General features: G+C 61.7%; 52 protein-coding genes (1 of these 52 running past the window's edge). 29 read left to right on the forward strand and 23 right to left on the reverse strand.

Translation table 11 applies throughout. The features are described from left to right. The 5 genes from JF616_12265 to JF616_12285 form a co-directional block, all read right to left on the reverse strand. The coding region (locus JF616_12265) for a flagellin (GenBank protein MBW8888522.1) at nt 1-734 on the reverse strand (734 nt) is incomplete at its 3' end. A gap of 247 nt (nt 735-981) precedes the next feature. Continuing rightward, nucleotides 982-1,836 carry a flagellin gene (locus JF616_12270; GenBank protein MBW8888523.1) on the reverse strand — a complete coding sequence of 285 codons (855 nt, stop codon included), beginning with the start codon at nt 1,834-1,836 and terminating at the stop codon, nt 982-984. A gap of 381 nt (nt 1,837-2,217) precedes the next feature. Then, the gene (locus JF616_12275) at nt 2,218-3,909 is read right to left on the reverse strand and encodes a PQQ-dependent sugar dehydrogenase (protein ID MBW8888524.1); all 1,692 of its coding nucleotides are present in this window, start codon (nt 3,907-3,909) and stop codon (nt 2,218-2,220) included. A gap of 82 nt (nt 3,910-3,991) precedes the next feature. Then, nucleotides 3,992-5,659 (reverse strand): DUF2341 domain-containing protein, encoded by a 1,668-nt coding sequence (locus tag JF616_12280; protein MBW8888525.1) that lies wholly within the window; start codon nt 5,657-5,659, stop codon nt 3,992-3,994. Next, nucleotides 5,656-6,498, reverse strand: coding sequence for a TIGR02147 family protein (locus JF616_12285; GenBank protein ID MBW8888526.1), 843 nt, complete (start codon nt 6,496-6,498; stop codon nt 5,656-5,658). Before JF616_12285 ends, JF616_12280 begins: the two co-directional genes overlap by 4 nt. Before the next feature lie 234 nt (nt 6,499-6,732). Between JF616_12285 and nirK the strand changes: the two genes are divergently transcribed. Together nirK and JF616_12295 are read left to right on the forward strand one after the other, a co-directional pair. Continuing rightward, entirely contained in the window at nt 6,733-8,151 is a 1,419-nt protein-coding gene (gene nirK / locus JF616_12290) for a nitrite reductase, copper-containing (GenBank protein ID MBW8888527.1), read from the forward strand. 42 nt (nt 8,152-8,193) lie between these two features. Next, entirely contained in the window at nt 8,194-9,483 is a 1,290-nt protein-coding gene (locus tag JF616_12295; protein MBW8888528.1) for an SUMF1/EgtB/PvdO family nonheme iron enzyme, read from the forward strand. On the opposite strand, the gene JF616_12300 is transcribed toward JF616_12295, so the two are convergent. Both JF616_12300 and JF616_12305 read right to left on the reverse strand, forming a co-directional pair. Next, nucleotides 9,480-9,968, reverse strand: coding sequence for an Rrf2 family transcriptional regulator (locus tag JF616_12300; GenBank protein MBW8888529.1), 489 nt, complete (start codon nt 9,966-9,968; stop codon nt 9,480-9,482). The genes JF616_12295 and JF616_12300 overlap by 4 nt on opposite strands. 45 nt (nt 9,969-10,013) lie before the next feature. Next, entirely contained in the window at nt 10,014-10,157 is a 144-nt protein-coding gene (locus JF616_12305) for a hypothetical protein (GenBank protein ID MBW8888530.1), read from the reverse strand. A gap of 124 nt (nt 10,158-10,281) precedes the next feature. Here JF616_12305 and JF616_12310 point away from each other — a divergent pair, with 124 nt between their 5' ends. Further along, entirely contained in the window at nt 10,282-10,752 is a 471-nt protein-coding gene (locus JF616_12310; GenBank protein MBW8888531.1) for a CopD family protein, read from the forward strand. A gap of 43 nt (nt 10,753-10,795) precedes the next feature. Here JF616_12310 and JF616_12315 read toward each other — a convergent pair whose 3' ends face one another. After that, nucleotides 10,796-11,332: a hypothetical protein gene (locus JF616_12315; protein ID MBW8888532.1), complete on the reverse strand. Its 537-nt coding sequence runs from the start codon at nt 11,330-11,332 to the stop codon at nt 10,796-10,798. Between the two features lie 309 nt (nt 11,333-11,641). Between JF616_12315 and JF616_12320 the strand changes: the two genes are divergently transcribed. The 10 genes from JF616_12320 to JF616_12365 are packed head-to-tail and all read left to right on the forward strand — an operon-like array spanning nt 11,642 to nt 20,520. Further along, nucleotides 11,642-12,103 carry a cytochrome c gene (locus JF616_12320; protein ID MBW8888533.1) on the forward strand — a complete coding sequence of 154 codons (462 nt, stop codon included), beginning with the start codon at nt 11,642-11,644 and terminating at the stop codon, nt 12,101-12,103. 25 nt (nt 12,104-12,128) lie between these two features. After that, nucleotides 12,129-14,117, forward strand: coding sequence for a Sec-dependent nitrous-oxide reductase (gene nosZ, locus JF616_12325; protein ID MBW8888534.1), 1,989 nt, complete (start codon nt 12,129-12,131; stop codon nt 14,115-14,117). A 60-nt stretch (nt 14,118-14,177) separates the two neighbouring features. After that, on the forward strand, nt 14,178-15,260 hold the full coding sequence (locus JF616_12330) for a nitrous oxide reductase accessory protein NosL (GenBank protein ID MBW8888535.1): 1,083 nt from the start codon (nt 14,178-14,180) through the stop codon (nt 15,258-15,260). Beyond that, a complete protein-coding gene (gene nosD, locus JF616_12335) occupies nt 15,236-16,558 on the forward strand; it encodes a nitrous oxide reductase family maturation protein NosD (GenBank protein MBW8888536.1) in 1,323 nt (440 codons plus the stop codon). The genes JF616_12330 and nosD overlap by 25 nt, the downstream gene beginning before the upstream one ends. Beyond that, complete coding sequence (locus JF616_12340; protein ID MBW8888537.1) at nt 16,555-17,289, forward strand: ABC transporter ATP-binding protein; 735 nt, start codon at nt 16,555-16,557, stop codon at nt 17,287-17,289. Before nosD ends, JF616_12340 begins: the two co-directional genes overlap by 4 nt. Further along, nucleotides 17,286-18,068 (forward strand): ABC transporter permease subunit, encoded by a 783-nt coding sequence (locus JF616_12345; protein MBW8888538.1) that lies wholly within the window; start codon nt 17,286-17,288, stop codon nt 18,066-18,068. Before JF616_12340 ends, JF616_12345 begins: the two co-directional genes overlap by 4 nt. 49 nt (nt 18,069-18,117) lie before the next feature. Next, nucleotides 18,118-19,161 (forward strand): hypothetical protein, encoded by a 1,044-nt coding sequence (locus JF616_12350; protein MBW8888539.1) that lies wholly within the window; start codon nt 18,118-18,120, stop codon nt 19,159-19,161. A 57-nt stretch (nt 19,162-19,218) separates the two neighbouring features. Further along, nucleotides 19,219-19,551, forward strand: coding sequence for a helix-turn-helix transcriptional regulator (locus JF616_12355; GenBank protein ID MBW8888540.1), 333 nt, complete (start codon nt 19,219-19,221; stop codon nt 19,549-19,551). Next, nucleotides 19,548-20,114 (forward strand): SRPBCC domain-containing protein, encoded by a 567-nt coding sequence (locus JF616_12360; GenBank protein MBW8888541.1) that lies wholly within the window; start codon nt 19,548-19,550, stop codon nt 20,112-20,114. The genes JF616_12355 and JF616_12360 overlap by 4 nt, the downstream gene beginning before the upstream one ends. Nucleotides 20,115-20,154: 40 nt before the next feature. Next, entirely contained in the window at nt 20,155-20,520 is a 366-nt protein-coding gene (locus JF616_12365) for a DoxX family protein (GenBank protein MBW8888542.1), read from the forward strand. Between the two features lie 96 nt (nt 20,521-20,616). Here JF616_12365 and JF616_12370 read toward each other — a convergent pair whose 3' ends face one another. The 5 genes from JF616_12370 to JF616_12390 form a co-directional block, all read right to left on the reverse strand. Next, on the reverse strand, nt 20,617-21,063 hold the full coding sequence (locus tag JF616_12370) for an SRPBCC domain-containing protein (protein ID MBW8888543.1): 447 nt from the start codon (nt 21,061-21,063) through the stop codon (nt 20,617-20,619). After that, nucleotides 21,060-21,395, reverse strand: a complete 336-nt coding sequence (locus JF616_12375; protein MBW8888544.1) for a winged helix-turn-helix transcriptional regulator — start codon at nt 21,393-21,395, stop codon at nt 21,060-21,062. Before JF616_12375 ends, JF616_12370 begins: the two co-directional genes overlap by 4 nt. Before the next feature lie 59 nt (nt 21,396-21,454). Further along, a complete protein-coding gene (locus tag JF616_12380; GenBank protein ID MBW8888545.1) occupies nt 21,455-21,937 on the reverse strand; it encodes an Rrf2 family transcriptional regulator in 483 nt (160 codons plus the stop codon). Continuing rightward, a complete protein-coding gene (locus tag JF616_12385; GenBank protein ID MBW8888546.1) occupies nt 21,937-22,416 on the reverse strand; it encodes a carboxymuconolactone decarboxylase family protein in 480 nt (159 codons plus the stop codon). Before JF616_12385 ends, JF616_12380 begins: the two co-directional genes overlap by 1 nt. Before the next feature lie 64 nt (nt 22,417-22,480). Then, nucleotides 22,481-23,002: a MerR family DNA-binding protein gene (locus JF616_12390; GenBank protein MBW8888547.1), complete on the reverse strand. Its 522-nt coding sequence runs from the start codon at nt 23,000-23,002 to the stop codon at nt 22,481-22,483. Between the two features lie 77 nt (nt 23,003-23,079). Between JF616_12390 and JF616_12395 the strand changes: the two genes are divergently transcribed. Beyond that, on the forward strand, nt 23,080-23,760 hold the full coding sequence (locus JF616_12395) for a hypothetical protein (protein ID MBW8888548.1): 681 nt from the start codon (nt 23,080-23,082) through the stop codon (nt 23,758-23,760). Nucleotides 23,761-23,796: 36 nt separating this feature from the next. Here JF616_12395 and JF616_12400 read toward each other — a convergent pair whose 3' ends face one another. Both JF616_12400 and JF616_12405 read right to left on the reverse strand, forming a co-directional pair. Then, nucleotides 23,797-24,339 (reverse strand): hypothetical protein, encoded by a 543-nt coding sequence (locus JF616_12400; GenBank protein ID MBW8888549.1) that lies wholly within the window; start codon nt 24,337-24,339, stop codon nt 23,797-23,799. 318 nt (nt 24,340-24,657) lie between these two features. Next, a complete protein-coding gene (locus JF616_12405; protein ID MBW8888550.1) occupies nt 24,658-27,087 on the reverse strand; it encodes a hypothetical protein in 2,430 nt (809 codons plus the stop codon). Here JF616_12405 and JF616_12410 point away from each other — a divergent pair. From JF616_12410 to JF616_12430, 5 genes are all read left to right on the forward strand, one after another. Then, entirely contained in the window at nt 27,086-27,709 is a 624-nt protein-coding gene (locus tag JF616_12410; protein MBW8888551.1) for a hypothetical protein, read from the forward strand. The genes JF616_12405 and JF616_12410 overlap by 2 nt on opposite strands. Before the next feature lie 230 nt (nt 27,710-27,939). After that, nucleotides 27,940-28,392 (forward strand): cytochrome c, encoded by a 453-nt coding sequence (locus tag JF616_12415; protein ID MBW8888552.1) that lies wholly within the window; start codon nt 27,940-27,942, stop codon nt 28,390-28,392. 6 nt (nt 28,393-28,398) lie between these two features. Beyond that, nucleotides 28,399-29,403, forward strand: a complete 1,005-nt coding sequence (locus JF616_12420; GenBank protein MBW8888553.1) for a HAMP domain-containing histidine kinase — start codon at nt 28,399-28,401, stop codon at nt 29,401-29,403. Further along, nucleotides 29,378-30,754, forward strand: coding sequence for a sigma-54-dependent Fis family transcriptional regulator (locus tag JF616_12425; protein ID MBW8888554.1), 1,377 nt, complete (start codon nt 29,378-29,380; stop codon nt 30,752-30,754). Before JF616_12420 ends, JF616_12425 begins: the two co-directional genes overlap by 26 nt. 55 nt (nt 30,755-30,809) lie before the next feature. Next, nucleotides 30,810-32,171 (forward strand): hypothetical protein, encoded by a 1,362-nt coding sequence (locus JF616_12430; protein ID MBW8888555.1) that lies wholly within the window; start codon nt 30,810-30,812, stop codon nt 32,169-32,171. 8 nt (nt 32,172-32,179) lie between these two features. Here JF616_12430 and nrfD read toward each other — a convergent pair whose 3' ends face one another. The 5 genes from nrfD to JF616_12455 form a co-directional block, all read right to left on the reverse strand. After that, on the reverse strand, nt 32,180-33,757 hold the full coding sequence (nrfD, locus tag JF616_12435) for a polysulfide reductase NrfD (GenBank protein ID MBW8888556.1): 1,578 nt from the start codon (nt 33,755-33,757) through the stop codon (nt 32,180-32,182). 5 nt (nt 33,758-33,762) lie between these two features. Continuing rightward, nucleotides 33,763-34,554, reverse strand: coding sequence for a 4Fe-4S dicluster domain-containing protein (locus JF616_12440; protein MBW8888557.1), 792 nt, complete (start codon nt 34,552-34,554; stop codon nt 33,763-33,765). Between the two features lie 101 nt (nt 34,555-34,655). Further along, nucleotides 34,656-37,055 carry a molybdopterin-dependent oxidoreductase gene (locus JF616_12445; GenBank protein MBW8888558.1) on the reverse strand — a complete coding sequence of 800 codons (2,400 nt, stop codon included), beginning with the start codon at nt 37,053-37,055 and terminating at the stop codon, nt 34,656-34,658. 16 nt (nt 37,056-37,071) lie between these two features. Beyond that, nucleotides 37,072-37,647 (reverse strand): cytochrome c3 family protein, encoded by a 576-nt coding sequence (locus JF616_12450; protein ID MBW8888559.1) that lies wholly within the window; start codon nt 37,645-37,647, stop codon nt 37,072-37,074. A gap of 31 nt (nt 37,648-37,678) precedes the next feature. Beyond that, nucleotides 37,679-38,080: a c-type cytochrome gene (locus JF616_12455; GenBank protein MBW8888560.1), complete on the reverse strand. Its 402-nt coding sequence runs from the start codon at nt 38,078-38,080 to the stop codon at nt 37,679-37,681. Nucleotides 38,081-38,707: 627 nt separating this feature from the next. Here JF616_12455 and JF616_12460 point away from each other — a divergent pair. Genes JF616_12460 through JF616_12475 form a run of 4 tightly spaced genes read left to right on the forward strand, consistent with a single transcriptional unit; the run spans nt 38,708 to nt 42,849 of the window. Then, a complete protein-coding gene (locus JF616_12460) occupies nt 38,708-39,916 on the forward strand; it encodes a hypothetical protein (GenBank protein ID MBW8888561.1) in 1,209 nt (402 codons plus the stop codon). Next, nucleotides 39,913-40,677: a hypothetical protein gene (locus tag JF616_12465; protein ID MBW8888562.1), complete on the forward strand. Its 765-nt coding sequence runs from the start codon at nt 39,913-39,915 to the stop codon at nt 40,675-40,677. Before JF616_12460 ends, JF616_12465 begins: the two co-directional genes overlap by 4 nt. Next, on the forward strand, nt 40,674-41,438 hold the full coding sequence (locus tag JF616_12470; GenBank protein ID MBW8888563.1) for a CxxxxCH/CxxCH domain-containing protein: 765 nt from the start codon (nt 40,674-40,676) through the stop codon (nt 41,436-41,438). The genes JF616_12465 and JF616_12470 overlap by 4 nt, the downstream gene beginning before the upstream one ends. A gap of 37 nt (nt 41,439-41,475) precedes the next feature. Next, nucleotides 41,476-42,849: a hypothetical protein gene (locus tag JF616_12475; GenBank protein ID MBW8888564.1), complete on the forward strand. Its 1,374-nt coding sequence runs from the start codon at nt 41,476-41,478 to the stop codon at nt 42,847-42,849. A 99-nt stretch (nt 42,850-42,948) separates the two neighbouring features. On the opposite strand, the gene JF616_12480 is transcribed toward JF616_12475, so the two are convergent. Further along, on the reverse strand, nt 42,949-43,473 hold the full coding sequence (locus JF616_12480) for a DUF2892 domain-containing protein (protein MBW8888565.1): 525 nt from the start codon (nt 43,471-43,473) through the stop codon (nt 42,949-42,951). A 317-nt stretch (nt 43,474-43,790) separates the two neighbouring features. Here JF616_12480 and JF616_12485 point away from each other — a divergent pair, with 317 nt between their 5' ends. From JF616_12485 to JF616_12505, 5 genes are all read left to right on the forward strand, one after another. After that, a complete protein-coding gene (locus tag JF616_12485) occupies nt 43,791-44,585 on the forward strand; it encodes a hypothetical protein (GenBank protein MBW8888566.1) in 795 nt (264 codons plus the stop codon). After that, the gene (locus tag JF616_12490; GenBank protein MBW8888567.1) at nt 44,582-45,775 is read left to right on the forward strand and encodes a cytochrome c biogenesis protein ResB; all 1,194 of its coding nucleotides are present in this window, start codon (nt 44,582-44,584) and stop codon (nt 45,773-45,775) included. Before JF616_12485 ends, JF616_12490 begins: the two co-directional genes overlap by 4 nt. Then, a complete protein-coding gene (ccsA, locus tag JF616_12495) occupies nt 45,772-47,715 on the forward strand; it encodes a cytochrome c biogenesis protein CcsA (GenBank protein ID MBW8888568.1) in 1,944 nt (647 codons plus the stop codon). The genes JF616_12490 and ccsA overlap by 4 nt, the downstream gene beginning before the upstream one ends. A gap of 337 nt (nt 47,716-48,052) precedes the next feature. Beyond that, complete coding sequence (locus JF616_12500; GenBank protein ID MBW8888569.1) at nt 48,053-52,336, forward strand: cadherin-like beta sandwich domain-containing protein; 4,284 nt, start codon at nt 48,053-48,055, stop codon at nt 52,334-52,336. Nucleotides 52,337-52,504: 168 nt separating this feature from the next. Next, the gene (locus JF616_12505) at nt 52,505-53,929 is read left to right on the forward strand and encodes an NAD-dependent malic enzyme (protein ID MBW8888570.1); all 1,425 of its coding nucleotides are present in this window, start codon (nt 52,505-52,507) and stop codon (nt 53,927-53,929) included. A 79-nt stretch (nt 53,930-54,008) separates the two neighbouring features. On the opposite strand, the gene JF616_12510 is transcribed toward JF616_12505, so the two are convergent. Further along, nucleotides 54,009-55,328, reverse strand: a complete 1,320-nt coding sequence (locus JF616_12510) for a xylan 1,4-beta-xylosidase (GenBank protein MBW8888571.1) — start codon at nt 55,326-55,328, stop codon at nt 54,009-54,011. A gap of 9 nt (nt 55,329-55,337) precedes the next feature. Continuing rightward, a complete protein-coding gene (locus JF616_12515) occupies nt 55,338-56,654 on the reverse strand; it encodes a hypothetical protein (protein MBW8888572.1) in 1,317 nt (438 codons plus the stop codon). Nucleotides 56,655-57,097: 443 nt separating this feature from the next. Between JF616_12515 and JF616_12520 the strand changes: the two genes are divergently transcribed. Continuing rightward, a protein-coding gene (locus JF616_12520) for a hypothetical protein (protein ID MBW8888573.1) crosses the window boundary here: on the forward strand, nt 57,098-57,671 show its 5' portion. Its footprint extends 8 nt past the window's final position; 574 of the gene's 582 nt are visible here — the first part of the coding sequence; its start codon is at nt 57,098-57,100; its stop codon lies off the right edge, out of view.

Genomic DNA, 57,671 nt, shown 5'->3' on the forward strand with positions numbered 1-57,671 from the left:
ACGTCCCGGATACGGCTTTCCGCATCCTGCGTGTTGTAAATCTGGTTGCCCAGATTGCTGATGGCGAACTCCAGGCGGTTCACGTAGGCGCCCATGTCCGAACGCATGGTATTCACCGACTTGATGGCCGTGTCGATGAGCGACAAAGTGGCCAACGCCCCCGAAGCCGTCGATACCGACGTGGTGGTGGCGTTCATGCCCAAGGCGCCCAAGGTCATGGCGCTCACCGTGATCGACATGCGGTCGGTGGTCGCGCTCGAGCCCGCGCCGATATGCAATACCGAAGCCTGCCCGCCGGTGGCGCCGAAGGAGCCCGCGGCCCCGTCCAGCAAGGTCATGCCGTTATAAGCCGCCGAATTCGAGATTCGGCTGATTTCGCTCATCAGCTGTCCGAATTCCTTATCGGTATAAGAACGTTCGGTGGTGGTCATGGTGTCGGTGGAGCTCTGGATGGAGAGCTCGCGCATGCGCTGGAGGATATTGTTGATTTCCCCCGCCGAACCTTCGGCGATTTGCACCAGGGCGATACCGTCTTCGGCATTACTCTTGGCGCGGCCCATGCCGCGGATCTTGCTGCGCATCGACTCGGAAACCGAGAGGCCGGCGGCATCGTCCGAGGCGCGGTTGATCCGCATACCGGTCGAAAGTTTCTCAAGGGACTTGGCGAGGGAGTTCTGCTGGGTTTCCAGCGCCCCCTGGCCGATCATCGACGAAATATTATGATTAATACGCAAGAGGAAACCTCCGTGTTGAACCCTACCCGCTCAGGCATCCCTGCCCGGTATTTCTATGTGGCTTCGCCCACTAGGTTTATCGGCAAGGATCGGCAGGGACTTTAATTTTTCCCCGATTTTTTTTCGCGGCCCGTTTTAGCCCGTTGATACCGGCCTAAAGGACAGCGACATGGAAGATTAGGGGGAAACGGAAAAGGCCGCGTCCTGGGACGCGGCCTTCTCACCCGACGGGAGGTGCGGGATTTGGTTACCCTTTGAGCAGGCTGAGCACGCCTTGCGGGACCTGATTGGCCTGCGCCAACATCGAAGTCGCGCTCTGGCTGAGGATTTGCGCGCGGGTGAACTCCGTGGTCTCCTGCGCGAAGTCCACGTCGCGTATGCGGCTCTCGGCGTCCTGCGTGTTATAGACCTGGTTGGACAAGTTGCTGATGGCGAACTCCAGGCGGTTCACGTACGCGCCCATATCGGAACGCATGGTATTCACCGACCGGATGGCGACATCGATAAGCGACAGCGAGGATAAGGCGCCCGCCGAGGTGGAAACCGAGGTCGTCGTGGGGCTCATGCCCAGGGCTCCCAGGGTCATGGCACTGATGGTGATGCTGATGCGGTCGATGGCATTGCTGGATCCCGCGCCGATATGCAGCACCGAAGCCTGGCCTCCCGAGACGCCGAAGGATCCCGCGTCACCGTCAAGCAGGGTCATTCCATTATAGGAAGCCGAGCTCGAAATACGGGTGATTTCGTTCATCAACTGGCCGAACTCCTTATCCGTATAAGAACGTTCGGTGGTGGTCATGGTGTCGGTGGAGCTCTGGATGGAGAGCTCGCGCATGCGCTGGAGGATGTTGTTGATTTCCCCCGTGGCGCCTTCCGCGATTTGCAAGAGCGCGATGCCGTCTTCGGCGTTGCTCTTGGCGCGGCCCATGCCGCGGATCTTGCTACGGAGCGACTCGGAGACCGAGAGGCCGGCGGCGTCGTCCGAAGCGCGGTTGATCCGCATGCCGGTCGACAGTTTTTCCAGGGACTTGCTCAAGGAGTTCTGCTGGGTTTCCAGAGCACCCTGGCCGATCATCGAAGAGATATTATGATTAATGCGCATGAGACGAACCTCCGTGTTTTCATTTCGCTCAGCTGCTTCCTTGCAGCTTCGCGGCTCCGCGTTTTTGCGGCCCCGCTTTTCGCGGGCCCCGGGACTCCCTCCCGGCTTGCATCTCTTTCTTCGGATAATTTTTCCCCGGAGTTGAGGACTTTTTTCCGCATAAGTCCAACCCCCGCGGCAACTTAACGCAAGACCTAAAGCGGATTGAAAGCCTTTTCGCGAAATAATTTCCCGGAAACCGCGAAATCGCCTCCGTAACGCTCGGGTTACGTGGCGGGAATTGGAGCGGAAGTTGAAGGGGTTTGTCGGAAAGAAAATCGGTAGTCCCCTTAGCGCGCTGCCTGACAGCTCGCTAAGGGCCGCGGGAATTCCCGCGGACGGTTAGTAAAACCGGACGCGCAACAGTCCCGCGCCCAATTGACGGGGGAATTCCAGCTTCAAATCGCCGGAAACGCCCTGGCGGGCGTAACTCCAGACCTTGCGTCCCGACAGATCGTAGGCGTCCAGGCCTGCGGCGTCGGCGGGCAAATCGATGGGCTGTAAGCCGGAAACCAGGGTGCTGGCCACGGTCCCTTGCGGGCGCGCGGATCTGGCTAAGGACGTCACCGGCGCGCAGGCGTCGTTGATGGTGCCGGTATAATCGATGCGGGCGAGAGCGGCGTTGTTATCCCCGTAACCGCTCTGGCTGTACTGCAGCACGTACAAGGAACCGTCCTTGGGTCCGTACAGCGCGGCGATATCGCTGTTCTTGCCCACGACGGCGAGGTCGTAAAACTTGTTCAGTTTCCCGTCCGCGGTGAAGTCGATGAACTTATGCACGCCGCGGGACCAATCCCAGATGAACATGCGGCCGTCGTATTGGGGCGGGAACTTGGTGGTAGAGACCAAGGTCTTGTCGTACCGGTACATGGGGCCGCCCATGGCGGTCTCGGCGCCCTGTCCCATCTGCGGCCAGTCGGTGGAATTACTGATCGAATACCAGATGAACGGGGCCCGTGACGGCGGCAGCTTATTGACGCCGGTATTGTTGGGTGAATTGTTCACCGGCTTGGAGCAGTCGTATTTGTCCCCGATCGTGCCCGGATCCGAGGTACTCGTGTAGGTCACGGCATTGTACGCGAATTGGTTGCCGTTGCAATAGGGCCAACCGTAATAGCCGGGATCCATGGCGATATTGAATTCGTCATGCCCGGAGCGGCCGCGATTGGCCACGCTCTGATCGGCATCCGGGCCGACCTCGCCCCAGATCAGCCAACCGGTCTGATCATCCACCGTGAAGCGGTAGGGATTGCGCATGCCCATGGCGTAGATTTCGGGCTTTACCTTGGTCAATTCATCCGCGGTCCAGAACGTGGACATCGCGTCCTTGAAGTTGCCTTTCGGGATGGTATACCACGAGCCGTTGGTAAGGGTCGCTTCCGGATGGATGCGGCTGATCTTTCCGCGCAGATCGTTGGTGTTGGCCGCCGACTTCTGGGCGTCGGAACCGGGATCGGGCGTATAGACGGGAGCGAAGCCGGCGTTGTGGGTATCATGCGGATTGGAGTCGTCGCCGGAACTGAGCCACAGATTCCCTTTCTTATCGAACCACATGCCGCCGCCGTCATGGTAAATCCCGTTCTTCCAACGCGGAATGCGCAAGATCTCGGTCTTGGTGGAGGCGTCCATCAAGTCCCCGTTCACCTTATAGCGCCAAAGCACCTGGGCGCGATTGGTAGTCGAGGGATCGTTGGCCAGCACGTAGAGGAAGCCGCTGGTAGCGAAATCGGGCGGGATCGCCACGCCCAAAAGACCGTTCTCATTATCGAAGTTGACGGGAACGTTTCCAGCCTTTACGGGCGTGGCCTGCCCGGGCTTGTAAACCTGGATATTGCCGCTGACCATTTCACCGATGAAGATACGGCCGTCGGGTGCGGCTGCCATGTGGACGGGATGGTCCAAGGTGGACGAAGCGAGCACGACCGTCCGCTTGAAATCGGAGGCCGCGGGCTCCGGGCACGACTGGGCCCCGCCACGGTTCGGCCAAACCAGGCATGCCAATGCCGCCAACGCCAGTACCCGTGTTGCCTGCAAGCTATTCCTTCCCGTGGCCTCGGGGCGAACGCCCTTTTTCCGAATCGTCTGCATAACTTCTCTTCCCTTCACTCCACCGTTGTCACAATCCAAAGGCCGGAAAAACCGATGCGGGCATCTGATTTTCGAAGCTGAGTTTGGCCCATTCCGCATCCCGCGCTACGGAATGGATCTCGGCCTCGTCCAACACCCCCGAAAACTCGAAACCAGGCCGGCCACTGCCGTGCCTGCCCATGGTCACGTTGAGCGGGAACTGAGGGCCGACGGCGCCCGTTACCGGGATTTGCCCCACCTCATGCCCATCCAAGTACACCCGCAAAAAGGAACCATCGAAGGTTCCCATGATCGAATGCCAACGACCGTCCAGAACGGTGGGCGTTTTCGCAATAAGATAGTTCCAGGTCGACGGGATTGTCGGCTGTGGTTTAACGGTCCAATACCAAAACTGCAACCCGGAATCCCGCAGGACCCTGATTCCATAATTGTCGCCCGCGCTTAGGATTTCCCCGCCTTGGAGCCCCAACTTCTTGCCGCTCGCTTTGATCCAGGCCGATAGAGTGAAAGTATTGGAAACCCTTAAACCGCTCCATGGCCGCGGGGAGAGGATATAATCCCCGGAATCGAGACCATGACCAGCGCCGATGTTCCCTTCGCGCGAGGTGTTGGCGATGTGGTCATCGCCATCGCTCCCTGCGCCGGTGACATCTTTATATAGCGCATTAGCAACCGTGTCGGGGGCTTCCTCGCCCAGATGCCAAACCCCCGCGAAACCGGCCAGGGTATCGAAGACGGTGCGGATGCGCATGGCTCCGGCCGCCGGGGTGGGGCCCCAATGCATGGAGATGTACTGATCGGCCTGGCCCGCGTGCAAGGTATCGAGGCGGACCCAGACCGCGGCCTTTCCCGCCACCGGATCCCAGCTCTCGATCTCGCGCGCCAAAGGCGTCCCGTCGGCGGCGGAGAAGCGAAGATCGGATCCGCCGGAGCCCGCTTGCGAAAAGTCGAAAGCCGGGGCCGCGAGACGGACCAGCAAGGGGAAGTCGCGCAAGTCGTGGGATAAGGCGGTCGCGCCCGTGGCGGTATTGAGCAGGACCTTGCGGGAGTACGGCCAAAGCGCGTAGGCGTCTACGGGCGAGACTTCCGCCTTGCGCACCAGCACGTTCTTCGCGAGCAAAAGGGCCGGGCCTCCGAGCCCCCTGGCGCAAGCGACGGTGGGAACCGTTCCGGCTGGCACGGAATCGATCCTCACCATTCCGGCGAGGCGCAATTCCGAATCGATGCGCGCGCGAAGCAAGGTGCCGGGCAAGTAAATCCAACCCGAGTCCGAATCCAATGTCTCCGGCATGGGGACGGATAAGCTTCCTGTCGCATGCAAGGTATCCGCGGGGACCTTTACCGAATCGGATCCCAGGCGCACGCCCCAGACGGCAAGGCGCCCACGGCCCGCTCCGTCGTGCGCCAGGACGTTGTATTCGCCTGGGGCCAAGCTGAGGAAGCGGTATCGGCCTTGGGAATCCGTCGTGACCTTAAGGGAGTCCGGTACGGGTCCGGCCGTCAGGGGATTATAGTCCGAAGGCAAGATGATCACCTCGGCCCCGGCTACCGGTACGCTGTCTTCCCCCAGCACCACGCCCGATACCCGGGCATTGCCGGCTTCGGTCGCATCGCCTCCCGAGGCCAAGCGGTCTATGCAGGCCGCCAATCCCAGGGCGGCCGCGAGGGCTCCCGCGATGAATGCCCAGCGCTTCACGGCTTGGCCCCCATCCCGACCGGGAAGAATTGGAAGCTCATCTGATACACGCGATCGGCGCCTTCGGCGGAAAGGGCGATATCCATCATCTCCTTGCGGAAGGCCTGAATGCGCGCCTTGATCTTGTGGAACTCGGGCTCACCGAGCCCTAAGGTAAGGGCGGAGATGTCGCGCCCCTCCCTGGGTCCCGTATCCAGGGCGTTCTCGGCCACGCGCAAAACCTGCTTATGGTAATTGAGCACGTTCAAGGCGGCCACTTCGTCGCCGGTGGAGATGATCGCGCTGGACTGCGTCCATTTGCCTTCGGCGTCGCGGGAGATGAGTCCCAGCTTCTCCAACAACTTGACCGAGCTCTTGGCCTCGCGGGCGGGGATGGGAGGCACCAGGCACCGCGCCAGGCGGGCGTAATCGGGCTCCCCGTCGGGCCCCAGGCCTAAATCGACTTTCGCGATCAAAGAGCGGATCACGGGATGATACCACTTGGTGAAATACTCGTATTGCTCTTCGCCGATGCGGGCGATCTTGAGCTTGCGTTTCAGGCCCAGCATGCGCGCGTAGTAATGATCCTTGGTCCCGGCGGTGCGCGCCTGGGTGAAGGGAACCAGCAATTCGAAATATTCCGTCTCGGCCTGGTTCAGCCTGATGGCCTTCGCCACGCGCGCCGTCGTCCCCGCGGAAAGATTCTTGGTGCCCTTGATGAGATGCAGCAGCCATGAGGTCGAATTCATCTCCGCCAACCGGGAAAAGTCGCGATAGGTAAACCCTTCCTGCGACTTGCGTTCCTCGTAGTAGTCTTTCAGAAAGACCCTGTAATTAGTGTATTCGAAGATGCTTTTCACGTTTTGGATGCGATTCGGTAAACAGATCCCAGGCCCCAAAGGTAACGGAAAAGCGGGAAAAGTCAAGCTGAACCTTGGCCAGGAATTGCAACGACCTGGATCCCCCCGGCCCAGTCGCCGCCTATTTTGGATTCTTTCGGTAAACAAGAATGTTACCGGCCGCATAACATAACTTTGCAGCGAGGAGGCACCATAATGCTCAAAATCCCGATTCCGCGAAGGCGGGCCAGGGCTATGGAGTGGGCGGGAGCCGCCGCCCTCGCCACGGCGTTGGCGCTCGTCGCATGCGATACGGAGAAGGACCGCGCCCAGCCCGCATCCGAGGAAGCCATTACCGGTTCCGAGGAGGCCGTTTTGACTTCCGCGCCTTCCGTGCCTCCCCCCGTCGCCCGCAATCATCCCGCCAAAATCGTCGTCCATCTCGAGGTCAAGGAAACGGTCAAGACCCTTTCGCCGGGGGTCCAGTACACCTTCTGGACCTTCGGCGGCGACGTGCCGGGCAAGTTCATCCGCATCCGCCAAGGCGATGAGGTCGAATTCCATCTAAGCAACCATCCCGACAACAAGATGCCCCACAACATCGATCTGCACGCGGTGTCGGGCCAGGGCGGCGGCGCGGCGGCGTCGGTCACCGCGCCCGGGCACTCGTCGCAATTCTCCTTCAAGGCCATGAACCCCGGGCTCTTCGTATACCATTGCGCCACGGCGCCGGTGGGAATGCATATCGCCAACGGAATGTACGGCATGATCCTGGTGGAACCGAAAGGGGGGTTCCCCAAGGTTGATCATGAGTATTACGTGATGCAAAGCGAGTTCTATACGGCCGGGAAGTACGGCGAAGAAGGCTTGCAGCCATTCTCCATGGAAAAGGCCATCAAGGAAGAACCCGATTACGTGGTCTTCAACGGCTCCGTCGGCGCGCTCCTCGACGACAAGGCCCTCACCGCCAAGGCCGGCGAGACGGTGCGTTTGTTCGTCGGCAATATCGGGCCGAATCTGATCTCTTCCTTCCACGTCATCGGGGAGATCTTCGATAACGTGTACGGCGAAGCCGGAACGATCGTCAACCACAACGTGCAGACCACCTTGATACCGGCGGGAGGCGCCGCCATCGTCGAGTTCAAGGTGGATGTGCCCGGCACCTATATCATGGTGGATCATTCCATCTTCCGGGCGTTCAACCAAGGGGCATTGGGAATGCTCAAGGCCAGCGGCGACGGTAACAATGAGATCTACTCGGGCAAGCAATTCGACGAGGTGTATCGGCCCGAAGGCAGCGCGATCCAATCCCTCGGCGGGACCCCGGCGATGCCGCCTGCCAAGCTGGACCATGCGCAACTGATGGAGCGGGGCGGCCGCATCTTCATCCAAATCTGCGCCGCCTGCCACCAACCCCAGGGGCAGGGCCTGCCGGGGGCCTTCCCTCCCCTGGCCCTTTCCGATTTCCTGATGGCCGACAAGCAACGCGCCATCGGCATCGTCAAGAACGGGTTGCAAGGGGAGGTCGTCGTAAAGGGGGTCAAGTACAATGGCGTGATGCCCAAACTCAATCTGGACGCGGCGGACATCGCCTCCGCGCTAACCTTCGTCCGTAACAGCTTCGGCAACGCGGGCGGGGACGTGACCATCGCGGAAGTCAACGCGGCCAAGTAAAGGGCTGATGCGCGCGGCGTGGATGGGAGTATGCGGATGGGAATGCGGGTAACCTTCCTGTTACTGGCGGCAGGCGTCGCCTGGACGGCTCCGCGGCGGGAAATACCGGCGGGATGGTACCGGAATCCCTTCCGCCCCCCGCCCTCGGATAGCGCCATTAAAAGATCCGGGGACGGCCTCGAGGATGGCATGAAGGTCGCGCCCTTCCGGTTGGACGAGCGGGCGGTGACTACGGCCGGATTCCTCGCCTTCGTCAAGACCCATCCCGAATGGGCGAAATCGCGGGCGCAAGCGCCCTTCGTCGATTCCATGTACCTGGCCTCCTGGCTCGGCGATCGGGAGCCTCCCCCGGGGCGCTTCGCGGAACCGGTCACCGAGGTTTCCTGGTTCGCGGCCAAGGCCTATTGCGAGGCCGCCGGCGGACGGTTGCCAGCCACGGATGAATGGGAACGCGTCGCCGCCGCGCTTCCCGCCGGCCAGGATTCCATCGCTCGGAACCGCCGCATTCTCGCTTGGTACGGTCGACCGGCTTCCGCGGACGCCGGGGCCTCCCGAGGTTCGCGGGATGCCTTCGGCATCCGGGATCTCTACGGACGCGTCTGGGAATGGACCGCGGATTTCAACGCCATTCGGCCCGGCGCGGAAGCGGATAAAGCCTTCTGCGGCGCGGCGGGGCAGGCGACCGCGCGCGGCGCCGATTACGCCGCCTATATGCGCTACTCCTTCCGCTCCAGTTTGCGGCCCGACTACGCCGTAAGCTCGCTGGGCTTCCGATGCGCCGACGGCGCGGCCCGGCGTATCGCTCCGCTGCCGCCCGCGGACTTGCCCGCCGGTTCCTTGTACTTGCTGCGCTCGGAATGGGAAGACGACATCGGGAGGCGGCAGGCGTTGGCGGCCTTTCGCGGCAAGGCCCGCATCCTCACCTTGTTCTTCTCCCATTGCCAATCCACCTGCCCCATGGTCCTGGGCACATTGAAAGGCCTGGCCGAAGCATTGCCGAAGGGTTGGGAGGCCCGCGCCGGCATCGTCATGGCCACCTTGGATCCGGGCCGCGACGGGGCCGCCGCTTTGGCGGAATTCCGCCGCCGCATGTCCTTATCGCCCGAAGGTTACGTACTGCTGCATGGCCAGGAAGAGGATACGCGCGAATTGGCCATGGCCTTGGGCGCCGCCTACCGGAAGTCGGAAGCCAACGGGGGCATCGAACATGAGGCCGTGATCGCCGTTCTGGATCCCGAAGGCCGGGTGGCCCACCGCCACGATGGCACGGTGGACGCGGCGACATTGTCCCGGGAACTTATGGCGGCGGCGGGCGAATCTTTAAGTCCCTAACGGGATGGCTTCTCGGCTGCGGGCGGCCGAAGGCTTTGGGACTTGCGGCTGCGGCCCGCTGGCGCCGCGCCGGAAGCGGCCGGGCCGAAGCTGGCCAAGGTGGTCGTACGCGCCCAGTCGACGAAAGACTCGTTGAGCTTGTTCCAGGTGGGGTGCATCGGGCAGGGCTTTTCGCTACGGCATTGCCCCCAGCCGAATACGCAGCTGCCCGCTTTGGCATCGTAACCGACGACTCCCAGGATATCCATATAGCTGATGGCCTCCGCCGGCCGCGCGAGCCGGAACCCGCCGCCATGGCCTTTGGCGGAAACGACCAAGCCGGCGTCTACCATGCGCCGCATGATTTTCCATAGGTAAGCGAGCGGTACCGCCGTGCTCTCCGCGAGTTCGTTGGCCCGCATAGGCCCTTGGTCCGAACGCAGGGCGAGGCTGGACATCGCCCGCAAGGCGTATTCGGCGGTCTGGGTGAGGTTGATTGAAATCATGCTGCGGCCCAGGCTGCGCGATGACGAGCGCTGGAGCGGTCGCGATCAGATGCGCTTCGCGCCGGCTTTACGCCCGCCCGCCAGGGCCAGTCCCAGGAGGAGCGATTCGATCAGGAACAATCCCGCCGCGCCCATGGCGGCCCAGTGGTGCATCGAGGTGAGAATTCGGGGTGCGGTCGAAAGATCCATATTGCCTCCGGCAGACTGCCATGTCCATAGATTACATCCGTCGCCCGCGGGGACTTAAGTTTTCCTTGGGACAAAATGTCGCAAGGGGGGAAGTTTGCGATTGGTTTATCTTGCGAATGTTTACGTGCACATCCTGTCAGCCATGGTCTGGATCGGCGGATCGGCCTTCATCGCTTTGGTCATCGCCCCGCTCATGCGCCGGAGCGGCGGAAAGGACGACAGCGCCTTGCGCGCCGCCGCCGTGCGCTTCCGGACCGTGGGCTGGATCAGTTTGGGGATACTGGTCGCGACCGGGGCCGGCAACCTGGCCTTGCGCGGCATCGGCCTTTCCGATCTGCTGACCGGCGCCGCCTTCCGCGGCTCCGCGGGCCATGCGCTGGCGTGCAAATTGATCCTGGTGGCCATCATGCTCGCCATCAGCGGATTCCACGACTTCCGTTGGGGACCCGCCGCGGTGCGGGCCATCCAGTCCGATCCCGGATCCGCCGCGGCCGTGCGCGGGCGCCGGCTGGCCGGTCGCATCGGCCGTTTCGTTTTCCTGCTCGGGCTTCTCATCGTGGCGGCCGCCGTCATTTTTACGCGCGGGGGCCTCTGATTCCAAGTACCCGGGACCGGCTCTGGCGCCGGGCCGTGGCTGCTTACTTGTAGTCGTTCAAGAACTTGACGATCATGTCCGCTTCGGCGTCGTAGGCCGAGGCGGCCTTCATAACCTCGTACTGCGCGACCAATGCGCCGTTACTGGACAAGCTGACCCGGTAGCGGATATGCCCAGCGCCATAGTTCTTCGGGGTCCCGGGATCGGAAACGTGGGCGTTCCACTTGCTCATGAAAGACGCGCTTCTCGCGAATCGGACCAGATCGGCCGTCATCACCAGCGGCGGCCCGTTCGGCGTGGTGAAGACGCCAGGCAAGCGCAGGCCAAGCGCCTTGGTCATTTCCGCGTTGGCTTCCGCCGCGCCCGCCAAATAGCTGTCCTCCGTGGTGGTTCCATCGCCGGCCCCCGATACGGTCCCCAAGGTAATGCTACCGAATGTTCCCAGATGCGGGGTCGGGGCCTGGAGGACCGTATAGGTGGTCTTGCCCCCATTCGGAGCGCTGGCGCAAGCGAAGAACATCCCCGTGAGCGCCAGCAAGCCTAGGCGCCGAACCGATACAAGTCCTCTATCAGATGCCATCGATTTTCTCCAATGTTTAAGCGGGAGGTAAAGGTTAGTTAATGCGGACGCCGAAAGATCCCGATGTCCTATCCCCTCGCGGGAGCCCTCTGATCGGTTGTCACCCGGACCCGGCTGCTCTGCCAGAATGGCAGGGCCGCAAGCCCTCCGTCCCCCGATTTACCGGGCCCCTATCCGAATTCTCAATGGATACGCAGGTCCGCTAAGAGCCATCGCATGGCATCGCGGTTGCTTATGTCCTTTCAATGGATATGCGGGTACGGAATGGCCCGCGCGGCAGAGGCCGCGGAAACGGAAGGATAGATGGTTATGCGTAAGGCTGGATGGATCGGTTTGGGCGCGCTGGTTTTGACGGGTGGATTGGCCCTTTCGGGCTGCAATAAGAAGGAGGCCTCCGCCGGAGGCCAAGGCAACGGAGCGGCGGCGGCGCCGAGCACGGCCCTATCCAAAGGCGTCGGTCCGATCCAAGCGATCGAGGTGGGTGCGCTGGACGAGGCCCTGGTGGCCAAGGGGCAGAAAATCTTTTCCGGCACGTGTTCGGCTTGCCACAAGCTCGATCAACGCTATGTCGGCCCGGCATTAGGCGGCGTCACCAAACGACGCGCGCCGGAATGGATCATGAACATGGTCCTCAACCCCACGGGCATGACCCAACAGGACCCCACCGCCAAGGCGTTGCTCGGCGAATACATGACCCAGATGTCGGTCAACGCCACGCAAGAGGATGCCCGCGCGGTCCTCGAATTCTTCCGCAAGAACGATGGCATTTAAACAGAAGTAAGGGAAAGGAACATAGATGCGTAAACAACCGTCCATCCGCCCTCTCCTCCCGGGACTTGCCGCAATCGCGGCTTTAGCCCTCCTGGGATGCGAGAAGCAAGTCGCCCGCAAGGCCGCTCCCGGCATCGCCGGCGACGCCGCCGAGAGGGTCTACGTGGCTCCCGGCACCCATGATGAATTGTATGGCTTCTTCTCGGGGGGCTTTAGCGGGCAATTGTCCGTGGTGGGCCTGCCCTCGGGCCGCACCTTGCGGGTCATCCCCGTCTTTTCGCAGAACCCGGAGAACGGTTACGGTTTTTCCGAGGAGACCAAGGCCCTCCTCAATACCAGTTTCGGCTTCGTGCCCTGGGACGATGCGCATCATCCCGAGCTTTCGCAAACCAACGGCGAGGCCGACGGCCGCTTCATCTTCATCAACGGCAACAATACGCCGCGCATCGCGCGCATCGATCTGCGCACCTTCGAGACGGTGGAAACCATCGAGATCCCCAACAGCGCGGGCAACCATAGTTCGCCTTTCACCACCGAGAACTCCGAATACCTGGTGGCGGGCACGCGCTTCTCCGTTCCCATCCCCCAGGCCAGCATGACCATCAAGGATTTCAAGAAGGAATTCAAGGGCGCCATCTCCTTCATTTCGGTGGACAAGGTAAGCGGGCGCATGGCGGTGGCCTTCCAGGTACTGATGCCCGGATACGATTACGACAAAGCGCATTGCGGCAAAGGCCCGTCCAAGGATTGGGCCTTCTTCACCACCTACGATACCGAGCAGGCCCACACCCTCTTGGAAGTCAACGCCTCCCAACGCGACAAGGACTACATCGCCGCCATCAACTGGAAGAAGGCGGAGGCCTGCGTGGCGGCGGGCAAAGGCCATGAGGTGGCCGGCTTGCATTACGACAATTACCTGGACGAAAAGACCCAGACCGCGGTGAGCGAGGTGCGCAAGACGACCAAGATGATCACCCCCGCCGAATGCCCGGACATGGTCTATTACCTCCCGACCCCGAAGTCCCCGCATGGCGTGGACGTGGATCCCACGGGCGAATACATCGTGGGCGCGGGAAAGCTCGCCAGCCTCATCCCCGTGCATTCCTTCAGCAAGATGATCAAGGCCATCGCGGCCAAGGCCTACGACGGCGAAGCCGGAGGCATCCCGGTGCTGAAATACGATCAGGTGATCGCCGGCGAGGTGGACAAGCCGGGCCTGGGCCCGCTCCACACCGAATTCGACGGCAAGGGCTTCGCCTACACCTCCATGTTCCTGTCCTCGGAAATCGTGAAGTGGAAGCTGGGCACTTGGGAAATCGTGGATCGCATCCCCTGCTACTACGCCATCGGCCATCTGATGATCCCGCTCGGGGATACCAAGAAGCCCTACGGCAAGTACGTCATCGCCCTGAACAAGATCACCAAGGATCGTTACCTGCCCACCGGCCCCGAGCTGACGCAATCGTCCCAGATCATCGACATCTCGGGCGAGAAGATGCGTCTCTTGGCCGAGTTCCCCACCAACGGGGAGCCGCATTACGCCCAGGCCATCCCGGCCAACATGGTGGAGCCCAATAGCGTCAAGATCTACAAGCTGGAGGATAACCATCATCCCGACGCCATCCATTCCGAGAAGGAGGCGCGAGTGGTACGGCAAGGCAAGGCGCTGCACATCTACGCCTCGGTCATCCGCAGCCATTTCGTGCCCGACAACATCGAAGGCGCGCAATTGGGCGATACCCTCTACTTCCACGTCACCAATCTGGAACAGGATTGGGACGTGCCCCATGGCTTCGCGATGATGGGCGCCCAGACCGCCGAGCTGCTGGTCATGCCCGGCCAAACCCGCACCCTGAAGATCGTGGCCAACCGGGCGGGCGTGATTCCATTCTACTGCACCGATTTCTGCTCGGCCCTGCACCAGGAAATGCAAGGCTACATCCGCGTCTCGCCTCCCGGGGAAAAGGTCGACTTGACCTGGTCCACCGGCAAAGAGGACGCGCCCGGGACCTGAAGCGGTCGGGGGCGTTCTGCGAACGCCCTCTGACGCCCGCCAATGAAAGTCAGGCGACTTATGATCATCCTAGCGAACCACAGGAACGAAAGCGGCGCCCAGACCGGGCGGTCCTGGGGCGCGACACTCCTCCTCGTTGCGGCGGGGCTTTGCCTCGCCCTTTCCATCCTCTTCCCGATCTGGCGCATCACCTTGGAGGCCCCGCAGTATCCGGAAGGCCTGGGGATGTATATCCATGCGCGCACCATCGACGGCTTGAATCCCCACGACCTGGAAACCATCAATGAACTGAACCATTACATCGGCATGAAGAAGATCGTGCCCTCGGCCATCCCCGAGCTGCGTTTCATCTCCCCGCTCATCCTCGCCTTCGCGGCCCTCTCCCTGCTGGCCGCGTTCCGGCCCCGGGCTTGGTCGACCGGGCTCTTGTTGGCCGCGCTGTCGGGCGCCGGCGCGGTAGGCATGTACGATTTCTGGCGCTGGGAATACGATTACGGGCACAACCTGAACCCAATGGCGGCCATCAAGGTGCCGGGCATGAGTTACCAGCCGCCTCTGCTCGGCGAAGCCCATCTGCTCAACTTCGTTTCGCAATCCTGGCCGGCTATAGGGGGCTGCCTGCTTTTCGAAGCGGGAATCCTCATCGCCCTTTCGCTGGCGCTGTCTCTCGCGCGCGATCGCGGTTGGCGCTTGTTACCCCGCTTCGGCCGCGCGGCGCGCGGCGTTTCCATCGCCGCCCTTGGCCTCCTGTTCGCCACGGGTTGCGGATCGCGAGGACCCGTCCCCTTCCAATGGGGCGAGGATGCCTGCCGCTTCTGCAAGATGATCCTGGCGGAAAAGGGCTTCGCCGCCCAGCGCATCAATTCCAAAGGCAAGGTCTACAAGTACGACTCCATCGAATGCCTGTTGGCGGATCTCAAAGCGAATCCTCCCCAGGCGGGCGAGCGCCTATACGTGAGCGATCGCAGCCGGCCCGAAGCGCCTTTGGCCGAAGCAGGGACCGTACATTACTTGCGGGGCGGATCCCTGGCGAGCCCGATGGGGCAGTCGCTGGCCGCCTTCGCATCCGAGGATTCCGTCCGGGCCTGGCAAGCCCGCTTGGGCGGGGACAGGTTGGAATGGGATCGGCTGCGCATTCGGTGATCGCCGTCGCGATTATTTCCGTTATTACGTCAGCCGCCGCCGCCGATACCCTCTCGGTCGGGGCCGGGCACCCTTTCTCGCGCATCGCCGATGCCCTGGCGCGGGCCCATGACGGCGACGTCATCTCGGTTGGGGCGGGAAGTTATCCGGATACGGGACTGGTGATAAGCAAACGGGTTTCCCTCGAAGGCCATGGCTGGCCGGTGCTGGACGCCCGCGGGGGCGGAACCTTGATCGACATCCGCGCGGACGGGGCGAAGGTTTCGGGAATGGTTTTGCGCGGCGTGGGCACCAGCTATATGAAGGAAGTGGGCGGCGTGTGGATCACGGGCGCGGCCGACGTCACCGTGGCTGGCAACCGCTTCGAGAAGGACTTCTTCGGCGTCTATGGGGCGCAGGCGCGGCGGGCCCGCATCGAAGGGAACTCCTTCACGGGATTGGGCGGTAAGGAATCGTCCAACGGCAACGGAGTGCATTTCTGGAAAAGCGATAGCGTACGGGTGATCGGGAATTCCATCCGCGGGCACCGCGACGGCATCTACCTGGAATTCACCGGCAACAGCGAAGTGACGGGGGATACTTGCGAAGGCAACGTCCGCTACGGATTGCATTTCATGTATTCCCATGGCAACCGTTACCTGGGCAATCTTTTCCGCCGCAACGGATCCGGTGTAGCCGTGATGTATTCTCGCGACGTGGACATGCGCGGGAACCGCTTCGAAGAGAATTGGGGCGCAGCCAGCTACGGGCTTCTGCTCAAGTCCATTTCGGGAAGCCGCATCGAGGATAACCGCTTCGTTCGCAATACCGTGGCGGTTTTCCAGGAGGGCAGCAGCCGCATCGAAATGCGCGGCAACCTGTTCCGGGCCAATGGTTGGGCCCTGCGCATCGTGGCCGACTGCGATTCCAGCCGTTTCGAGGGCAATCGCTTCGAGGGGAACACCTTCGACGTGGCTTACAACGCGAGCCCGGACAATACCAACGTCTTTTCCGGCAACGTTTGGGACAAATACCAAGGCTGGGACCTGGACAAGGATGGCATCGGGGACGTTCCCCACCGGCCCGTCGAGCTTTTCCCCACCCTCATGCAAGAGCATCCCCAGGCCATGGTGCTGCTCCGCAGCCACTTCGTGACCTTGCTGAACGTGCTGGAACGCATGTTCCCCACCTTGTCGCCCGCCTCCCTGCAGGACGAACGGCCGATCATGCCTTCGGCCCGGCCTCGGCCCGTCGTCCCCGGGTCGGCCGCACCGTCGGCTTCTGGTCGGGGCGGATCCTCCGCCATGGAGGCATCATGAAAGGAGCCCTATCCATCGGCAAAGGCCCGGTCCTGGAAGCGCGCGGCTTGTCCAAGGCTTACGGCAAAAAACGGGTGCTGCGCGGCTTCGACCTGGAAGCCGCGGCGGGATCGGTCACCGCCATCCTGGGCCCGAACGGCAGCGGCAAGACCACCTTCATGCGTTGCCTGCTGGGCCTGCACGTATTCCAGGAAGGATCCATCTCGGTCCTGGGCGAAGATGTCCGGCGCGGCTCCGCCTACCGGCGCCACATCGGATACATGCCGCAGGTCCCCAGCTTCCCCGAGAACCTGAGCGTACGCGAAATCGCCGAGCTGGTCTCCCGCGTGCGCGGCGTGAAGCCCGATTTCGCCCGCGGCGGCGGCTTGGGCGTGGAAGAGTTCCTCGATCAAAAGTGGAAGACCCTGTCGGGCGGCATGAAGCAGAAGGTGAACGCGTCCTTGGCGGTGGCCTTCGACGCGCCTTTGCTGGTCCTCGACGAACCGACGGCCAGCCTCGATCCGGCTTCGCGCCTCAAGCTCGTGGATCTGTTGCGCGCTGAAAAGGCACGCGGGAAATGCATCCTCCTCTCCACCCACGTTCTGGGCGACCTATGGGAACTGGCCGATCGCCTGGCCTTCCTGCGCGAGGGGCAAGTACGCGTCCTGAAGGCGGATTCCATCCCCGGTATGGCTACCGATATCGGGCTATTCGAACGCAGCGTCGCCGCTGAATTGGAGTCGGCATCGTGATCGCCGTCCTGCGCTTCTGCCTCAAGGACCTGCTCCGCAGCCGCTTCATCGCGGCCTATTTCCTGTTCCATTTGGCCGCCGGCTTCGCCCTCATGCGCTACGCGCCCACCGCCTCGGCCGGGTTCGGCGCCCTGCTCAGCCTCATCCTGTTCCTGGGCCCCTTGTGCTCCATCGTATTCGGCACCCTCTACTTCTACCAGGCCCGCGGCTTCCAGGAATTGATGTTGGCCCAGCCCGTGGGACGCGGAGCCCTGCTAGCGGGCCAAGGCCTGGCCCTCGCCATCGCCTTCTGCTCCGCTTTCGGCCTAGGTCTGGGGATCTCCACCTTAGCCGCGGGATTCCATGGCAGCGGCGATGTCATGCTCTTGGTCCTGTTCCTCGTCGGCGGGACGTTGCTGCACCTCTGCTTTCTCGCCCTCGCCTTCCTCATCGCCCTATCGGTGGACGATCGCCTCAAAGGCTTTTCCACCAGCCTGGTGGTCTGGCTGGTCCTGGTCTTCCTGTACGATGGGGCTTTGCTGGCGATCATCACCGCCCTGTCGGATTATCCACTGGACCGCTTTACCATCGGGGCCATCCTCTTGAACCCGGTCGATCTGGAACGCATCCTGGTCTTGATGCAATTGGATGCTTCCGCCTTGCTGGGATATACGGGAGCGGTTTTCCGCCGATTCTTCGGGACCTCGCTGGGAATCGGGGCCGCCCTGCTGGCGATGACGGCATGGGTGGCCGCGCCCACGGGCCTCTTTTTCCTTCGGTTGCGCAAAAAGGATTTCTGATTACATTGGCGTTCGGTACCGCGGTACAATCCATCGAATGGGTGAACGCATGCGTATGAACCTTCTCGGCCATGTTCTCTCCGCGATGGCAGCGTCGTTTTCTTTAGGGCGAGGCCAATGGCAAAACACGCATCTTCCCTTCAACGGCGACGTTCCCGCCTTGCTCAGCGTTGGAACCGAATTGTACGCGGCGACCGGCGGAGGAGGCGTTTACCGCTCATCGGATAACGGCGATACTTGGGTCCGTTCGGATTCCGGCTTGACGAGCGAACATGTACTGTGCTTGGCCGCCAGCGGACCGGATTTATTCGCGGGAACCCTGGATGGAGGGGTCTTCTTTTCCTCCAACCAGGGGGCCAGTTGGAATCAAAGGGATTCCGGAATGCCGGGGCATACGGAGATCAACGCCTTAGCGGTCAGCGGCGACTATATATTCGCAGGCGCGTATGGTTCGGGGATTTTCCGATCCTCCGATAAAGGTCGTAACTGGACCCTCGTGGATACGCGGATTTCTTCGCAGCGCGCCTTTTTGGTTACGGGGACCGGTTTATTCGTGGCCTCCCCCAGCGGGATATACCGCTCCGCCGATGAAGGATTGCATTGGACCGTAATCGACAGCGGTTTGGGCGAACGCTACGCGGAATCCTTGGCGGCGGTCGGCTCACGCCTGTTCGCCGGCACTACCGACGCAGCCTATATCTCCCTGGACAATGGGGACGATTGGACAAACAAGAGCGAAGGGCTCTCGCTAACGTACACCGCGGTTCCCAGCCTCCTGGCGGTGGGAGAAAACCTCATCGCCGGTACGCCCATCGGCGTTTATCGTTCCGGCGACTATGGAAATAGTTGGGAGGGTATCAACTCAGGTTTCACAACCATCAATTATATCGAGTCCTTGGCCGCGATTGGCGGCTTCCTGTTCGCTTCCGTCTCTAACAGCACCCTCGATAACGGCGTTTGGAGAATGACGGTCCCGACCACGGCGATTTCCGCCCGGTCCCGTTCCCATGCTGGCAAGGGATCGCGAGCCGTTTTGCGTACAAGGGAAGGCGCCTATTCGGTCCTCGGAAGAAGGGCGGATCCCCACCCCTGAAATGAGAAACCATTATATGCCTTGACAAGCATATGAACCATCTAGTATATTCCTAGTATGGTATCTTCATTCGCCATTCTCGCGGAACCGAACCGCCGGACCATCCTTAGCTTATTGGCTTCCTCGGAGCGTTCGGTCGGCGAGATCGAACACCACCTACGCATGCCCCAGACCTCCGTATCCAAGCACCTGCGCGTACTGCGGGACGCAGGGTTCGTGGAGGCCCGCATCGAAGCCCAACGCCGCGTCTACCGTATCCGGCCCGAACCGCTCAAAGAGGTCGACGCCTGGCTGGCGCCGTTCCGGGCCTTATGGTCGGCCCACGTGGATGCGCTCGAACGCCACCTCGACAACATGGATAAGCCATCCAGGAAAGGAAAGAAAAGATGAGCAACCGAGAAGCGTACGCCCCCGGACCCGCGGCCGGCGCCGAGATCCGGAAGGAGGCTGAGGTTTGGACCCTCGTCCTCACCCGTGATCTACGCCACCCTCCGGCTAAGGTGTGGACGGCCCTGACGGAACCCGGACATCTCCGCGAATGGGCGCCTTTCGATTCCGACCGCAGCCTCGCCGCCATCGGTCCCGCGAAACTTACGACGGTGGGAGCCCCCACCCCTATGATCTCGGAGAGCCAGGTGACGCGGGCGGACGCGCCCAAGCTCCTCGAATTCACCTGGGGCGGGGCCAATGTCCGGTGGGAGCTGGAAGCGCATGGAAACGGCGGGACCCGGCTCAAGCTCTGGCATAACATCAATCGCGGCTTCATTTCGATGGGCGCGGCGGGCTGGCACATCTGCTTGGAGGTACTGGACCGGATGCTCGCGGGCGATCCGGTCGGCCGCACCGTCGGCCCCAAAGCCATGCAGGTCGACGGCTGGCAACGCCTGCTCGGCGATTACTCGAAGCTCCTGGGCGTGGAAGCGCCCAGTTGGCCGCCCCAAAGCAAACCCTGAATCCTCGATTCGCTTATAACCATTACCGACTAGGAGCATCATGAACGTTCTATTGTGGATCCTGCAAATCATTCTCGCGCTGCACACCATCATGGGGGCGGTATGGAAGTTCTCCCATTCCGAACAAAGCGTACCTTCATTGAAAGCGATTCCGCATGGGCTCTGGATGGGCTTGATTGCCGTCGAGCTGGCCTGCGCGGCGGCCCTGGTGCTGCCGTTGCTCCTGAAATCCATGGGAAATTTGGCGCCTACGGCGGCGCTGGTCATCGCCGCGGAGATGGCGCTCTTCTCGGTGGTGCACCTGATGTCCGGGGATACCAACCACGGACAGCTCATCTATTGGGTCGTGGTGGCGGCCTTCTGCGCGTTCATCGCCTACGGCAGGCTGGCTCTGAAGCCGATATAGATCGGAGGGCCCCCGCGGCGGAATCCGTTCGCGGGGCCTGGGCCCGGTAGCGTGGCCCGGGACCGACGCCCGATGTCGGCTCCCCGGCCCTCCCGGCTACTTCTTCCTCTTCGTCGCTTTCTTCCCGGAAGCCTTCCCGAAGCTCTTGGGGAACTTATCCAGGAAATAGTTCCATCCCCCCTCGTGCCCACGGCCGCCTTCATCGTCCGGAAGGCCGGAATGCAGCAAGGTCATCAGGGTTTCCGCTCCCTTTTTCTTGAAGGTCACGATCACGTTCGATTCTTCCCCGTTCGTGTACCGCGACATCCACGTATTCTCGATGCGGACACCGCGCACCATCTTCGTGAAGCGCCCATAGTGGGCCGTTCCGGTGATGAGCCAGTAAAATAATCCATCCACTTGCGGATCCAGAAGCAGCTTATCGCCCTCGTACCAGGGGGTGCCGGGGACTTTCGGATTCAACCAGGCATCGAATACTTCGCCAGGGGGCGCAGGGATGGTCCGCTCTACCTTGACTTCGATGGTCTTCTTCGGCTTCGTCATGGCTTCTTCTCCTTCTTGGTTTTCTTTTCCTGGAAATGTTGTTCGAAACGGTCGAGGCGCGCGTTCCAGAAACGCTCATACCTATGCATCCATACCGCGACTTCCCGGAGGGGATCGCCTTGGAACGAAATGAAGACTTCCCGCCCCTCTTTCCTGCGTTCGATAAGGCCGGCCCTTTCGAGCAGCTTCAAATGCTTGGTGACGGCGTTCAGGGCCGTGTCGAACGATTTGGCGACGTCGGTGAACCGGGCCGGCCCATTGGCCAGTTGCCCGATAATGGCGCGTCGCGTCGGGTGCGAGAGGGCGGTCAGAACATCGGTAAGTCGATCCACATCCGTTATTATACCTAAAGGTGTAATATTTGGCAAGGGAATTCGCAGGGCCTTGATGCCTACTTAAGCCTTTGCTCCACCCACCGCTTGGTCGCGTCGACCTGTTCCTTGGGCAGCTGCGCCCCCGCCAGCATCGATTCCACGGTCAGGCTACGCAGATGCGATCGCCAGGCTTCATCGGCATCGTACATGGCCTGCGCGATGGAGCAGGGTTTTCCCGTCCCGCGCTTGCCCACGCGGCATGGGCTGTTCATACGGATCTCCGTACAGGCGAAGGTGACCCTACGGCCTTCGACCGCCTCGACGATGTCGAGAAAGGTGATGGCCGCGACGGGCTTGGCCAAACGATAGCCGCCCGCGGGACCCAGGGTGGATTCGACCAAACCGGCCGCGGAAAGGCGTTGCAAGGCCTTGCCCAGGTATTCCTTGGGCACGCCGTGGAACTCGGCAAGATCCTTCGCGGCCAGGTATTTCCCCTGGGGCAGGCCCGCCAGCATGCTGCAGCAATGGAGGGCCCATTCCACCTGGTTCTTGAGGACCATCAGGCGAGGCCGGCTTTGCCCAACCCGTAGGCGGCGGCGTCGGAACCCGGCGTCTTCCGGAAGCTAACCGCGAGCCGGTTCCAGCTATTGATGACCGCGAGGGCGAAGGTGAGATCGGAAATCTCCTGTTCGGAAAGCTGGGCGCGCACGCTTTCGTAAACCGCATCGGGGACGCCTTCCGCGCCCAGGAGGGTCACGGCTTCGGTCCACTCGAATACGGCACGCTCCTTGGGGCTGAAGAGCGGGGATTCCCGCCAGACCGCCACGTGGTACAGACGCAATTCCCGCTCGCCGCGGATCTTGGCTTCCTTCACGTGCATATCCACGCAGAAGGCGCAGCCGTTGATCTGCGAGGCGCGGAGGTCGGCGAGATGGATGAGGTTTAGCGGGATCGAGGCCTGTTTCACGGCCTGGCTCAATTCCGAGAGCATCTTGCCGAGACGAGGCGAGGTGGCGAAATAGTCGAGTCTGGGTTGCATGGGGCCTCCGGGGTGATATTACGGATAAATTATATCCGTAATAGGCCGACTGTCAACCGCTATTCTATTCGCAGCCGCGGCAGGGGCTGGCGTTGGCGTTACCATTTGCGGGTCGTGGACCGACCGACGCGCCGATGCCTGCGACGGCTTCGGTTTTCTTTCGCGCGACCGCCTCATCCAAGATACCGCATCCCTCGTCAAAGCATCTGTCGATGCAGCGCGCGAGGACATCCGCCAGAAGCGTTTTCAATTCCTGGAGCTCCTCGATCTTACGGTCGATGACCACGAGCTTGGCTTTGGCCTCCGCGACCCATTTCCCCTGGCTGAGCTTTCCATCGACCTGCAATGCCAGCATGTCCCGGATTTCCGAGAGGGTGAATCCCAATGCTTTCGCCCTTTGGATGACAAGCAGGGTCGAAACCACGCTCTCGGGGTAATTCTTGTAGTTGTTGGAAAAGAATCCCTGGCGGACGGATTTTTCCGGACGGATCAGGTCTTCCTTCTCGTAAAAGCGGATGGTGTCCCTGGATAGGCCGGTTCTTTTGGAAAGCTCGCCGATCAGCATGATAAAAGCCCCCTTGACCATGGAGTATACTCCACGCCTTATCTTGTTCCTTAGGATACAAATCGGAAAAGTTTTCCGATATAGCGAAGGAGCGAATCATGAAAACCATGGGAATGAAAGCCGGCGTAGGCGGCGCGACGGTGGGGATCTTGGGGCTGGCGATTTGCTGCTTGGCTCCGGGACTTGGCATCGCGGCAGCGGCCGGAGTAGGCGCGGGATTGGGTTTCTGGACCGAGTCCGCCTTTGTAGGCATAGCCGTCGCGTCCCTGGGCCTTTTGGCGTTCATGGGCTATAGCAAGATGCAATCGAAATTCAAAATGCGGCGCCAGCCGGCGTCCGCCGCGAAGACGGAAGCGTTCCCCATCGCTTGCGATCCCTCGGTCTTCCCGATGGAGAAACGGCTGGAACACGTGGAGCTTGCCAAGGACATATTGCTTCGGTGGCCCAAGAGGAAGGAAGAACTGGAGGACGGATACTTGTTCCATTACGAAGGCGACGAGGAGATGTTCCTCGCCTTGGCGCGATGGGCCGCCGACGAGCATCGCTGTTGCCCCTGGGGCGCCTATGCGATTGAGGCAGGCCCATCCGCGGCGGGGAAACCGGGCGCCATCAAACTACGCTGGGGAGGAAGCCAAGACGGCAAAGCCTTCCTTACGGACGCGCTCAAATTCATGGAGGATCTCGGAGGGGACGCGCCGCCCGAATCCATCCTCAATCCGGATCGCAAACTGACCCGCGCTTCCTTCCAAGGGAAACCCAAAGCCCGCTGCGGCTGTTGAAAGGAAGGAATGCGCGAAGGCCGCCGGCCCCGAACCTTAGGGCGAAGGGCGAATCCGGCCGATTGGCAGGGGCCGCGATTTGCGGCCCGACAAGGAATAACCCTCGCGTCGCCACGGGAAGATTCCGCGTGCGCTAGCGTTCCGCCTTGCGGACTGAGCCTGGAGGTTTCCGCGCAGTCCGGTAGGATGCCTGGCTTTATCCTGCTCCCCGCATTCCCCCCAGTAGGCGGTCGAATCGAAGACCTCGAACCGATCATAATAGGCCACGCCCTTTTCGCTCCCGGTGATGACGATGGCTCCGGAATTGGGCATGTATTGGATGGCATTCATGCCGTTCATGGGCGTGGTGATGGAGTCTTTCACGATCGCGAAGGCGAAGCCGCTTTTACCGTCGAGGGAGCAGTAATACCCGCTGTCGCCGGTGATGCGGAGATAGCGGGCGTAGTCGGCATCGGGATTTTGCGTCCAGGCCCAATAGCCTCGGGGGATATAGCCGGACGACGCGGCGCGGGAGGAATGGGCGAGGGCCAGGATGCAGAGCGAGGCGATCAGGCGGCCGAGTGAGATTTGGTTTCGCATACTGTTCCTTCCAGAGCTCCGACGCGGCTTCATGGTTCGACGCAAGGACATCCCATAAGGTAATCGAACCTGATTCCCCAGGGGCGTTGCCGGCGCAGGCCACGCCCGGCGGGGCCGAAGCGAGTTGGACGCCATTGCCAAGGAAAACCTGGTCGAGATCCGGAAATTGGATTGTTATAAATGCCTGCTGAATTACGTGGAGACGGAAAATGGGCTTAGCGTCCTGGAGGCTTATGAAAGGCCGGAGGAAATCAAGGGCCTGGGCATAACGGCCCGATACCGGATCGCCATCCTCATCCCTCCGGAAAGGCTCGACGCTTACAAATTCTTAGAGAACGTATACCGGAACAACACCGCCGCCGCGCTCTTCCCGCCCTCCGCTTCCGCCAGCACGATGCCTCTGTAGGCCGCCGGCGCCGTCCACGCCGCGATGCCGTACGCATCCGCGCGGGAACGGCCAAGCACCTTTCCATCCAAGCCCAGCCAGCGCACCTGCATGGAAGGGGTGGTCCGAAACTCCAGCCGGCTCCCGTGGCGAATCAACCGCGGGCCCTGGAACCGGGCGGGCCGGGGCTGAACGCTGATGGGCGGATCGCCCGTGCGGGGAACGGCCGGGGCCGGCGCGGCGTACATGCTGGCCATGTCTCCGCCGACCAGGAATTCGTCCAGGGTGACGGAACCGGTGAGTGCCTTGGGGTTCTTGTCATATTGGATGTGCCAGCGGAAGGCCTCGCCCTTGGACGGGTCGGCGGCGCCGGAGCGGGTTCCCAACCGGCCGTGGAAATCCTTCAGGTTGTGTTCGTAAACCTTCCACGTGGTCCCTAAGGTGTCGAGGACCCCGAAGTAGTTGTCATCGCCGATATCCGATTGCACCAGATGGAAATCGATCACCGTGGGCTGGGCGGCCTTGGCCCGGTAACGCACCTTGTCCACGAATGCGAGGCCCGGCCATCCGCCCTTGCTCCATTCCAATCCGCAATACTGGTAGCCGCCCGTGCCGAGATCGAAACTCCAGGTCAGCACGCGCTCGTTGGCCGGACCCGAAGGCGCCAGCGGCCCCAACTTGGCGGTCCCGCCCGCATGGGCGTTGTCGAAGGGACCCCAAGCGCCGAGATTGGGCGACAGGGTGGGCGCGGAAAAATCATCGATCATGAGCCAGGCGTTATCCACGCGCAGATCCCGTTGATGCGAGAGCCAGACCCAGTGGACATCGTCCGGTTTCCCGGGGAGGCTCGCGATCACCTCGCACCAGCCCTGCGGGAAGGGCTTGCCGGCCGCGTCCATGCCGTTCCAATCCAGGGAAATGCTATCGCTGCGATCCGAGTAGGACCATTCCGTGTTGCTGGGGTAATGTCGGATGGCCACTTTCCAGCTGGCGCGCTTGTTCAGGCCGGCCGCGATATGCAGGGGGCCGATTTGGAAATCGAGGACTTCGGGAGAAACCGTGGGCGCGGTTTTCCAGGCCAGGGGAAGATTGGGAAGCGGGTCGTCCAGATCGTCCCATATGTTGGAGAAGCGCCCGGCCATTACGGCCCCGCCGAACCAGGCCAGGAATTGTTCGAAGTAGCCTTCGTTGGGCGTGGAGCCGGTACGATCGGGAATAGCCAGGTCGGCCGGAAGCCCCCAGGTATCGGCGCCATCCGGGAGGAAGGCGAGCAGCGCCTCGGACCAGGGTTTCGCGGCGTCCGGGCCCAGGGAGGAGAAGGCCGCGCAGCTCCACATGCCGACGGTCAACTCGCTGTATTCACGGCGAGAACGCTTTTGCCCATCCCCCAGGCTGAAGGTATCGGTAACCGGCAGTATCAGACCGTCCATGGTATAGAAGTTCGCGCGCTCGGGTGATTGGATGAATGCGGCCGCCGCATCCAGCCAGCGCTTGGCGCGCGGCTCGCCGAACCACAACCAGTCCAGGGCCAACCGCCATTGCACGCGGATGCCGTCCTTATAGCAAGCCTGCCCTTTGCGGAAGGCGTTGTAGCCGAGCGAACCGTCGAAGAAGGCGCCGGTGGGCACCATCCAGTCCGGGAGGAGGCCCTTGTCGGCGCCGGGGCTGGCGAAGAGGGTGAGGTAGCATTGATCGATCAGGCCCTTCCAGTTATGGGCCGGATCGACCTTGGCGAAAATGCGGTAGCTGGCGGGCGAGAAATAACCCGGATTGACGAAGTCCTTCCCGCCCCAGCCGCCGCCGGGAGCCAGGTAGCGGCCGTCCGCCACGGCGGAACCCCAGATGGAATTGATGATCTCCAAGGCCCGGGTCCGGTAAGCCGCGCCCTTGGGGCCGGTATGCGGTTGCCATACGCCTTTGCGCGAGAGCGAATCGGCGAAGAGGAGCATGAGGGCGATGTCCTCGTCGGCGTCGGTGGCCATTCCCGAACCGATGACGCCGCCCTTGGCGCCGACGCGCCAGTCGTAGCATTTGGATCCCGTGTTCCACATGGCGGTTTCGGCCGCGTCCCAGATCCGGTTGAAGGTCGCTTGGTCGTTGGAGTAGAGAGACGTGATCATCCCGTAGGATTCAGCCTCGGAGACGGCATCGCCCGGCTCCTCGGAATTGGGGCGATGGACCAGGCCGTCCGTATAGGGATCGATATTGCGCTTGATCATGCCGCGATGGGTGCGGGTCAGGGCGGAATCCAGGCGGGCGTCGGCGATGCGGGGCAATTGGCTGACGGTGGGGCCGAAAGCGGATGCGGCCTGGGCAAAAGCAATCAAGGCCAGGGATAGCCCGGGCGCCAGGGATAGTCTCATGGGTGGATTAGTGGGCATCTGGGCGGCCCGGTTTCGGGATTTCCAAGGAAATGCCTACTTTTGCACCATGAAAATCCTCTTGATGCTCATTCCGGCGACCTTCCTCCTGGCTTGCGCCTCCGCCGTCATTAAAGAACCCGTACAGGTTTCCCAAGGGATCACCCTTATGGAAGGCTATCCCGGCGGAAGGCTTACCTTCGCGCAGGACGAAATGAAAGAGGCCAAGGAAAAGGAAGGGAAAAAGCTCCTGGATTACGTGAATCCGAATTACCGGGATACGAGCCTCAATATCTACGCGGGTACGAAGGTCCGGCGGCTCTATTTCGATAATGGCCGCGGCAGCCAGGTTTACCTCATGAAAATCCTGCGCAATGGCTCGGTGGTCCAGGAATGCGACGAGCCGGAATTCGCCGAATCCAAATCCGGAGGCGGAGGCACCTTCATTCCAGGCAAACCCGGGACGGCGGCGACGTTCATACCGGGAAGTTCGGAGGAGGTGATCAAACCCGTCCATGATATCCGCTGCATCCTGAAAGGCAGGCAGGATACCCTCGATCTGGAATTGTTCGATGGGAACGGATTGTACGCCAAATATCGGGTCGTTGAGATGGCGGTAAAATAGCCGTACCCGGAGACTGCCAGGGCGACCGTGCTCCTCTGCCAGAGTGACAATACCGACCTCCCTTCCGTCGGGAAACCCTCCTCGAATCCGTACTTACGGGCCTTTCCGCCCCCTCCCTGATCTTCCCAGCGTGTGGCACCGGTGTTGCTTTCCAATCCTGGAGGGGCTTGCGGAGTTCCGCGGCCCGCATGGGGAAAATCAGGAACCGCTAGGAAAGGGTGGATACGCGTATGCTAAAGAGGGGGAAGCGTTGGTTTATCCTGGCGGCGGCGGCGAGCTTGATTCCGTTGGCCTGCAACAAAAAAGAGGCCCCCGCCGGCGGAGGCTCCCAAGACGCGCCCGCGGCCCTCTCCAAAGGGGTCGGGCCCATCCAGTCGGTTTCCGTAGGCGCGGTGGACGAAGCCCTGGTCGCAAAGGGCCAGCAGATCTTCACGACTACTTGCGCGGCCTGCCATAAGCTCGATCAACGTTTGGTGGGGCCGGCCCTGGGGGGCGTGACCAAGCGCCGTTCGCCGGAATGGATCATGAACATGGTGCTCAACTCCGCCGTCATGACCCAGCAGGACGCGGATGCCAAGGCCCTGTTCGAAGAGTACAAGGTGCAGATGTTGTTACCGAGCCCGCTCAAGGAAGAAGACGCGCGGGCGGTGCTGGAGTTCCTCCGCAAGGGCGACGGGACTTGACCAGCCATGCGCGATAGGCTGCGGCGGATGCTAGGGCGGAAATTCCCCTCCATCCGCCTCAAGTTCACGTTATCCATGTCGGCAGCCATCCTGCTCTGCGGGGTCCTGGCGTTCCTGGCCGCGTGCCCCTTTCTGAGGCATGCTTCCGCCGCCGGCGACGCGCAGCAACGGTTGGTCGAGTTCCAATGCATCATCGCGGGCCTGATCCTGGTTTTGATCGGGGCGACGATCGCCGTTTCCCTGGTCTTCTCGAAATTCATCTCGAACCCCATCCACATGGCCACCCAAGGCAAAATCCTGGAGACGGAAAGGTTGGCCAGCATGGGGACCTTGGCTACGGGCCTGGCGCACGAAATCAACAACCCCATCGCGGGCATCCAGATGTGCCTGCGGCGGATCCGGAAAGGGCGCAATCTCGATCCCCGGCAGGAGGAATACCTGCTGCTGATTTCCGAAGCTACCGATCATATCAAGTGCGTGGTGCAGGATCTCCTCGCCTACGCGCAGGAGAAGGATCAGGAAAAGACGGAGACCGACCTGCGTTCCGTGCTCGCCGATGCCGCCAAGCTGGTGCAGCCCCGGCTGAACCGCAACCAAATCCTTTTGCATTTGAGGGTGCCCTCCTTCCCCTGCGAAATCCCGGGAGTCAAATCGCGCTTGGTGCAGGTGATCGTGAACGGGATCATCAACTCCATCGACGCCATCGGCGACGACGGGAACATCTGGGTGAGCCTTCGGAAACACGCGACGGGATTTTGCATCGCGGTGGAGGACGACGGCCCCGGCATCGCGCCGGACATCGCCGCCAAAGCCTTCGAACCCTTCTTTACGACCAAGGGGAAGAAAGGCACGGGCCTGGGATTGTACGTCTCCTTCGGGATCATCCTCGCCCATCACGGGCGCATCGAGTTCCGGGCCCGTAAAGCGGGCCGGGGCGCCCTCCTCGCCGTCGAATTTCCCGACCGCCAGAGAGCCGGAGGGGCGCTTGCGCATTCTCATAGCCGAGGATGAGAAAAGCCTCCGCCTGGCGCTGGAGGACGAGCTGCGCGAAGCCGGCTTCAAGGTCGAGGTGGCGTCCAGCGGCGAGGAAGCGATCGCCAAGCTCGCGGCCGCGGAATACGATCTGGTGGTCTGCGATCTGATCATGGACGGGATCGGGGGTAAGGAGGTCTTGGACCACGTGAAGGCCCGCCATCCCGGCACGGCCTTCGTGCTGATGACGGCGCATGCGACCATCCAATCGGCCATCGAGATCCTGAAGCGGGGCGCGATGGATTATCTGCGCAAGCCCTTCGAGATCGAGGAACTCCTGAAAATCATCAGCCAGGTGAAGGAGACCATCCGGGTGAGGGGCAAAGCGGCCGGGAGCGCGGAGGCATGGCCGGGCTCGCGCAGCTTCGGCAACATGTTCGGCCGCTCGCGGGCCATCCGCGAAACCTTCCAGCTCGCATCCGTCGTGGCCGGCACCGACGCCGCCGTGATGATCATCGGGGAGACCGGCACGGGCAAGAACATGCTGGCGGAAGCGATCCACTACGAGAGCAACCGTCGCAACCATGCTTACATCACCGTGAGTTGCGCCGCCCTGTCGCGGGAATTGCTGGAATCGGAATTGTTCGGGCACGAGAAAGGGGCCTTCACGGGATCGGCGCGGCAAAGGAAGGGCCGTTTCGAATTGGCCCATAAAGGCACGCTATTCCTCAACGAGGTGGACGACATCCCCATGGAAACGCAAGGGAGATTGTTGAACTTCATCCAGACCGGGAAATTCGAACGCGTCGGCGGGGAAGACACCTTGCATACCGACGTGCGCATCATCGCCGCCACCAAAAAGGATCTCCTTAAGCAGGTGGAACGGGGGCTGTTCCGGCAGGATCTCTACTATCGCCTGAACGTGTTGCAGATCCGCCTGCCGCCCCTGCGCGAGCGCCCCGAAGACGTCCCCATGCTGGTCGAGTTCTTCCTGCGCAAGTATTCCCTGGACCGCAAACTGAGCGTGTCCCCGGAAATCATGGACATCCTAAAAGGCTACCCCTGGGAAGGCAACGTTCGCGAGCTCGAGCAAGTGGTGGAGCGGCTGGTCCTTCTCAACCGGGACGGGGCCATCGATCGCTCCGCCCTGCCCGCGGCCATCCTCGAATCGGCCGAGCATGCGCCGGGCTTCGGCTGGGGGCGCAGTTCCTTGCCCGACTATATGGACCGGATGGAAGAGTCGCTGCTGAAGGACGCGCTATGCAAGTGCGGGGGTAACAAACGCGATACGGCGGCCTTGCTGAAGATCCCCCTCCCCACCCTGAAAAGCAAGCTGGCCAAGTTCCACCTGGGCAAATCGGAGGAAGGGGATAACGGCGAAGTCCTTTGAAACAATCCGTCCCCTTCGGGCATCATAAGCAGACATCCCGAAAATCGGAGGACGAATGCCAATGCCTAAACCCGCGCCCTTTTTTGCCCTATCCCTGCTCGGCAGGCTTCCCATTCTCGCCGCCTTGGCCTGGGCGGGGGAAGCGGGCGCCCAGCAAACCATCACCAAGACCATATCGACCTCCCCTGATCTTATCGCCGCCTTCGCCGTAGCCGATCAGAACCCTGCGAATACCTATGTGCTGAACCTTACCTGGCGGAGGGATGCCAGCGGCGCCACCGTCCTATGGAAACCCCAAAGCCCGGTTACCCTGACCAAGGGAAAGGTACAGGTTGTCGGCTCGACTTCGCATTTGAACCCGGATCGGTACGTTTTCGACGGGGAAGGGAAACGGCAGCTTTTCGTAGTGCAGGCGGCCTCGGGCTTTAAGCCGACTTTGACGTTGAGCGGCCTTACCGTCCAGCACGGCAAGAGCACTTCATCCGGAGGCGGGCTACAAGCGTTCGACGCCTGGGATATACAGATTTATTGGTGCATTTTCGCCAATAACGCGTCCAACACCTTGGGCGGCGGGATTTTCATGCAGAACGTGCATAATTTCTACATGGTGCACTCCGAAGTCGATTTCAACCTGAACGGTCAGTACCCTGATTTCTGCGGCAACGGCCAAATGGGGGGCGGCGGCGGCATTTTCATGGGGAGCGGCGCCAATACCGATCTTCATTACGCGGCCATCCACTGGTCCACCGTTTTCCAGAATACGGCTTGCCGTGGCGGAGGGATAATGGCGAACGGGCCGATCCAACTGACCATGACCAATAATTCCATTATCGAAAACAAAGCGGCGCAATTCGGCGGAGGTATGTACCTGAACTTCAGTACCGCCTTTACCCAATTGTACTTCAATACCATCGCGGGGAATCATGCCGGGGTCCTCAATCAGACCGTATCGGGATATCCCCGCACCGCCGGAGGAGTGGCTTTCTCCGATTACACCGGTGATAACCTCTGGACCGGGAACGTGATCGCGTCGAATTTCGTCGACTTCCCCCAAACCGACAACGGGGCGCCCGCGTATCGAACCGACGATTGCTATACGCTATCGGGAGCCAGGAACGGCAGGCCGTACAACAATTTCCTTGGTCTCCTCTCCAATTGCACCCAACTGGGTTCGTTCGGCGCCTGGGGGATCGGAAGCGCGATGAATCCCGCCAATCCTAAACTCACGGGCCCGAATTTGCCGGTCAATGCCAATGGTTTCAGCATGTACGTCTACTCGCCGGCATCGGACAGCCCGTTGCGCGGCAACTACCATTCCTCCGGTTCCGGGTACGTTTGCCCCGCGGATGATGAAATGGGCACCCGCCGTCCGGTCACCGGAAGTTGCGATATAGGCGCGATCGAATACAAGCCCTAGCCCCGTATTCAGGCATGCCGGGCGGCGTGCGCCCGGGTCGCCGGGTGGCGCGGCTTCACCTCGGGAACGATCTCGTAAACGATGGAGGAGATGAAGCACGTCATGATCCCGGCGATGAAGATGACGGGGCTGAAGGGCAGGAGCGGATCCAGTTTCGCATTGGTGCCGAAGCGGGCGGAAAGCAGGAACCCGACCACCACCAGGGTTAGCCCGACGACCAGGGTAAGGCCGAAGAGGAGCAGGCGTCTTACGTGGCTGGCCTTGCTCTCCTGCAGGTCTATCTGCAATAATGGCTCCTCGTGGTCAACCGTATGCAGAGGCAGGATCGGGAACACCTTCAGGAAGGTAAGGTAAGCCATGGCGCCGGCGGCTGTCAGTCCCAATACCACGCCGCATTCCACCAAAGTGGGGAAATAATAGCCGTGCCGGTAAGGCAGCAGGGTGCCGTGGGTTTGCGAAGGGATCACGATGATGAAACGTTTGGCGACGGCGGCGACGTTCACGAGCACGCCCGCCAGCACATGCAGGCCGATGCTGGTCCGTCCGCGCACGTACTGGAAGAACAGCAGAAAGAAGGACGCCAGCAGGCAACCGACCGCGGTCCAGAAATATCCGGAGTAGACCCCGGACACGATCTCATGGGCCACTTCCTTGTCCATGGCCGGGCCGGCGTAATGGGCCGTCAGCTCTTCGACGATGATGAAATAGATGTACACCACGCACAGGATCATCAGCATGATGCCCAGCCACTTGAAGCTTTTCTCGGTGATGGTCGCCTTCAGGTCCAGGAAATGCCTGAGCGCGGCGGCGATGATGAGGATGATGCCGGTGCCGGAAATCCCCGCCATGACCACGAATCCTGGCGCCTGCAGGGCGCTATACCACCCCGGCCGGCTGGACTGGATTCCGAAGATGAAGCCTAAGGTGGAGTGGGCCGTGATGAGCAAGGGCAGGATGAGCAGGGAAAGCCAGAAGCTGGAGTTGGCGTGGCGGTTGAACGCGTCGGGGGTGGAATTGAATCCCATCGCCCATATCCGGTAGAACAGGCGCAAGGGCCAGAACTTGGTCCGTTCGGCGAGATAGGCGGCGTCCGGACGGCCGGAGAGGAAGAAATACACGACGCTGGCGAACAGGTAGCCGGAAATGACCAAGGTGAAGGTCCCGAAGAACGGGGACATGACGCGCGCGTAGCGGGGCAGGTTCAAGAGGCCGCTCAGGGGGCGCCCGAGATCGGCCAGGATGCAGCAAGCCCCCAAGGACAGGGCGATGATGGTCAAGAGCTCCGCCATGCGGGCCAGGGGTTTCAGATCCTGGATCCCGAAAAGCCGGATCATGGCCGAGATGGAAATGCCCGCGAAGCTCACGCCGATGAAGAAGACCACGAATACGATGTAGAGCCCCCAGGAGGCGCCCCCCACCCCGATGGTACGGAGGCCGCCGACGGTTTCGCCATCGATCACCTGCCGCGAATAGGAATAGACGCCGAAGGCGAAGACGAGGAAAAGCGCTACCATGGTCGCGATCCAGGCGGGGCCGAACTTGCCGAGGCCTAGGCGGGTGGGCTTGGAGGATCCTTCGATGAACATACGGGTCAGCCTTCCTTTCCCTCGTTGAGGAGGGGCTTTTCCTTGCCCAGGAAGAAGACCTTGGGACGGGTTCCCAATTCTTCCAGCAAGCGCTGGGCCCTGGGACTGGCGGCCATGCGCGAGACCAGGCTTTCGGGATCGTTCAGATCCCCGAAGATGATGGCCTCCGTCGGGCACGATTGCGCGCAGGCGGGCAGCAGCCTTACGTCCTTGTCGGTGATCTCACGACCATCGATCTTGGCCTGTTCCTTCAGGTTCTTGATGCGATGCACGCAGAAGGTGCATTTCTCCACCACGCCTTCGGGCCGGGTAGCCACGTCGGGGTTCAGGGCCTGCTGATAGGTTTCCGGGAACTCCGGCTCGGTCCAGTTGAAATAACGGCGGGAGTAGGGACAGGCGACCTGGCAGTAGCGGCAACCGATGCATCGATCCCAAACCTGCGCCACGATGCCTTCTTCGGTCTGGAAGGTGGCGTTCACCGGGCAGACCTTCACGCACGGGGGATTATCGCAATGCATGCAAGGGGTGGGGCGCATCTGATCTTCGGCCCCGGCTTCGCCATTGATGGGGAGCATGGTCATCCAACTGATATCCGTGCCGGCTTTGCGGTGCGAATCCCCAGTGGTCGGAACGTTGTTCTCCACCTTGCAGGCCACCACGCAGGCGCCGCATCCCGAGCAGAGATCGAGATCGATGGCCATGCCCCATTTCGGGACCTTGCCCGTGCGGGTGTTGATGTATCCCTTTTTCCCGTCCGGCTTGATTTCGGGGGAGGCCGCGGCAGCCGCCTTGGCCATGCCCGCCAGGGGAAGGGCCGCCAGCATCTTGAGGAAGGACTTGCGGTCCATGCCTCCCAGCTTCTCCCCTTCCGTCGAATTCGTTTTCCGGTTGAACATTTTCATGCCTTTGCGATGCGGACGCGGGTGATGCGATTGGAGACGATGCCGCTCAAGGGATCGAAGTGCGCGGCCATGATATGTTTGGGATTTTCCCCGCGGCCCTTGGCGAACCGGCCCATCTGGGTATGCCCCCGGCCCAACGCCATCAGGACCACGTCGGGGGAGATTTTCTCGCGCAGCATGGCGTAAGCCTTGATCTTGCCGAGCGGGGATTCCACCCATAGGGGATCTCCCTGCCGCAGGCCCACCCGCGCGGCGGTCTCCGCGTTGATCTCGGCCCAGGATAGCCAGCTCTCCGTTCCGGTCAGGCCTTTTTGCAGGCCCGCCAGTTCCACCAGCAATGGGATGTTCTCCCCGCTGCCCTCGGCATAGGTGATGTCCTTATAGGCGAAGAGCAGCAGCGGGAAATCCTTTTCCGCGCCTTCGAAGACGGCGGGCTCGGAATGCGGGAGGCAGGCCTCGGCCAACGCTCCCTTGCCCAGGGATTTGAGGTAAGCCTCGGGAGCGAGCTTGTTGAGGGCCGCGGAACCCGCGATCTTGGCCTCCGCCGCCGAGGAATAGAATTCGAATTTACCGGAAGAGGTGCGGAAGGCGGCCTTCCAATTCTCGGCCGGCGAAGGATCGTCGTTCCAACAACCCACCTTGGCCAGCTTCTTGAGGAAATCCGCCGGATCGTCTTCCACGATGGAGCCGCGTTTGGCGCGGGCGATACCGGAGAGGCGTTCCTCCATGGCCGCCCGGAAATCCTTCCAAGGAAACGCCTCCGCTACCGTACCTCCCAGGTTACGGGCGATCCCAAAAATGGCGTCGCCCGAGTGCTTGGTGCCGTAGAGCGGTTCGACCACGGGCTTGCGGATGCCGATGGTGGCCCGGAAACCCAGGGGAGGGGGCAAAGCCTCTTCCCAGCGTTCCAAGTAGGTATGATCGGGAAGGATCAGATCGGATTCGTACGCGCTCTCGTCCATGAAGGGGGAGAAGCTGACGATGAAGGGGATCTTGGCGAAGGCCTGGCGGAACCGTTCCGGATTATTCCGGCTGAAGAGCGGATTCGCGTAGTAGAGGAACAGGGCTTCCGCCGGGTAAGGAGTTTCCGCCAATACGGATTCGGGAAAAGCGTCCGCGACCGATGAGGAGAAGGGGAAGCGCTCCTTGCCCCGCCCGTCCAAGGATGGTTTCGCCAGCCCCGCGGCGGCGATATCGTCCGGTTTCAGGCCGGCCCAATCGGCCAAGGGCAGATCCCGCCTGGCTACGATGCCTCCCGGCCTTTCCAGATTCCCGAGCAAAGCGTTCAAAGCCAAAACGGCGCGGGCGATCTCGAGCCCGTTCGACGTGGAGAGAGAACGCGCGTCCACCACCACCACCGAAGGCCTCGAGACGTGCAATTGCTCCGCCAGGCGGAGGATGCGCTCCTCGGGAATGCCGGTGCGCTCGGCGGTCGCCGCGGGGGTGTAGGCCTTGAGGACTTCCTGGAAGCGATCGAAGCCTACGGTATGGGCTTCGATGAAGGCTTTGTCGTGCCATCCCTGCTCCACCAGGATATGGGCGAGGCCCAAGGCGAGCACGTCGTAGGTACCCATCTTGCGCAACCGGATCCAATCATCGGCGATCTTGGCGGTGGCGGTGAAGTTGGGATCCACGTGGGTGATGAAAGAGCGGCGGGTGGGATTCCCCCGACGGAACGCGCCGGTGCCGCGGGCGAAATGGATGCCGTTGCAGGTGGATTCGAAAATGCCCGAACCCAGGCTCAATAGGAAGGACGTGTGGTCGGCGTCGTAACCGGGAATTTCCGGCACGCCCATCATCAGGTCCATCGCCTGCACCAGGGCGCCTTCCCCGGCGGCCAGGGGATCGAAAAAATTAGGGGTTCCGTAGGCCGCGCAGAAGCGTTCCAACGTCTCTTTCATGAAGCCGCGCGGCCGGCCGCAGAGTACGGCGAGCTTATGGGCCTCGCCCCGGGAACGCAGCGAACCCAGGCGCTTGGCCGTTTCGGCCAAGGCTTCATCCCAGGAGATCGGTTTCCATTTGCCTTCCCCGCGCGCGCCTTCGCGCAGGAGCGGGCCTTTGATGCGGTCCGGATCGTAGAGGGTGAAGAGACCAGTCTGGCCTTTGGGCCCCAGCTTGCCGTCCACCTGGACGGATTGGGGGTTGCCGTTGATCTTCACGGCGCGGCCTTCGACCACCCGCACCATGATGCCGCAGTTGACCGGGCATTGGGCGCAAGAGGAGGCGATGTTTTTTTCCTCGCCTATGTACCATCCGTCCGCTCCGGGGACGGGGGGCTTATCGCGGGGCAGGGCGAATTCATCTTTCTTTTTGAAGCAGCCGGCGAGCAATCCCGCCGCGCCTACGGCGCCGGATATCTTGAGGAATTTCCTGCGACCGCTTTCCTTGGTGTCCATCAGCGTCCGCCCCTTCTCATTTGTGGCAAGTGGTGCATTCCCACTCCGCCTGCTTCTGCTTGTGGCATGCCGTGCATTTGGACATGGTGAGGTAATTGATGTCGGGGACGGTCACCGGTTGGTTCACCTTGCGCATGTCCCGATGGCAATCCCAGCATTTCATCTTGCCCAAGGCGATATGCGCCCGGTGCGAGAAATAGACGTGGCCGGGCAACCTATCGACCACGACCCACGGGATTTCCTTGCCGCTTTCCAGGTACTCGCGCACCTTGGGCTCTTCGGGATCCTTACCTTGCGGCTCGGAGTGGCAATCCTTGCAGTCCTTGAGCTTGGGAAGGGTGGCATGCACCCCCTTCTCCGCGAACTTGTGGCAGTCCTTGCAATCCATATCCTCGGCCTTGATATGGACCGCATGATCGAATCGCAAGGGCTGCTTGACTGGATCGGGCGCGAGCCCCAGCCGCGAGGCTATCGATGCCCCGGGCCCCGATGCGGCGGCGCCCGGCGTGGCGCCCTTATCGCAGCTGAGGAGAGCTACGGTCAGGGCGGCCAAGGCCATGCCTGCGGCGAGAAGGCTTTTCCAGGATGACATGTCCGACTTCCTTCCCGGCTGCGGGGATCGCTTATTTCTTCTTGGGGACGTCGAACTTCAGATCCGATGCGAGCCATTCGGTGATCACCTTCAGATCGTCCTCGGAGCCCTTGTACTTCTTCTTATGCTTGTGGCCCTCGACCTCGACTTCCTTTTTCAGCCATTTGGCGAACCAGGCCGCATCGTGGTCCTTGCCGACCGCGGAAAGATCCGGTGGATCGATTTTCTTGCCGTTCTCATCCAAGACGGCGTCGTCGTCATCGCCATCCGACTTGACCTTGGTGATCTTGAGGGCGTCGATGGAATGGCATTGCGTGCATTTGCCCTGCTTGAACAGCTTAAGCCCGGCGGCGTCCTCCGCCTTCACGGGCGCGGCCGTCGCGCAGAGCAAGGCGATTCCCATCCCCATCGATGCCAGCGTTAACTTCAACATATTCCTGTCCTCTCCTTCCGCCGGTTCCCGGCTACCACGAATAGCGTTGCTTCGATTCCGCGCTGTCGGGTTTCCCCGTCGTAATCCCAACTAGAGCAAACTTGGATCCAATAATCGGAACGGCATTCGGAAGCGGACCGGTGGCGCTGGCTGGACCGGATTCAAGGTTGCGATCGCGCGCTAGGGCGGTAAACCAGGGGTTGTTCCTGAATTATTGGCAGCGAAGTCGGGGTCCATTTTGCCAAAGTTGCATTTGGGCCCTCCCCGACCCCGGGGAGAAGGAACGGCTGCGACTCCGGTGCGCACCTCTGTTTTCCCGTTGAAATTTCCCTGCGCGGCCGAAGAGCGGTCTGTCGCGAACGGAAGGGCGGAGCGGAATTCCTTGCGGCTTCCCCGCGATCTCACCTCCTCCTAATCGCGAAAATTCAGGATATCGGGATGAGTTCCCATCGGGCCGAAGATGAGAAATCATCCGAATCTCCCCATCCGGCCCTCGCGCTAAAACCCAATTCCAAGCGGTGTTCGAGTGCGTCGCGAAGCCCCGCATTAAGCTCGTAGGAACGAGGCGGAAACGGCTTGGCATAGCAATCGCTTTCTATCGGCGGCAACCAAGGAAGGAGTAACGGTATGCCATCGCGACCCTTGAGCACAGCCCTACTCATTCTCGCATCCGTCTCGGCCGCCGCGCGGGCCGACTACGTGAACGGCGCGGTATCCCTGGGCGGATATGTCCTCGACGCCAAGGACGCTCCCCACGACGGCAACGTCTACCAAATGGAGCGCATCAACGTATCGGCCCTTAAGAACGGCGTCGCCCTGCGCGCTTCCTACGGGTATTCCGATTTCTACGACAAACGCCCCAATACCTACATGAACTCGAACCGCCTCGCTTTGGCCAACGCCAGCTATACCCCGGCGAACATGGGCTGGCTCAGCGTGGCGGCGGGCCGCGACTTCGAACCCATGATTTTCCGCTCCCTCTACTATGACGGGGGCGACTTGCGGCTCCGTTACAACGGAATCGCGACGGCCGAACTGTTCGGAGGCTACGGAGTCCCGACCGTTTACCAAGAGAACGTGGTCGATTTCGATGGCGATAAGGCGCTCATCGGCGGCAAGCTCACCTTCGCCCCCATCTCGGCCCTGGCGATCCGCCTGGACGGCCTGGTCAACGGGACCACGGACGATGGCACGCTGGGAGAGGAAGTACAAGGCAGCCTGGGCGACCGCGTCACCTTGAACGCGAGCTCGGCGTTCCGCCTGGATTCATCGAACTTCTCCCAGGCGGAGATAGCGGCCGTAGCACGGGTACGCAGCCACGACGAAGCCCAGATACGCTACGGCATGATCGACAACCGGATCGACTCCACCCGTACCTACGACTACTTCGTGAACCCCGAACACCAGTACCTGATGGCGGGATACACCCTGGCCGTGAACGAAGAGGCCAGCCTGGCCGTCGATTACGGCCTCATCCAGTACCGGAGATCGGGCGGGCAAAGTTTCGACGCCCGGCTCAACGCCTACGGGGCTTTCCTCAAGGTGGGCAAGGAAATCGGGACCATCCCCAAGGCCCTGGACATGCGGCTCGGCTACGGCGGCACCTTCCAGAGCCGATACCGGATCGACGTCTCTGCCGGCTACGTGAACTACGACGTGGACGACCAGAATACGGACCTGCGCGCCTACGACTTTTCCCTGCAACCCACCCTCCTCTTGCCCCGCGGCCTGGAAATCACCGCGGCCTATGAATTACTCCACAACCGCCTTTACGACCGCGACCATCGGTTCTTCTTCGGCGTAAAGGAAAACTTCCACCGGGGGCTCTCCAAATGAAGCGGATGACCTGGTCCCTCGCTGCGGCCTTGCCGACCCTGCTCTTAGGCTTGGCCCGGGGCGAAGAGGCCCACCAATTCTCCCACACCCAGCACGTGGTGAAGGAAGAATTGCAATGCTCCGATTGCCACGCCAAAACGATGAACTCCACCACCTTGGCGGGGGCCCGCGTGGGCCTTACCCTCCAGGCCTGCGAGAAATGCCATAGCGATGATTCCGCCTTCGCCACGCCGAAGCCGATCGTCATGAAGGATTCCGCCTTCCGGATCGTCCGGATGGAAGACCCGACCCTCAAGTTCGATCATAAGGCCCACGTCACGGCGAAGGTCCAATGCACGGCCTGCCACGGCCAATTGGTCGCGGGCGATTCCTCCGCCCAAGGCGCGCCGAAGGTGAACCTGCTGACCATGAAGAACTGCATGGAATGCCATATGCAGAAGGCCGAGGTCGCGTGCCTAAGCTGCCATACCAAGACGGAAAAGCCCCTGACCCACATGAGCGCGGTCTGGCTGAAGAGCCAGGGCCACGGGCTGCAAGCGAACCTGGGCAAGGACTGCTCCATGTGCCACGACCAGGGAGCGGTCACCACCTGCGAGGAGTGCCATGCCGGCACCGACGCCCGCAAGGTGCATGGCCTCAATTACCGCTTCAACCATGGCGCGGACGTGCGGTTCCACAAGATGGATTGCGCGACCTGCCATGCCCCTCTCGATCAATTCTGCGCGGATTGCCATGAAGGCAAGGGAAAGGCAGCGAGGTGAACGTCATGCGAATGCAATTGACCCAGCCGTTGACATGCGCGCTTCTGATGTTGGCGGCCTGTAGCAGGATGGACGATACCGCGAAACCGGCCGAATCGTGCGACCTGTGCCACACGGCCCCCTTAAGCCGGGATGCGGTGCATCGTATGCACTTGAGCGTCCGCGCCGTGGCCGATTTCCCCTTCGCCGACACTTCCGCGGCCGCCAAGATGGGATTCGTGCAAAGCGCCACCGATACGACTTACCGTATCAAGGCGGATCCCGGCTTCAAGTTCGTGAGCGACAGCGCCAAGAACCAGGCAATGCTCGATCAGCAGACCCGGCTTCTCGGCTACGGCATCCAATGCTCGGACTGCCATAAGGGAGTCGACGCCGGATACGTCCGCAACGACGACGCGACCCACCGGAACGGGAAAAAGGATCCGTCCTTCAACGAGGATGCCTTGCTCGCGAAGCACTACGATGCCTCGGACACGGCCCATTACCTGGCCTCGGCCCCGCGCATGTCCTTCGATGGAACGAATTGCAGCAACATCGCCTGCCACGGAGCGGGCCGTAAGTCGCTCAAGAAGGTCGAATGGCGGACCACCGCAGCGCTCAGCGATACCCTGTCTTGCATGGCCTGCCACGACACCCGCAATCATAACGTGGGCGTGAGCTGCGAACAGTGCCATCTGGACGTGACCCTGGATGGCAAAACCATCCATAACTTCCGGAAGCATCTCAATGACACGATCAGCTACGGGATCCGGAAACTCTGATGCAGGTCGAACGGTTTCCTTACAGGAGAAGCGAACAATGAAAAAGCTACTGGTATTGATTCTCGCAGGGGTGACCGCGATGATCCTCCTGACCGGATGTAACGTCAAAGACGGCGTCGCGGGGCCTCCAGGCAAGGACGGCACCAACGGCGCCAACGGCGCGGACGCGAGCTTGTCCTGCCTCAAATGCCATACCGATTCCAACTTCGCGGTGAAGACAGATCAGTACAACTTTTCCAAACATTCCTTCGGGAACACCCGCGCCCGTGGCGAGGCGAACCGGTTCTGCGCCCGGTGCCATACCAACGAGGGTTTCCAGGAGATTACCTGGAACGGCATGCCGTGGGCGGCCGCCGAAATCCCCGATGGCACTAAGATCCAGTGCGAGACCTGCCATAAGATGGCGGGATTCGATTTCTCGCAGGACACCATCAACGCCATATTGCGGACCACCGATCCCGTGAAGCTGAATTACAACAATCAATTCACCCTGGCCGGGTGGACCACCCAGAAGGCCACCGACTTCGCGCAGGGCGGCTCCAAGGTGAACAACCTTTGCATCACCTGCCACCAGATCCGAGGCTCCACCTCCTTCGAGTACACGGATACGGCCGCGGGCAAGCTCGTGACCAAGTCTTTCACGCAGATGGCGTACTTCCCGTTGGGAACGGCCATCCTCCCCGGCGACACCGCGACCGTCGCCAAAGGCAACCTCAAGCAGCCCACCGATTCCGTCGCCTACATGGCGGGCCGGAGCTTCTCGGTGCATGACGGCAACCAATCCAACGTCTTCTACGGCATCAACGGCTACGACTTCGGTTCGCCCATCTCCACCGCGCCCCGGCACCATGGGAAAGACGACTGCACCGAATGCCATATGAACGCGTGGGATTCGACGACCCATACCGGCGGCCACTCCCTGATCATGAACGTCAAGGATGAGGCCTGCGCCGCCTGCCATACGAACCTGGAGGATACGTTGAAATTGACCCAGGCCGTCGTCGCCGCCAAGATCACCGAATTGGGCGAAGCCATGGTGAAGCGGAAGATGGCCAAGAAGTCCACCAACGCCACCACCGGCGTGGTCTCCTACACCATCCTCGCCACCCACGATTTCTACGGCAAGCTGTACTCCAACAACCCGGCCGACTCCGCGGTGACTTATGCCGGCTTGACCACAGCCAACAAGACCGATACCGCGCTGGCCATCATCAAGTACATCAATATGGTTACCTATGCGAAGGACCCCGACCTGAAAAACCGTATCGGCCGCAAGTGGACCTACGGCGAATTGGGCGCGGCCTACAACTTCGGGTTCATCAACTCTGAGCTGACGAAGGGCGCCCACAACGACGAGTACACGAGGAAGCTCTTGCAAGCCTCCATCGATTGGCTCGCCGCGCACCCTTAAGGGAAGCCTCCCTCCCCGGCCCTTTCCTGGAGGGCATACGGGGAGCCTCGAGGAGGGAAGCCCCGGCCGAGGTATTCGGCCGGGGCTTTTTGTTGACCATTACCCTTGCGACTTGGCGGATTTCAGGGCACGTTCGACCCGGGTCTCTTCATCCGGTTGGCCCTCGTCGAGACGATTGAAGTCGCCCCGCAGCGCCTTCAAGGCGATGCGTTCGCGGTTGATTTCGCGCTGCGTACGGATGCCCAGGCGGCGCATGAACAATACCGGCGGGGCCCACCCGAACAGGGCGAAGGCCAGCAACATGGCCCCGGCTATGGCGGACATCGCGGTAAGCCTGCGATGTATGGTCGTTCCGAGTATCAACCCCACCCATACGAAGCTTCCGGCGCCGGCCATCAGGGCCCGCTCGACCGGCCATTCGGAATCCAATTCCATGAGACGGCGGCTGATGGCGGACGGATCCGATTTCGCATACTTGCGGACCGATTCGCGGATCCCCTTGTCGATGCGCTCCAAGTCCTGCTTAAAGGTAAGGCGTCGAATGCGATCCGGTTCGGGTTCTACAGATGCGTCTTCGAGTCGGTTGAAAGATCCCTGGTTCTGGGCAGGCGAGTTCGATGGCATGGGTCCCCCTTTTTTTTGGCTCCCCTGAAAATCGGTAATGCGGGGCCGGTAGGGTAGCGAATCCCAGCCAGTTCACGTCCTGACCCGGGAATTGGGCCGCCCCGTCTCGCCTCCTTGCCGATGCTGCTTCCGGTCCGCTTCTTGCTCAATCCTGAAGGAGGTCAGGCAGACAATGGGATATCATGGCGCAAAACCCTTTTTCCGAACCCGGTCCGCCCTCCTTATTGATTTCGACTTATTGGCGGCCGCGCCATTTTGGCGCAAGCCCTGAAATAATGTCAGGAACGTCGGCTTAATCCCGGAGAAAGCGAACCGAAATGAACACCAGCGACAAAAACTCCGCCCGCAAACGGCCCGCCCGCATCAGCAATGCCGCCCGACTGCGCATCTTCATCGGCGCCGGCCTGTTCCTGTCGGCCGCCATCCTGGTCACGAGCTGCCGGGAAGACACCAAGAAGCACAGCTTTACCGAGGTGAAGGGTTTCAACACGCCGGTGCAGAGCCAGGATATCTCCCTGCCCGCCACGCCTTCCGAAGCCCCCCCGGACATCCCGGCCCATGCCGGCTTGGCCGGGAAGATGGGCGACGGCGCGGCGATTCCCGATATCCCCGCCCATGCCGGCCTGGCCAGCAAGGCTGCCGCCGGCGCCGCCGCGCCCGCAGCCGCATCCGCCGAAGCGTCGGCCCATCTCGCCTGGCAATTGCCGAAGGGCTGGACCGCCCAGCCGGGTTCGGGCATGTACTACGCGATCATCAAGACCTCGTCCGATGCCTCCGCCAGCGAAATCGGGGTGCTCTCCCTGCCCGGCGAAGCGGGAGGGTTGCAGGCGAACGCGGAGCGGTGGATGGGCCAACTGGGCCTGAAGAACTCGGCGGATGAAGTTTCATCCCTGCTCTCCAATTCCCGCCGCTTCAAGAGCACGGGTAACCTGGACGTTACCCTGCTCGATTTCGCTTCCGCCGTGAAGGGGGACGACGCCTCCAGCATGATGGTCGCCATCGCCAAGCCGGCCGGCGACTCTTACTTCATCAAGATGGTCGGGAAGAAATCGGTGTTGGCCAAGCACCGGCAGGAATTCGCCTCCCTCTGCAACACGCTGGTGTACGAATGAACGTCCCCATCCCCCGCCCCGGCCTGCGGGGCATGTTGCCTAGGCTCGCTTCCTTGCGCATCTCCGTGATCTGCATCGCGCTCCTTTTCATACTCACGGCCTGGGGCACGGTCTACCAGGCCGAGCACGGCCTGTATGCGTCCCAGACGCGCTTCTTCCATTCCTGGTTCTTCCTGGTTTGGGGGGTGATCCCCTTTCCGGGGGCGCAAGCCGTCATCCTCGCGTTGTTCGTGAACCTATTGGCTTCCATGGTCTTCCGGGTGAAATATTCGCTCGGGAACCTCGGCAACGTCGTGACCCATGCCGGCATCCTGTTCCTGCTGGTCGGCTCATTCATCACCTACCACTACGCGCAGGAATCCTACCTGCCGTTGGCGGAAAAGGAAGTCTCCAACGTCTCCCTCGATCGACGCGTCTGGGAGCTCGCCGCCTGGCAGGAGGCCGGGGCCGAGAGGAAGGTAACCGCCGTGGAACTGGGCCCGGACCAGGCGGGCCGGGAAATCGATTTCAGCGAGTACGGCCTCAAGGCGGTCGTCTCCAACTATTACCGCAATTGCAAGCTGGAGGAAGGCGCGGGCGCGCAGGCCGGATCAGTCAAACTCTCCCCCCGAAGCCCGGCCCAGGATCCGGAGGACAATACCGCCGGCGCCGTTCTTCGGGTCGGGAAGACGGATGGGAGCGAGCAAGAAGTCCTTCTCTACGGGGGACAGGACGAGCCCGTGCGGGTGGCGTCCGGCAACGGCGCGGTCCGCATCGCCTTGCGCCAGCAACGGCATCCGCTACCGATGACGATAAGGCTATTGGACGTGCGCAAAAAAGATTACCCCGGCACCGGCATCGCCCGCAGTTACGAAAGCGACGTTGAAGTCGAGAGCGATGGCGTGACCTTCAAGACGCGCATCTACATGAATCATCCTCTCCACTACAAGGGCTTCATCTTCTACCAATCCTCGTACGCCGCGAACGCGCAGGGCAGGGAAACCTCCGTCTTCGCCGTAGTGGAGAACCGGGGCCGGCTCGTCCCTTACATCTCCGGCGGACTGGTATTCGGGGGCATGGTCCTGCATTTCCTGATGATGCTTTTCGGATACGGGAGCCGCCCGGGGGGCAAGGGCTCCGCGGACTTGAACGGTTCCGCGGCCTCGACCCGACGCGGCCAGGGCACCCGCAAACTCGAGGTCATGAAATGAAAATTGGAAACTTCCTAGCGGCCCTGGCTGTCCCGCTCTTGGCCGCTTTCACGCTTGGCGCCGCCGCCGATGTCCCGCTGGACGCCTTCAAAGCCCTTCCCATCATGGATGGCGGCCGGGTCAAGCCGCTGGACACCTATGCCCGCGCGACCTTGCTTCAACTCAGCTCCAAAAGCAGCTACCACGGCAAACCCGCCATCGCCTGGCTGGCCAAGCTGATGTTCGATCCGCGGGGGGCCGTGGACGATAAGGTTTTCCGCATCAACAATCCCGAAGTCGCCTATTCCTTGGGGATAGAACCCCAGTCCGACAGCCGCTATGCTTTCGCCCAATTGGGCCCGGCCATCGACAAGCTCTTCGAACTCGCCGAGGCGGCGTCCCGGGTGGATGAGAAACAGCGCACGCCGGTGGAGTCCGAGCTGCTCCGGGTAGCGAACAACATGAACCTGTACGTCGCGGACATGAACGCGTTTTCCTTCTGCTTCCCGAGCCCGGAATTCCGGGTCGATACGGCCACGGCCCGGGCCTTGGGCCTGGAAGCGAAGACCGGGCCCTACAGCTATATGGATCTTCGCTCGCATATGGGGGCCATCGGCATGATGGTGCGGCCCCTGATGGGCGGGGAAGGCGGACCGGGCGGCGGTCCTTTCGCCGGCCCGAGCGGCGGCCACGGAAAGGATCCCGCCTCCTGGACTCCCGCCGAGCAGGAAGCCATGCGCCTGTTCCAGACCTTCGCCAACTGGAGCGAACATTATCGCCAATACGTTTTCCCGCTCGTCCCTCCCGGCGAAGGCCGCGAGGAAATGTGGCAAAGCCCTTGGGACCTGGTCTCGCGGCCCAATATGGATTCGGCCTACCGGGCCGCGGTGGCCGATCTCGGAACCATGGGGCGAAGTTACGCGGCGGGACGGCCGGACGAGTTCAATCAGGCCGTGATCCGCTTCGCCGGCTTCGTGGCGGCCCGGAACCATGGCGCGTCTAAGGAGAATTCGCGCAACCTGGAGCTGTTCTATAACGCTTTGGCCCCTTTCTATCTCGCGAAGATCCTCTATGGCTTCGCCATCCTCGCGTCCTTGATCGCGATCATGGCCATGCGGCGTTGGACCTATTGGCCGGGGGTCGCGCTCTTGGCCGCCGGCGTCGCCGTCCATGCGACGGGCATCGGCCTCCGGGTCGCCATCGGCGGACGGGCGCCCATCACCAACCTGTTCGAGACCTTCCTTTTCGTGGCCTGCGTGGGGGCCATGCTCGGCCTGGCCCTGGAGTTCTACAACCGCAAGGCTTTCGGGATCCTGGTGGGATCGATAACCGGGTTCCTGGTGCTCATGCTCTCCGGCCGTTACGATACCGACGGCGATACCATCGGCGTATTGGTGGCGGTGCTGAACTCGAATTTCTGGCTTTCCACCCACGTCGTCACCATCAGCCTGGGATACGCGGGCTTTTGCATGGCCGGGGTGCTGGGCCATCTTTTCATCATCCAGAAGATCGTCAACGATCTGAACCAGGAAAAGCTGGACGCCTTGACCCGCATGACCTACGGCGTGCTCGCCTTCGGGCTCATCTTCGCCCTGATCGGAACCGTGTTGGGCGGGGTCTGGGCGGATCAGTCCTGGGGACGCTTCTGGGGCTGGGATCCGAAGGAGAACGGGGCTTTGATGATCGTACTCTGGGGCATCTTGCTGTTTCACGCCAAGCCGGCCCGCCTTATCGAGGATTTGGGAATGGCGGTAGGTTCGGTGCTGGGCATTATCGTGGTCATGATGGCGTGGTTCGGGATCAATCTGCTCGGGGTGGGCCTGCATTCCTACGGCTTCACCTCGGGAGTGGCCACGGCCCTCTCGACCTATGTCGCCCTCGAAACCGTCTTTTTGGCCGGGTCCTTGTACCTGATCAAGCGCAAAGAGATAAACCAGCGCCTTTTAAGCCACCCTTCTTGAAAAGCCACCCTTCCTGAAAATCGCCGGCGTCGGGCCACCTTGGCTCGCTACGCCGGAAACCCAACGGAATAGCGACATTTCGGGGAAGTAGCGCGTCCAAACCTCGGGCGAGGCGGAACCGGGTCGCTTTTTCCCAATTTTCATACCCGCATGAGCTCAAAGTTTTGAAACAACCACGAGTCTGCAAATGACCCATGCCCGATAGGCGGCGGCCAAGCGGGGATGATGCGAGGATCCGGATTGCTACTTTTCCATGATGGCCTTTCCCGCGTCGGGGAGAATCCGCCTAAGCCGTCGCGAATGCCCAATTGCGGCATCGAACAAAGGGACAACGTAAATGTGGCTATGGAATAAGCTTTCCCGCCTTTCCAATTTCGGAATGTTGGGGATCGTCACGCTCGTGATTTTTTGGGCCTGCCAGGTTACCCAGGACACCGGGCACACCTATTTGAACATCGCCGTGGATAGCTCCTTCACGAAATACGACAAGGTGACGGTCGTGGTGAAAGACAACCTGACCGGCGCGCTGGATACGGTTTTCGATAAGCATCTGACCGCCATAAGCCAGTTGAGCAAAATCCCGGATGATAACTACCAGGGCCAAAAGGTCAGCATCACGATTACCGGTTTCCGGAACGGGCAAATCGCCTATCAAGAAGTGCGTCAGTACGACGGACAGAATCCCGGCAGTACCACGGTCGTCGTCGTCGACTCGGTGGTGGCGGTGGACTCGGTGCGGTTATCGGCCCATAGCCTCATCCTGAAAAAAGGCGGGCCTGCCAAGGAGATTTCCGCCGCGGTGCATCCCGCGAACGCCATCCAGGGCGTCCTATGGAATTCGACCGACGAGAACATCGCCACCGTCGCGCCGAAGGCCGGCGACGCCACCCATGCCCTCGTAACGCCGGTGGCCTTGGGCCCGGTCATGATCGTCGTAACTTCGCAAAAGGATCCGACCAAAACCGATACGCTACAGGTTACCGTCGTGGATAGCGGGGTCCAGGCTTCCTCCAACGCCAACCTCTCCGCCCTGACGATTTCGGCAGGCACTTTGGACAATCCGGCCTTTAGCCCGCAAGCCCGCGTTTCCGGGACGACCGTCGCCAATTCGATCGCCACCATCGCCATAACGGCCACGGCGGAGGATCCCGCCGCCCATCTGATCATCAACGGGGCAGCGGCGGCATCCGGCGTTCCCTCCGCTCCCATCGCCCTGAGTGTCGGCGTGGATTCGATTTTCGTGGTGGTGACGGCCCAGGACGGCACCCTGAAAACCTACGCGCTCGCCATCACCCGGACGGCCAGCTCCGCATCGAACAACTTGCTCTATGCTTTGACCGTCTCGACCGGGCCGCTGACCAATCCCGTCTTCAACTCCAATAACCGGGTCTCCGGAGCCATCGTCCCCAATAGCGTGGATTCCATTACGGTGATCGCGACCTTGGCGGATACCCTCGCCCGCCTGACCATCAATGGAACGGCGACACCCACCGGAACGCCCTCGAGCCGCATTCCCCTGGCCGTGGGCTTGGACTCCATCTACGTCGTGGTCACGGCGCAGGACGGCACCCAGCGGACCTATGCCATCGGGATCACCCGCGCCGCCGCCAATGCCCATGCCAACGCGAATCTGGCGGCCCTGATCGTGTCCGCCGGCCCGTTGAACGCTCCCGCCTTCAGCCCCGCGACCCGGGTTTCGGGAGCGGCGGTGGCGAACAGCGTCTCGTCCACCACGGTTACCGCGACGGTGGCCGATACCACCGCCCGCATCAGCATCAACGGAATCCCGGTGGCATCGGGAGCGGCGTCCGGGGCCATTGCCCTGGACGTGGGCGTGGATTCGATCTTCGTCCTGGTCACCGCCCAGGATGCCTCGCAAAAAACCTATGTGATCGCCCTGACGCGGGCGGGGGCGCCCGGCGGCAACGGCAAGCTGGCGACGCTGACCGCGTCGGCTGGCGCCTTGAACGCCCCGGCCTTCAACCCGGACAGCCGCGTATCGGGCGCGGCGGTGGCGAACAGCGTCACCTCCACCACGGTGACGGCTACGGTGGCGGATACGAGCGCGCGCCTCACCATCGGCACGACCCCGACGGGCGGGACCGCGACGGCTTCCGGCGTGGCCTCGGCGGCCATACCCCTGGCGGTGGGCGTGGATTCCATCTACGTCGTCGTGACCGCGCAGGATGGCTCCAAGAACACCTACGTCGTCGCCATCACGCGGGCGGCGCCGGGCATCAGCAACAACGCGAAATTGTCCGCCTTGACGGTCTCCGCGGGAACCTTGAATGCGCCCGCCTTCAACGCCGCGAACCGGGTCTCGGGCGCCGCGGTGGCGAATACCGTCACGTCCACGACCGTGACCGCGACGGTGGCGGACACGACGGCGCGGCTGACCATCAATGGGGTCGCGACGGCCTCGGGCGCCGCCTCTGCGGCCATACCGCTGGCCGTAGGCGTGGATTCGATCCTGATCGTGGTGACCGCGCAGGATGGATCGAAGAACACTTATGCGATCGGGATTACGCGCTCGGCGCCTAACGCCAGCTCTAACGCCAATTTGTCCGCCTTGATAATTTCGGCGGGAACCTTGAATGCGCCTGCCTTCAGCGCCGCGACCCGGGTCTCGGGCGCGGCGGTGGCCAACAGCGTCTCGTCGACGACGGTGACGGCGACCGTGGCGGACACGACGGCGCGCGTCACCATCAACGGCGTTAGTACGGCCTCGGGCGTGGCTTCGGCGACGATACCCCTGGCCGTGGGCGTGGACTCGATCTTCATCGTGGTAACGGCCCAGGATGCCACCCAGAAGACCTACGCAATCGGCATCACCCGGGCGAAAAGCGCGAATGCGAATTTGTCGGCCTTGATCGTTTCCGCCGGGACATTGAACGCTCCGGCTTTCAGCGCCGCCAGCCGGGTATCGGGCGCGGCGGTGGCGAACAGCGTCTCCTCCACTACGGTGACGGCTACGCTGGCGGATACGAGCGCGCGCTTGACGATCGGCTCGGCGCCGACCGGCGGGACCGCGACGGCATCGGGCGTAGCCTCGGCGGCCTTGCCTCTGGCCGTGGGCGTGGATTCCATCTACGTCGTGGTGACGGCGCAGGACGGCACCAAGAACACCTACGCTATCGGCATCACGCGGGCGAAAAGCTCCAACGCCAAATTGTCCGCCCTAACCCTTTCTGCCGGAGCTTTGACCAACCCGGTCTTCGATCCGACCAAGCGCGTGTCCGGGATGGCGGTGGCGAACAGCGTCGCCTCCACTACGGTGACAGCTACTCTTGCAGACACGAGCGCGCGCCTGACCATCGGCACGACCCCGACGGGCGGGACCGCAACGGCTTCCGGCACGGCTTCGGCGGCCATACCCTTGGCCGTGGGCGTGGATTCCATCTACGTGGTCGTGACCGCGCAGGACGGCACCAAGAATACCTACGCCATCGGCATCACCAAGTCCGCGTCATCGGACGCTACCTTGGCCACCTTGGCGGTCACTCCCGGCAGCATCACGCCCGCGCTTACCGCGGGGACCACGGCCTATACGGTCAATTACACCACGGACTCCACGATTTCGGTGAAGGCCACCCCGTCGCAAACGGGAGCCGTCATGACTTGGAACGGGACTGCGCTGACGGCGGGGGCCTTCAGCACGGCGATTAAGGTGGGCTATGGATCTACACCATTTAATTTGGTGGTAACGGCACCGGATGGCGTCACCAAGCTGACTTACGTCGTGACGGTCATCCGGGTTGACAATGTCCCGCCCAACGCTCCATCCGTCACTCCGATGTCCGCCAGGGTTTACCTGGCCACACCCAGATGGCTCTGGGCTTCCGGGGGCAACGGCGGAACCGGGAACTACCGGTATAAGTTCGACAACCCGGACCTTTCCTCAGGAGCGACCCTCGTGACGGGTACTTCCGTTACTCCCACCCTTCTGGATGGACCGCACACGATATACGTTCAGGAGCAAGACGCGGCCATGAACTGGTCCCAATCGGGAAGCGCTTCGACCTTCGTGATGTTCGGGCCCGCATCCTGGTATAAATTTGATAATTCCGATTACACCGATCACGGGTTCAACAAGAACAACGGGACCGCCACGTCGGGAATTACCTTGGTTAGGAGCCCTGGCGGAACTCCGAATGGCGCAGCCCAATTCGACGGGATCGGGGCCCTCATCAATCTCGGAATCCCGAACTTTCCCACTACCGACGATAGCATTACGCTTTCCTGTTGGATGTTGACAGATATCAATTCGAGCGGCTACGCCTTTTGGGGCCAGCTTTCCGTACTGGGAAATACGAATCCGGATGAGGTTGTTGGGGTGGTTTCCGCGGACGGCATCGGAAGCCGAATCGCCGAATACCCCCTCGCTACCCCCCAAACCTGGATCCATGTAGCTGTCACGTTCAATGGAAAGGGAATGGCCGTTTTCGTCAATGGCATCAATGACGTAGGAGTCGCCGATTACATCGGAAGTCCGTTCGTGGTATCCAGCACTATTGGAGGCGGGAATGGTCGCTATTGGATCGGCACCTTGGACGACGTCCGGATATACAACCGGGTTCTGAGCGCCGCGGAAATCTCGGCACTTTCGAATAGCCCCCCATGATTGAGGCCACCCCTCGCGAATGATCGCGAGGGACGTTGTCAGGGAAACGTCCCTTCGCGGTAAGCTTGCGCCGGTCCAGGGAGAACCGTGGCATCCTGTCCAAGGATTCCGGGCCGGCCGCCTTCTCCAGGTTGATACCTTTAGGATATCCTCCCGGGAGAAGCCGCCATGAAGCCACATCCGACCAGTTCCAGCAACGCGATCACCCTCAGGGTGAAATTGTCCAATCATCCCGGCATCCTCGGGCGCCTGACCGCCGCCATCGGCGAAGCCGAAGGCAACATCGGCGCCGTGGACATCGTTCGGCGGGAAGGCGAATTCCTGATCCGCGATCTCACCGTGGAAACCGCCGGCCCCGACCACGCCGACGCCATCGCCGCGCGCGTCCGGGAGATCGAGGGCATCCAACTGATGCAGGTCTCGGACCGGACCTTCCTCCTACATCTCGGGGGCAAGATCTCGGTGACGAGCAAGATCCCGCTCAAGACGCGGGACGAGTTATCCATGGCCTATACGCCGGGCGTGGCTAGGGTTTGCATGGCCATCCATGACAAGCCCGACGCGGCCTATAACCTCACCATCAAGCGCAACGCGGTGGCGGTCGTATCCGACGGATCGGCGGTGCTCGGGTTGGGGAACCTCGGGCCCTTGGCGGCCATGCCCGTGATGGAAGGCAAAGCCATGCTGTTCAAAACGTTCGGCGGCGTGGACGCGTATCCCATTTGCCTCGACACCCAGGACCCCGAGCGCATCATCGACGCCGTGCGGGCCATCGCGCCCGGATTCGGCGGCATCAACCTGGAGGACATCTCGGCGCCGCGTTGCTTCCAGATCGAGAAGGCCCTGCGCGCGTCCCTGGACATTCCCGTATTCCACGACGACCAGCACGGCACCGCCGTGGTGCTCACCGCCGCCTTCCTGAACGCGCTTGCCGTCACCGGCAAGAAGGCGGAGGACCTCAAGGTGGTGGTCTTAGGGGTGGGCGCGGCGGGGACGGCTTGCAGCCTTATGCTGCATAAGGTCGGCGTCCGCAACCTGATCGGGTGCGACCGCCAAGGCGCCATTTACCGCGGCCGGGCGAACCTGTCCCCGGACAAGGCGGAGTTCGCGGAATGGACCAATCCGGACGACGAGAAAGGGAACATTTCGGAATTGCTGGCGGGCGCGGACGTCTTCATCGGCTTGTCCGGACCGAACCTCATCACCTTAGCTGACTTGAAGTCCATGCGCAAAGATCCCTTCGTCTTCGCTATGTCGAATCCCGATCCGGAGATCGATCCGGAAGAGGCCCTGAAAGTCGCCTCGGTCGTAGCCACGGGACGCAGCGATTTCCCCAACCAGGTCAACAACGTGCTTTGCTTTCCCGGCATCTTCCGGGGCGCCCTCGATTGCCGGGCCAGGGACATCAATGAAGAGATGAAAATGGCGGCGGCCCGGGCCATCGCCGAGGTTATTCCCCGCGCGTCCCTGCAAACCGATTACGTCATTCCCAGCGTGTTCGACGCCAACGTGGTGCCGGCGGTCGCGAAAGCGGTGATCCGCGCCGCGCAGGAGACGGGGGTCGCCCGCAGGGTCATCGAGAACGCGGAATAATCGCCGCACCTGCGGTGTTGTGGAAATTAAACCAGAATAGTTGGTGTCTGGCGAGTAAGCTGGAAGCACGGCAAGCGAATCAATTCGCGTTACCGGCCGGAACCGCCTTCACGAAATAAGCCCCGGTCGGGAGGCTGCCGGAGGTCCAGACCGGTTGGCCTTCCGCCGAGAGGTAGCCTTCGGCCACCCGCTTGCCCGAGAGGTTGTGGGCCGCGATGCGCATGGAACGTCCATCCCGCGGCAAAGCGCCCATATTCATGCCGGACCCCAGGGAGAGGAACAGTCCCTTGGAGACGGCCGGGGCCCTGCGGGAATCCGTGGGCTGTACGGCGACGGTGGCGCTTCCATAACCGGCGGCGGCGATATTGGCTTGGATGGCGTTGTCGGTCGCATCGGTCGGATACCCGGCCACTATGGCGCCTTCGTAGAAAGTCCCCTCGCTTTGGTTCCCGTTCCCGGTTCTGCAGCAATCCCCGCCGCTGCCCAGCACGATGGCCCCTTGCTTCTTCATCGGGTTGTAACCATTGGGGAGCGCCCCATCCCACATCGTGGTCAGAGCTCCCGTTTGGGCATTCCCGCCCTTGAGCGCGAAATTCGTGGTGCCATTGTTCTTGAGCATGGCCGTAACGTAGGTGAAGGGCAGGGATACTTCCTTGCTGTTCCAGGACGTGCTGCTGTTCGACGCGAAGATTCCGTATTCCGGATCCATCTCGACCCAGGGGCCGGTGCCCGATACGCTGCACTTGTAAGCGGAGGATTGGAACCAGCAACTGGTGCCGAAGTAGATGGCATCCATGGCCCCGGCCCCCGCGGCCGTGCGAGTGGTTTCGCTATTGCCGTAATCGAAGCAGCACCCGCCGTTGAAATGCTTTCCGCTCGTCACCATATAGGTGCCTTCCGGCTCCGCCTTCAAGGGCATCCCGGTCGCGTGGCCGTCCCGCCAAAAGCTGTTTTTCGGTTTGATGTAGAGGGAATACACCTTTTGGCCGTTGAGCATGAAGTTTTCGGTGGAGGCGGCGGTGGGGTCGTCGTTTCCCGCCACCGTAGGCCCGTAAGCCTGGGACTCGAGGTAATTCCCTTTGCCCGATTGATCATAGACCTCGGTTACGACGCAGGCCGACGTGCAGAACTTGTCTTGGGCGTTGCCATTCGCGGGCCCGCCCGGGGCGATGGGCATAATGTCCTGGGTCGCGTTGTCGGAGGTCCGTTTCACCTGATACAGGGGGCCATTGTAGGCGCCATAGAGAGCGCGAACGGTGCTATGGGCCGCGACGCATGGCGTCCCGGCCGCCAGGTAGATATCGCAAGGTCCCGTTGCGGCGAATGCGCTATGCCATGCCGGCGCAATGAGGCCCAGGGCCACGGAAATCGAAATGCCACGCCGGGAAACTTTCAACACAGAAACCTCCTATCGAACCGCTTTCACGAAATACGCCCCGGTCGGAACGCTGCCGGAGGTCCAGACGGGTTGGCCTTCCGCCGAGAGGTAGCCCTCGGCCACGCGCTTGCCCGAGAGGTCGTGGGCCGCGATGCGCAGCGAACGTCCATCGCGCGGCAAGTCGCCCAGGTTCATGCCGGATCCCAGGGTAAGGAATAATCCTTTGGAGACGGCCGGGGCCCTGCGGGACTCCGTGGGCTGTACGGCGACGGTGGCGCTTCCATAGCCGGCCGCGGCGATATTGGCTTGGATGGCATCGTCGGTCGCATTGGTCGGGAATCCCGCCACGATCGCGCCTTCGTAGAAGGTCCCTTCGCTTTGGTTGGTGTTGGTGGCGCAGCAATCCCCGCCGCTGCCCAACACGATCGCGCCTTGCTTCTTCATCGGGTTGTAACCCGGGGGGAGCGTTCCGTCCCACATGGTGGTCAGGGGACCGGTTTGGGCATTCCCGCCCTTGAGCGCGAAATTCGTGGTGCCATTGTTTTTGAGCATGGCCGTAACGTAGGTGAAGGGCAGGGATATTTCCTTGCTGTTCCAGGACGAGCTGGTGTTCGACGCGAAGATTCCGTATTCCGGATCCATCTCGACCCACGGACCGGCGCCCGAGACGCTGCATTTGTAAGCGGCGGAACTGAACCAGCAGCTGCTCCCGAAGTAGAGGGCGTCCATCATCCCCGCGCCATCGGGCTTGCGGTCGAGTTCGCTATTGCCGTAATCGAAGCAGCACCCGCCGTTGAAATGCTTTCCGCTCGTCACCATGTAGATGGCTTCCGGATCCGCCTTCAAGGGAACCCCGGTCGTATGTCCATCCCGCCAAAAGCTGTTTCTCGGTTTGAGGTAGAGGGCATATACCTTTTGGCCGTTGAGCATGAAGTTTTCGGTAGAGGCGGCGGTGGGATCGTCCACGCCGGCCACCGTGGGACCTTTGGCTTGGGACTCGAGGTAATTCCCTTTGCCCGATTGATCATAGACCTCGGTTATGACGCAGGCCGTCTTGCAGAATAAGTCTTGGGCGCCGCCATCCGCCGGTCCGCCCGGGGCGATGGGCTTAATGTCCTGGGTCATGTTGTCGGCCGTCCGTTTCACCTGATACAGGGGGCCATTGTAGGCGGCGTAGAGCGCGCGCACGGTGCTATGGGCCGCGATGCAAGGCGTTCCCGCCGCCAGATAGATGTCGCACGGTCCCGTCGCGGCGGATGCGATCCGGCACGCCGGCAGAAGGAGGCCCAGTGTCACCGAAATCGAAATCCCGCGCCGAACGAATCCCAACACATGAACCTCCTGAATGAACGAAACGCACGCGCCACAATTCGAGCGGCGACGACGCTGCGTATGATTCCTGAATCCCGACTACTTCAAAGTTCGCCAGTCCCACCCGCCGAACGAGTAGCTAATCTACGCGCGATGGGAATATCAGACTCGCCGAATTTCCATACTGCCGATGTAGGGACTTTGGCCGGAAAAAAGCCCCGATCGGCCGGTTTGTTCTACATGGAGACGAATAAATACAACTTCAACCGCACCCGGGCCTAAATGAAGCGTTCGCGGCGCAGACTGCAAGGCTACCCAGCTGCCGGGCGCGGAATGCTTGAGGCTACATGAGATGATTTCGCGGTAATCGAAGAATATTGAAGTTAATTTACACGCGGCCTCTCCCGGCCGAAGAATCCAAAAGCAGGCGGCCGAGGGGAAGTTCGGCCCGGATCATCAAGGAGCAACGGATGAATGTTATGGGACTGACCAAGAAATTTGCGGCCGCCGGACTTTTCGCCGGATGCATTCTGTCGACGGGCGTTTCGTTAACCGGATGCCTTAGCGACGACACCAAGGACCCGGCGAAGCCGGCAACTTCAACCTGGAGCGCAGATTCCATTGTCCATGTCGGGGCGCAAGGGAATGCGACTCTCGGGAGCGCCATCGACCTCGATGCCAAGAAGGTCATGCTTTCCGCCGCAGCCAATGCCGCGCAGAGCACGATCGATCTCGTCTTCTTCTTTTCGGACGGGGATTTGTACCTCGGGAGTCCCGTGTATGCCAAAACCCTCCCCGAAGTTCCGCTCGCCGCCAATTATGACTTGACCAAGATCAAAGATACCCAGATGACGAAGGCGAGCACCAAGCCGGATAGCCTCTCCCTCACCATATCCAACTTCGCGACCAGTCCGCAAACGAATAATGCCGTCGTTTCCGGAGGCGGATCTTTCCTGGTCAAAACCGGCGAGGGAAGATACGCCTACATCTCCGTCGACAATATCCAAGGAGCGGGGAATACCGCCTCCGCAGACATTACCCTTTCGCTGATCG

Source organism: Fibrobacterota bacterium (assembly GCA_019509785.1).
GTDB lineage: Bacteria > Fibrobacterota > Fibrobacteria > UBA11236 > UBA11236 > Chersky-265.

Bases quoted from the DNA above. Each gene is read 5' to 3' on its own strand.
- JF616_12270 (MBW8888523.1), bottom strand. From the start codon at position 1,836: ATGCGCATTAATCATAATATCTCTTCGATGATCGGCCAGGGTGCTCTG.
- nirK (MBW8888527.1), top strand. From the start codon at position 6,733: ATGGAGTGGGCGGGAGCCGCCGCCCTCGCCACGGCGTTGGCGCTCGTC.
- JF616_12295 (MBW8888528.1), top strand. From the start codon at position 8,194: ATGCGGGTAACCTTCCTGTTACTGGCGGCAGGCGTCGCCTGGACGGCT.
- JF616_12300 (MBW8888529.1), bottom strand. From the start codon at position 9,968: ATGATTTCAATCAACCTCACCCAGACCGCCGAATACGCCTTGCGGGCG.
- JF616_12305 (MBW8888530.1), bottom strand. From the start codon at position 10,157: ATGGATCTTTCGACCGCACCCCGAATTCTCACCTCGATGCACCACTGG.
- JF616_12315 (MBW8888532.1), bottom strand. From the start codon at position 11,332: ATGGCATCTGATAGAGGACTTGTATCGGTTCGGCGCCTAGGCTTGCTG.
- JF616_12320 (MBW8888533.1), top strand. From the start codon at position 11,642: ATGCGTAAGGCTGGATGGATCGGTTTGGGCGCGCTGGTTTTGACGGGT.
- nosZ (MBW8888534.1), top strand. From the start codon at position 12,129: ATGCGTAAACAACCGTCCATCCGCCCTCTCCTCCCGGGACTTGCCGCA.
- JF616_12330 (MBW8888535.1), top strand. From the start codon at position 14,178: ATGATCATCCTAGCGAACCACAGGAACGAAAGCGGCGCCCAGACCGGG.
- nosD (MBW8888536.1), top strand. From the start codon at position 15,236: ATGGGATCGGCTGCGCATTCGGTGATCGCCGTCGCGATTATTTCCGTT.
- JF616_12340 (MBW8888537.1), top strand. From the start codon at position 16,555: ATGAAAGGAGCCCTATCCATCGGCAAAGGCCCGGTCCTGGAAGCGCGC.
- JF616_12350 (MBW8888539.1), top strand. From the start codon at position 18,118: ATGCGTATGAACCTTCTCGGCCATGTTCTCTCCGCGATGGCAGCGTCG.
- JF616_12355 (MBW8888540.1), top strand. From the start codon at position 19,219: ATGGTATCTTCATTCGCCATTCTCGCGGAACCGAACCGCCGGACCATC.
- JF616_12360 (MBW8888541.1), top strand. From the start codon at position 19,548: ATGAGCAACCGAGAAGCGTACGCCCCCGGACCCGCGGCCGGCGCCGAG.
- JF616_12365 (MBW8888542.1), top strand. From the start codon at position 20,155: ATGAACGTTCTATTGTGGATCCTGCAAATCATTCTCGCGCTGCACACC.
- JF616_12370 (MBW8888543.1), bottom strand. From the start codon at position 21,063: ATGACGAAGCCGAAGAAGACCATCGAAGTCAAGGTAGAGCGGACCATC.
- JF616_12380 (MBW8888545.1), bottom strand. From the start codon at position 21,937: ATGGTCCTCAAGAACCAGGTGGAATGGGCCCTCCATTGCTGCAGCATG.
- JF616_12385 (MBW8888546.1), bottom strand. From the start codon at position 22,416: ATGCAACCCAGACTCGACTATTTCGCCACCTCGCCTCGTCTCGGCAAG.
- JF616_12390 (MBW8888547.1), bottom strand. From the start codon at position 23,002: ATGGTCAAGGGGGCTTTTATCATGCTGATCGGCGAGCTTTCCAAAAGA.
- JF616_12395 (MBW8888548.1), top strand. From the start codon at position 23,080: ATGAAAACCATGGGAATGAAAGCCGGCGTAGGCGGCGCGACGGTGGGG.
- JF616_12400 (MBW8888549.1), bottom strand. From the start codon at position 24,339: ATGCGAAACCAAATCTCACTCGGCCGCCTGATCGCCTCGCTCTGCATC.
- JF616_12410 (MBW8888551.1), top strand. From the start codon at position 27,086: ATGGGTGGATTAGTGGGCATCTGGGCGGCCCGGTTTCGGGATTTCCAA.
- JF616_12405 (MBW8888550.1), bottom strand. From the start codon at position 27,087: ATGAGACTATCCCTGGCGCCCGGGCTATCCCTGGCCTTGATTGCTTTT.
- JF616_12415 (MBW8888552.1), top strand. From the start codon at position 27,940: ATGCTAAAGAGGGGGAAGCGTTGGTTTATCCTGGCGGCGGCGGCGAGC.
- JF616_12420 (MBW8888553.1), top strand. From the start codon at position 28,399: ATGCGCGATAGGCTGCGGCGGATGCTAGGGCGGAAATTCCCCTCCATC.
- JF616_12430 (MBW8888555.1), top strand. From the start codon at position 30,810: ATGCCAATGCCTAAACCCGCGCCCTTTTTTGCCCTATCCCTGCTCGGC.
- nrfD (MBW8888556.1), bottom strand. From the start codon at position 33,757: ATGTTCATCGAAGGATCCTCCAAGCCCACCCGCCTAGGCCTCGGCAAG.
- JF616_12440 (MBW8888557.1), bottom strand. From the start codon at position 34,554: ATGGCCAAGGCGGCTGCCGCGGCCTCCCCCGAAATCAAGCCGGACGGG.
- JF616_12445 (MBW8888558.1), bottom strand. From the start codon at position 37,055: ATGGACACCAAGGAAAGCGGTCGCAGGAAATTCCTCAAGATATCCGGC.
- JF616_12450 (MBW8888559.1), bottom strand. From the start codon at position 37,647: ATGTCATCCTGGAAAAGCCTTCTCGCCGCAGGCATGGCCTTGGCCGCC.
- JF616_12455 (MBW8888560.1), bottom strand. From the start codon at position 38,080: ATGTTGAAGTTAACGCTGGCATCGATGGGGATGGGAATCGCCTTGCTC.
- JF616_12460 (MBW8888561.1), top strand. From the start codon at position 38,708: ATGCCATCGCGACCCTTGAGCACAGCCCTACTCATTCTCGCATCCGTC.
- JF616_12465 (MBW8888562.1), top strand. From the start codon at position 39,913: ATGAAGCGGATGACCTGGTCCCTCGCTGCGGCCTTGCCGACCCTGCTC.
- JF616_12475 (MBW8888564.1), top strand. From the start codon at position 41,476: ATGAAAAAGCTACTGGTATTGATTCTCGCAGGGGTGACCGCGATGATC.
- JF616_12480 (MBW8888565.1), bottom strand. From the start codon at position 43,473: ATGCCATCGAACTCGCCTGCCCAGAACCAGGGATCTTTCAACCGACTC.
- JF616_12485 (MBW8888566.1), top strand. From the start codon at position 43,791: ATGAACACCAGCGACAAAAACTCCGCCCGCAAACGGCCCGCCCGCATC.
- JF616_12490 (MBW8888567.1), top strand. From the start codon at position 44,582: ATGAACGTCCCCATCCCCCGCCCCGGCCTGCGGGGCATGTTGCCTAGG.
- ccsA (MBW8888568.1), top strand. From the start codon at position 45,772: ATGAAAATTGGAAACTTCCTAGCGGCCCTGGCTGTCCCGCTCTTGGCC.
- JF616_12500 (MBW8888569.1), top strand. From the start codon at position 48,053: ATGTGGCTATGGAATAAGCTTTCCCGCCTTTCCAATTTCGGAATGTTG.
- JF616_12505 (MBW8888570.1), top strand. From the start codon at position 52,505: ATGAAGCCACATCCGACCAGTTCCAGCAACGCGATCACCCTCAGGGTG.